Annotated in this window: 57 protein-coding genes (2 of these 57 cut by a window edge); 26 read left to right on the top strand and 31 right to left on the bottom strand. The window is 68.4% G+C overall.

The genetic code is table 11. The annotated features are described in order from the left end of the window. Window positions 1–167, top strand: partial view of a 23S rRNA (adenine(2503)-C(2))-methyltransferase RlmN gene (gene rlmN, locus RQG77_RS15585; RefSeq protein ID WP_311245550.1) — the final stretch only. The gene continues 1123 nt to the left of window position 1, outside the view; 167 of the gene's 1290 nt are visible here — the last part of the coding sequence; its start codon lies beyond the left edge, outside the window; it ends in the stop codon at window positions 165–167. Here the strand turns inward: rlmN and RQG77_RS15580 are convergent. Continuing rightward, window positions 116–766: an NAD(P)H-dependent oxidoreductase gene (locus tag RQG77_RS15580; RefSeq protein ID WP_311245549.1), complete on the bottom strand. Its 651-nt coding sequence runs from the start codon at window positions 764–766 to the stop codon at window positions 116–118. The two genes, rlmN and RQG77_RS15580, sit on opposite strands and share 52 nt — an antisense overlap. A 57-nt stretch (window positions 767–823) precedes the next feature. On the opposite strand from RQG77_RS15580, the gene RQG77_RS15575 reads away from it, so the two are divergent. Next, the gene (locus tag RQG77_RS15575) at window positions 824–1402 is read left to right on the top strand and encodes a TetR/AcrR family transcriptional regulator (protein ID WP_311245548.1); all 579 of its coding nucleotides are present in this window, start codon (window positions 824–826) and stop codon (window positions 1400–1402) included. Between the two features lie 79 nt (window positions 1403–1481). Next, entirely contained in the window at window positions 1482–3116 is a 1635-nt protein-coding gene (locus RQG77_RS15570) for a DUF4407 domain-containing protein (protein ID WP_311245547.1), read from the top strand. 178 nt (window positions 3117–3294) lie between these two features. Here RQG77_RS15570 and RQG77_RS15565 read toward each other — a convergent pair whose 3' ends face one another. Next, entirely contained in the window at window positions 3295–3741 is a 447-nt protein-coding gene (locus RQG77_RS15565; RefSeq protein WP_311245546.1) for a hypothetical protein, read from the bottom strand. 134 nt (window positions 3742–3875) lie between these two features. Here RQG77_RS15565 and RQG77_RS15560 point away from each other — a divergent pair, with 134 nt between their 5' ends. Further along, window positions 3876–4889, top strand: coding sequence for an aldo/keto reductase family protein (locus tag RQG77_RS15560; protein WP_311245545.1), 1014 nt, complete (start codon window positions 3876–3878; stop codon window positions 4887–4889). Between the two features lie 62 nt (window positions 4890–4951). On the opposite strand, the gene RQG77_RS15555 is transcribed toward RQG77_RS15560, so the two are convergent. The 4 genes from RQG77_RS15555 to RQG77_RS15540 all read right to left on the bottom strand — a co-directional run bounded on the left by RQG77_RS15555 (window position 4952) and on the right by RQG77_RS15540 (window position 9447). After that, complete coding sequence (locus RQG77_RS15555; RefSeq protein ID WP_311245544.1) at window positions 4952–5857, bottom strand: carbohydrate ABC transporter permease; 906 nt, start codon at window positions 5855–5857, stop codon at window positions 4952–4954. After that, window positions 5854–6804 (bottom strand): sugar ABC transporter permease, encoded by a 951-nt coding sequence (locus RQG77_RS15550; RefSeq protein ID WP_311245543.1) that lies wholly within the window; start codon window positions 6802–6804, stop codon window positions 5854–5856. Before RQG77_RS15550 ends, RQG77_RS15555 begins: the two co-directional genes overlap by 4 nt. Before the next feature lie 3 nt (window positions 6805–6807). Then, on the bottom strand, window positions 6808–8121 hold the full coding sequence (locus RQG77_RS15545; protein WP_311245542.1) for a sugar ABC transporter substrate-binding protein: 1314 nt from the start codon (window positions 8119–8121) through the stop codon (window positions 6808–6810). Between the two features lie 87 nt (window positions 8122–8208). After that, entirely contained in the window at window positions 8209–9447 is a 1239-nt protein-coding gene (locus tag RQG77_RS15540) for an aminotransferase class V-fold PLP-dependent enzyme (protein WP_311245541.1), read from the bottom strand. 165 nt (window positions 9448–9612) lie between these two features. Here RQG77_RS15540 and RQG77_RS15535 point away from each other — a divergent pair, with 165 nt between their 5' ends. Then, the gene (locus tag RQG77_RS15535; RefSeq protein ID WP_311245540.1) at window positions 9613–10326 is read left to right on the top strand and encodes an FCD domain-containing protein; all 714 of its coding nucleotides are present in this window, start codon (window positions 9613–9615) and stop codon (window positions 10324–10326) included. A gap of 30 nt (window positions 10327–10356) precedes the next feature. Here the strand turns inward: RQG77_RS15535 and RQG77_RS15530 are convergent, their stop codons facing one another. The 3 genes from RQG77_RS15530 to RQG77_RS15520 are packed head-to-tail and all read right to left on the bottom strand — an operon-like array spanning window position 10357 to window position 12039. Beyond that, window positions 10357–10800, bottom strand: a complete 444-nt coding sequence (locus RQG77_RS15530; RefSeq protein WP_311245539.1) for a GNAT family N-acetyltransferase — start codon at window positions 10798–10800, stop codon at window positions 10357–10359. Between the two features lie 53 nt (window positions 10801–10853). Continuing rightward, complete coding sequence (locus tag RQG77_RS15525; protein WP_311245538.1) at window positions 10854–11501, bottom strand: class I SAM-dependent methyltransferase; 648 nt, start codon at window positions 11499–11501, stop codon at window positions 10854–10856. Between the two features lie 25 nt (window positions 11502–11526). Continuing rightward, the gene (locus RQG77_RS15520) at window positions 11527–12039 is read right to left on the bottom strand and encodes an ACT domain-containing protein (protein ID WP_311245537.1); all 513 of its coding nucleotides are present in this window, start codon (window positions 12037–12039) and stop codon (window positions 11527–11529) included. 59 nt (window positions 12040–12098) lie between these two features. Here RQG77_RS15520 and RQG77_RS15515 point away from each other — a divergent pair, with 59 nt between their 5' ends. From RQG77_RS15515 to RQG77_RS15505, 3 genes are all read left to right on the top strand, one after another. Further along, window positions 12099–12647 (top strand): hypothetical protein, encoded by a 549-nt coding sequence (locus RQG77_RS15515; protein ID WP_311245536.1) that lies wholly within the window; start codon window positions 12099–12101, stop codon window positions 12645–12647. A gap of 139 nt (window positions 12648–12786) precedes the next feature. Continuing rightward, the gene (locus RQG77_RS15510; RefSeq protein WP_311245535.1) at window positions 12787–13074 is read left to right on the top strand and encodes a hypothetical protein; all 288 of its coding nucleotides are present in this window, start codon (window positions 12787–12789) and stop codon (window positions 13072–13074) included. A 15-nt stretch (window positions 13075–13089) separates the two neighbouring features. Continuing rightward, window positions 13090–13416, top strand: coding sequence for a hypothetical protein (locus RQG77_RS15505; protein WP_311245534.1), 327 nt, complete (start codon window positions 13090–13092; stop codon window positions 13414–13416). A 39-nt stretch (window positions 13417–13455) separates the two neighbouring features. Here RQG77_RS15505 and RQG77_RS15500 read toward each other — a convergent pair whose 3' ends face one another. The 5 genes from RQG77_RS15500 to RQG77_RS15480 all read right to left on the bottom strand — a co-directional run bounded on the left by RQG77_RS15500 (window position 13456) and on the right by RQG77_RS15480 (window position 17759). Then, window positions 13456–14514 (bottom strand): PLP-dependent cysteine synthase family protein, encoded by a 1059-nt coding sequence (locus RQG77_RS15500; RefSeq protein WP_311245533.1) that lies wholly within the window; start codon window positions 14512–14514, stop codon window positions 13456–13458. A gap of 20 nt (window positions 14515–14534) precedes the next feature. Then, window positions 14535–15485, bottom strand: a complete 951-nt coding sequence (locus tag RQG77_RS15495) for a hypothetical protein (protein ID WP_311245532.1) — start codon at window positions 15483–15485, stop codon at window positions 14535–14537. Window positions 15486–15582: 97 nt separating this feature from the next. After that, window positions 15583–16386: a GntR family transcriptional regulator gene (locus RQG77_RS15490; protein WP_056313838.1), complete on the bottom strand. Its 804-nt coding sequence runs from the start codon at window positions 16384–16386 to the stop codon at window positions 15583–15585. A 1-nt stretch (window position 16387) separates the two neighbouring features. Beyond that, on the bottom strand, window positions 16388–16792 hold the full coding sequence (rbsD, locus tag RQG77_RS15485; RefSeq protein WP_056313840.1) for a D-ribose pyranase: 405 nt from the start codon (window positions 16790–16792) through the stop codon (window positions 16388–16390). Window positions 16793–16808: 16 nt separating this feature from the next. Next, window positions 16809–17759 carry a ribokinase gene (locus RQG77_RS15480; RefSeq protein WP_311245531.1) on the bottom strand — a complete coding sequence of 317 codons (951 nt, stop codon included), beginning with the start codon at window positions 17757–17759 and terminating at the stop codon, window positions 16809–16811. A gap of 107 nt (window positions 17760–17866) precedes the next feature. Here RQG77_RS15480 and RQG77_RS15475 point away from each other — a divergent pair, with 107 nt between their 5' ends. Further along, window positions 17867–18529 (top strand): transaldolase family protein, encoded by a 663-nt coding sequence (locus RQG77_RS15475; RefSeq protein WP_311245530.1) that lies wholly within the window; start codon window positions 17867–17869, stop codon window positions 18527–18529. Between the two features lie 115 nt (window positions 18530–18644). Here RQG77_RS15475 and RQG77_RS15470 read toward each other — a convergent pair whose 3' ends face one another. Beyond that, window positions 18645–19322: a FadR/GntR family transcriptional regulator gene (locus RQG77_RS15470; protein WP_311245529.1), complete on the bottom strand. Its 678-nt coding sequence runs from the start codon at window positions 19320–19322 to the stop codon at window positions 18645–18647. 46 nt (window positions 19323–19368) lie between these two features. Here RQG77_RS15470 and RQG77_RS15465 point away from each other — a divergent pair, with 46 nt between their 5' ends. Next, window positions 19369–20349 (top strand): amidohydrolase family protein, encoded by a 981-nt coding sequence (locus tag RQG77_RS15465; protein ID WP_311245528.1) that lies wholly within the window; start codon window positions 19369–19371, stop codon window positions 20347–20349. 53 nt (window positions 20350–20402) lie between these two features. Here the strand turns inward: RQG77_RS15465 and RQG77_RS15460 are convergent, their stop codons facing one another. Then, complete coding sequence (locus RQG77_RS15460; protein ID WP_311245527.1) at window positions 20403–21173, bottom strand: SDR family oxidoreductase; 771 nt, start codon at window positions 21171–21173, stop codon at window positions 20403–20405. Further along, the gene (locus RQG77_RS15455; protein WP_311245526.1) at window positions 21155–22015 is read right to left on the bottom strand and encodes a fumarylacetoacetate hydrolase family protein; all 861 of its coding nucleotides are present in this window, start codon (window positions 22013–22015) and stop codon (window positions 21155–21157) included. Before RQG77_RS15455 ends, RQG77_RS15460 begins: the two co-directional genes overlap by 19 nt. 134 nt (window positions 22016–22149) lie before the next feature. On the opposite strand from RQG77_RS15455, the gene RQG77_RS15450 reads away from it, so the two are divergent. Both RQG77_RS15450 and RQG77_RS15445 read left to right on the top strand, forming a co-directional pair. Continuing rightward, the gene (locus RQG77_RS15450; RefSeq protein WP_311245525.1) at window positions 22150–23445 is read left to right on the top strand and encodes an L-fuconate dehydratase; all 1296 of its coding nucleotides are present in this window, start codon (window positions 22150–22152) and stop codon (window positions 23443–23445) included. Further along, complete coding sequence (locus RQG77_RS15445; protein ID WP_311245524.1) at window positions 23432–24415, top strand: aldo/keto reductase; 984 nt, start codon at window positions 23432–23434, stop codon at window positions 24413–24415. The genes RQG77_RS15450 and RQG77_RS15445 overlap by 14 nt, the downstream gene beginning before the upstream one ends. Before the next feature lie 12 nt (window positions 24416–24427). Here the strand turns inward: RQG77_RS15445 and RQG77_RS15440 are convergent, their stop codons facing one another. Then, entirely contained in the window at window positions 24428–25429 is a 1002-nt protein-coding gene (locus RQG77_RS15440) for a LacI family DNA-binding transcriptional regulator (RefSeq protein WP_215172391.1), read from the bottom strand. Between the two features lie 221 nt (window positions 25430–25650). Here RQG77_RS15440 and RQG77_RS15435 point away from each other — a divergent pair, with 221 nt between their 5' ends. From RQG77_RS15435 to RQG77_RS15420, 4 genes are all read left to right on the top strand, one after another. Beyond that, a complete protein-coding gene (locus RQG77_RS15435) occupies window positions 25651–26520 on the top strand; it encodes a sugar phosphate isomerase/epimerase family protein (protein ID WP_311245523.1) in 870 nt (289 codons plus the stop codon). Between the two features lie 187 nt (window positions 26521–26707). Beyond that, the gene (locus RQG77_RS15430; RefSeq protein ID WP_311245522.1) at window positions 26708–28210 is read left to right on the top strand and encodes a sugar ABC transporter ATP-binding protein; all 1503 of its coding nucleotides are present in this window, start codon (window positions 26708–26710) and stop codon (window positions 28208–28210) included. Next, window positions 28210–29244, top strand: coding sequence for an ABC transporter permease (locus tag RQG77_RS15425; protein WP_215170445.1), 1035 nt, complete (start codon window positions 28210–28212; stop codon window positions 29242–29244). Before RQG77_RS15430 ends, RQG77_RS15425 begins: the two co-directional genes overlap by 1 nt. A 49-nt stretch (window positions 29245–29293) precedes the next feature. Continuing rightward, window positions 29294–30295, top strand: a complete 1002-nt coding sequence (locus RQG77_RS15420) for an ABC transporter substrate-binding protein (RefSeq protein WP_215170443.1) — start codon at window positions 29294–29296, stop codon at window positions 30293–30295. A 423-nt stretch (window positions 30296–30718) separates the two neighbouring features. On the opposite strand, the gene RQG77_RS15415 is transcribed toward RQG77_RS15420, so the two are convergent. The 8 genes from RQG77_RS15415 to RQG77_RS15380 form a co-directional block, all read right to left on the bottom strand. Then, the gene (locus RQG77_RS15415) at window positions 30719–31015 is read right to left on the bottom strand and encodes a putative quinol monooxygenase (RefSeq protein WP_311245521.1); all 297 of its coding nucleotides are present in this window, start codon (window positions 31013–31015) and stop codon (window positions 30719–30721) included. Between the two features lie 89 nt (window positions 31016–31104). Next, window positions 31105–32073: an aryldialkylphosphatase gene (locus RQG77_RS15410; RefSeq protein WP_311245520.1), complete on the bottom strand. Its 969-nt coding sequence runs from the start codon at window positions 32071–32073 to the stop codon at window positions 31105–31107. Further along, window positions 32073–33029 (bottom strand): shikimate dehydrogenase, encoded by a 957-nt coding sequence (locus RQG77_RS15405; RefSeq protein ID WP_311245519.1) that lies wholly within the window; start codon window positions 33027–33029, stop codon window positions 32073–32075. The genes RQG77_RS15410 and RQG77_RS15405 overlap by 1 nt, the downstream gene beginning before the upstream one ends. Before the next feature lie 10 nt (window positions 33030–33039). Beyond that, window positions 33040–33996: an NAD(P)-dependent oxidoreductase gene (locus tag RQG77_RS15400; RefSeq protein WP_311245518.1), complete on the bottom strand. Its 957-nt coding sequence runs from the start codon at window positions 33994–33996 to the stop codon at window positions 33040–33042. Further along, a complete protein-coding gene (gene xylB / locus RQG77_RS15395) occupies window positions 33996–35498 on the bottom strand; it encodes a xylulokinase (RefSeq protein WP_311245517.1) in 1503 nt (500 codons plus the stop codon). The genes RQG77_RS15400 and xylB overlap by 1 nt, the downstream gene beginning before the upstream one ends. A gap of 9 nt (window positions 35499–35507) precedes the next feature. Next, window positions 35508–36098 carry a glucose-6-phosphate isomerase family protein gene (locus RQG77_RS15390; RefSeq protein WP_215173304.1) on the bottom strand — a complete coding sequence of 197 codons (591 nt, stop codon included), beginning with the start codon at window positions 36096–36098 and terminating at the stop codon, window positions 35508–35510. 269 nt (window positions 36099–36367) lie between these two features. Beyond that, window positions 36368–37348: an acetylesterase gene (locus tag RQG77_RS15385; protein ID WP_311245516.1), complete on the bottom strand. Its 981-nt coding sequence runs from the start codon at window positions 37346–37348 to the stop codon at window positions 36368–36370. Between the two features lie 34 nt (window positions 37349–37382). After that, window positions 37383–37919: a CGNR zinc finger domain-containing protein gene (locus tag RQG77_RS15380; protein ID WP_311245515.1), complete on the bottom strand. Its 537-nt coding sequence runs from the start codon at window positions 37917–37919 to the stop codon at window positions 37383–37385. Window positions 37920–37958: 39 nt separating this feature from the next. Here RQG77_RS15380 and RQG77_RS15375 point away from each other — a divergent pair, with 39 nt between their 5' ends. The 5 genes from RQG77_RS15375 to RQG77_RS15355 all read left to right on the top strand — a co-directional run bounded on the left by RQG77_RS15375 (window position 37959) and on the right by RQG77_RS15355 (window position 43358). Next, window positions 37959–38939, top strand: a complete 981-nt coding sequence (locus RQG77_RS15375) for an EamA family transporter (protein ID WP_311245514.1) — start codon at window positions 37959–37961, stop codon at window positions 38937–38939. 73 nt (window positions 38940–39012) lie between these two features. Further along, window positions 39013–39681 carry a GntR family transcriptional regulator gene (locus RQG77_RS15370; RefSeq protein ID WP_311245513.1) on the top strand — a complete coding sequence of 223 codons (669 nt, stop codon included), beginning with the start codon at window positions 39013–39015 and terminating at the stop codon, window positions 39679–39681. Continuing rightward, on the top strand, window positions 39678–41204 hold the full coding sequence (locus RQG77_RS15365) for an MmgE/PrpD family protein (RefSeq protein WP_311245512.1): 1527 nt from the start codon (window positions 39678–39680) through the stop codon (window positions 41202–41204). Before RQG77_RS15370 ends, RQG77_RS15365 begins: the two co-directional genes overlap by 4 nt. A gap of 115 nt (window positions 41205–41319) precedes the next feature. After that, complete coding sequence (gene prpB / locus RQG77_RS15360) at window positions 41320–42222, top strand: methylisocitrate lyase (protein ID WP_311245511.1); 903 nt, start codon at window positions 41320–41322, stop codon at window positions 42220–42222. Between the two features lie 2 nt (window positions 42223–42224). Beyond that, entirely contained in the window at window positions 42225–43358 is a 1134-nt protein-coding gene (locus RQG77_RS15355; protein ID WP_311245510.1) for a bifunctional 2-methylcitrate synthase/citrate synthase, read from the top strand. 117 nt (window positions 43359–43475) lie between these two features. Here the strand turns inward: RQG77_RS15355 and RQG77_RS15350 are convergent, their stop codons facing one another. The 5 genes from RQG77_RS15350 to RQG77_RS15330 all read right to left on the bottom strand — a co-directional run bounded on the left by RQG77_RS15350 (window position 43476) and on the right by RQG77_RS15330 (window position 49393). Next, window positions 43476–44999 (bottom strand): alpha-N-arabinofuranosidase, encoded by a 1524-nt coding sequence (locus RQG77_RS15350; protein WP_311245509.1) that lies wholly within the window; start codon window positions 44997–44999, stop codon window positions 43476–43478. 39 nt (window positions 45000–45038) lie between these two features. Beyond that, complete coding sequence (locus RQG77_RS15345) at window positions 45039–45944, bottom strand: carbohydrate ABC transporter permease (protein WP_311245508.1); 906 nt, start codon at window positions 45942–45944, stop codon at window positions 45039–45041. Further along, complete coding sequence (locus RQG77_RS15340; RefSeq protein WP_056512545.1) at window positions 45944–46894, bottom strand: carbohydrate ABC transporter permease; 951 nt, start codon at window positions 46892–46894, stop codon at window positions 45944–45946. The genes RQG77_RS15345 and RQG77_RS15340 overlap by 1 nt, the downstream gene beginning before the upstream one ends. Then, entirely contained in the window at window positions 46891–48228 is a 1338-nt protein-coding gene (locus RQG77_RS15335; RefSeq protein ID WP_311245507.1) for an extracellular solute-binding protein, read from the bottom strand. The genes RQG77_RS15340 and RQG77_RS15335 overlap by 4 nt, the downstream gene beginning before the upstream one ends. A 118-nt stretch (window positions 48229–48346) precedes the next feature. Beyond that, window positions 48347–49393: a LacI family DNA-binding transcriptional regulator gene (locus RQG77_RS15330; RefSeq protein ID WP_311245506.1), complete on the bottom strand. Its 1047-nt coding sequence runs from the start codon at window positions 49391–49393 to the stop codon at window positions 48347–48349. Window positions 49394–49472: 79 nt separating this feature from the next. Here RQG77_RS15330 and RQG77_RS15325 point away from each other — a divergent pair, with 79 nt between their 5' ends. From RQG77_RS15325 to RQG77_RS15305, 5 genes are all read left to right on the top strand, one after another. Beyond that, window positions 49473–50732 (top strand): D-arabinono-1,4-lactone oxidase, encoded by a 1260-nt coding sequence (locus tag RQG77_RS15325; RefSeq protein ID WP_311245505.1) that lies wholly within the window; start codon window positions 49473–49475, stop codon window positions 50730–50732. 145 nt (window positions 50733–50877) lie between these two features. Next, entirely contained in the window at window positions 50878–51153 is a 276-nt protein-coding gene (locus RQG77_RS15320; RefSeq protein ID WP_311245504.1) for a hypothetical protein, read from the top strand. Continuing rightward, window positions 51150–52265 (top strand): hypothetical protein, encoded by a 1116-nt coding sequence (locus tag RQG77_RS15315; RefSeq protein ID WP_311245503.1) that lies wholly within the window; start codon window positions 51150–51152, stop codon window positions 52263–52265. Before RQG77_RS15320 ends, RQG77_RS15315 begins: the two co-directional genes overlap by 4 nt. After that, the gene (locus RQG77_RS15310) at window positions 52262–52678 is read left to right on the top strand and encodes a hypothetical protein (RefSeq protein ID WP_311245502.1); all 417 of its coding nucleotides are present in this window, start codon (window positions 52262–52264) and stop codon (window positions 52676–52678) included. The genes RQG77_RS15315 and RQG77_RS15310 overlap by 4 nt, the downstream gene beginning before the upstream one ends. A gap of 163 nt (window positions 52679–52841) precedes the next feature. Next, window positions 52842–53447, top strand: the 5' portion of a protein-coding gene (locus RQG77_RS15305; protein WP_311245501.1) for a LacI family DNA-binding transcriptional regulator. 414 nt of this gene lie beyond the right edge of the window; only the first 606 of its 1020 coding nucleotides appear in the window; it begins with the start codon at window positions 52842–52844; its stop codon lies off the right edge, out of view.

The following is a 53447-nucleotide window of genomic DNA, read 5'->3' as shown; positions in this document are numbered from 1 at the left end:
TCTGGACGTCGTCCGAGCCGTCGGTGCAGAACGAGTTCGTGCGCCGGCTCAACGACGCCGGCATCCCGACGACCCTCCGCGACACCCGCGGCAAGGAGATCGACGGAGCCTGCGGTCAGCTCGTCGCCACGACCGAAGACGAGGCCGCCTCAGCCGCGATGGCCTGAGGATGAGCTGCACCGCTCCGGTCGCGGAGGCCGTCGCGGAGGCCGTCTCGACGACCGAGGGACTCGGCGCGTGACAGCCAGGTCTCGATGCGCTCGGCGCTCGCGTCCTTGACGCCGAGCATCCGGGTGGTGCGCACCGAGCGGATGCCGCAGAAGCGCAGCGTTCCCCGCGCCACATGCGTCTGCGCCGGCAGGCCGGTGAACGGCGTGAGGAACCACGGGGTGTCCGCCAGCAGGAAAAGACGGCCGTTGCGGGCAGGCAGCAGCCCCTCGGGGAGGCCGAGCTTCGAGTACCGGTACTCCTGCTGCGGCAGCAGCGCCCGATCGAAGAAGCCCTTCAGCAGTGCAGGCACCGATCCCCACCACAGCGGCGTGAACACGACGACTGTCGCAGCCTCGGAGAGGGCCTGCTTGGCGTCGATCAGGTCGGGCTCGAGCTCCATTCGCTCCCGGTAGCCGAAGCGCAGCGACGGGTCGAAGTCGAGATCGCGCAGGGCGAGGATGCGAGCATCGCCGTGCGCCGCGGCGTAGCGCCGAGCGAGTTCGGCGGTGAGGGATCGGGCATCCGGGTGGCCGTCGATGATCAGGGCGGAAGACATGCGGACTCCTATGTTGACAGTGTCAAGAACTGGTGGACACTGTCAAGATAAGAGACAATGTTGCTTGTGTCAAGTTCCCGATCCGGCTATCACCACGGCGATCTCGCCCACGCCCTCGAGGCCGCGGCGATGCAACTGCTCGCCGAGAAGCCCGCGGGGGAGATCAGCCTGCGCGAGGTCGCCCGAGCCGCCGATGTGAGCCACAACGCCCCGTACCACCACTTCTCCGACCGCCGGGGGCTGCTCAAGGTGCTCGCCGAGCGGAGCATGGCCGACCTGGTCACGGCGGTGCGCACGGCGGTCGAGACCGCCCCCGACCCGGCATCCGCGGTGATCGAGGGCGGCGCGGCGTACATCCGCTACGCGGTCGAGCATCCGCACGGCTTCGACGTGATCTACGACCCGACCGTGTGCATCCCCGGTGAGCCGAGCGAGACCATGGCGCCGCTGATCGTCGAGCTCGAAGAGCTGCTGGCGGCCGCGTCCGTCGCCGCAGGCCTCGACAGCGAGAGCGGCGTCACCGGTGTCTGGGGGCTCGTGCACGGCCTCGGAACCCTGTGCGCCGCGGGGCACTTCTCACTCGACGATGCGCTCGCCGCGAGTGCCGATACGCTCGGTCGCATGCTCCCCAGCTGACCCTTCTCGGGGCACAACAGGGGCGGAAACACAGGGTTCGTGCACGTTATCCACAGGCGACCTTTCGTAGATTGTCGGGATGCCCTATTCCGCTCACCGTCCAGGACGGTTCGACTCGCAGGGTCGCATCATCCTCGACAGCGACCCGAACGCTGACACGGACGACCTCGACTTCCTGCGCGCGTACGAGCCCTCCGGCGTCGATCTGCAGGAGCCGCAGGTCGACCCGACTCCCGAGTCGGAGCCTGAGCCGGAGCCGGAGCAGGATGCCGCGGCATCCGCTCGTCCGGTGCGTGAGCCGAAGCCGCGTCGCCAGCCGCGCGAGCGCACTCCCCGCGTGCCGGGGTCGCGTCTGCGGAAGCTCGCGATCCTCGGCGGGGCCGAGGGCGAGATCCTCGACCGCGTGCCCGGTGAGACCCCTCGGTTCGTGCAGATGTTCTTCGTGCTCGCCGGCACCGCCCTGGTCTCGGCCATCTCGATGCTGTTCGCGCTGACCACGGGTGTGCAGGCCGCGATCTGGCTGGCCGTGCCGCTCGCGATCGTGTGGGCGCTGATCATCTTCAACCTCGACCGCTTCCTCACCTCGACCATGTCGTCGACCCGCAACGTCTGGCGGCTCATCGGACTCGCGATCCCGCGTGTGATCATGGCCGCGATCATCGGCTTCGTCGTCGCCGAGCCGCTCGTGCTGCAGATCTTCCACAACGACATCGCGCGCGAGGTCGCCTCGACCAACATCACGCAGGCGCAGGCCGACCAGGATGCGCTCGAGACGGGTCCTGAGCGCAAGGCGCTGGATGCCGCGTCCGACCGCGTCGCCGAGCTCGAGAACCAGGCGGCCACGGGCATCGTCGCCGGAACCGACTCGTCGTCCGCGAGCGAATCAGCAGCCCAGGCCACGGTCGACGACCTCACCGCCAAGATGACCGCCCAGCAGGGCGTCATCGACCAGGCGCGCATTCTGTACCAGTGCGAGCTCACCGGCGAGGGAGCAGGCACGGTCCCCGGCTGCACCGGCGTGAACGGCGAGGGCGCGAGCTCGGATGCCGCCGAGGCCCAGCTCGCCGAGGCGCAGCAGACCTACGACGCGCTCGCCGCCCAGCTGCGCACCGCGAACGAGGAGCTCGCCGCCGCCGGCACCGCGGCGAAGGAGAACACCAGCACCTCCGAGACGCAGAACCGCGAGGAGGCGCAGTCGCAGCTCCCCGCCGCGCGTGACAGCTACGACACCGCGCTCGCCGCGTACAACGCGCGAGCAGAGTCCGTGGCGTCCGGCAATGCAGGGGCGGTGGGGCTGCTCAGCCAGATCAGCGGACTGAACCGGTTGAGCGAGAAGGAGCCCACGATCCTGTGGGCGCACATCCTGATCGCTGCGCTGTTCTTCATGATCGAGCTGCTGCCGGTACTCGTGAAGGTGCTCACGTCCTACGGTGACCCGTCGCTGTATGAGAAGGCCGCGGCGATCCGCAAGCAGGTCGCGCTCGACAAGGTGACCGCCGAGGGCTTCCGCGACCGCGCGGCGATCGTGAACGTGCAGTCGCAGGGCATCCAGGCCGATGCTTCGCCTGCCGAACCCCAGACGCGGGCCGAGCGCAAGGAAGCCGAGCAGGCGGCGCAGGAGCGCGCACAGGCGGAGGAGCGCGAGCTCGCGGAGAAGCGCGCCCAGGCGCAGACGCTGGAGGAGCAGGAGCAGCTGGTCGAGCCCCGCGTCTGATGACGCGGGGTGCGCTCCGGTCGCAGTTCGGGCCGCGTGGTGGTGCTGTCGTGAGGTTCCGGTCGCAGTTCGTGCCGCTCACGCTCGCGCCGGGCGGCATCAACTGCGATCGGAAGCCGCGGTGAGGGGGGCAGGCCGCGCGGATGCCCTGATGACTGCGGTCGAAGCGAATCGGCGACTACTCGAAGAGGCCGGTCAGTACCACCGTTCGGGTCGCGGCATCGATCGCGACTGAGGCGCTGTAACCCTCGGCCGAGAACAGGGCGTCCAGCTCGGCGGAGCCTTCGAAGGGCCCCGCGGGCACCTGGGAAGCCATGCCCGGCACGAGGGCGGGAGCGTCGATCTGCTCGAGACCGGCGGCGCTGCGCAGCGCCTCGATCTCGGACTCGGGGAGCGTCGCGACGACATCCACCCAGTACGTGGTGGGGCCGATGTCACTCGACCCGGTCGTGCCGCTCATCCACTCGACAGACTCGGCCGCGCTGAGCTGCGGGTAGCGCTTCGCGATGGGAGCGAGGTCTGTGCGCAGCACACCATCGCCCTGCTTCTCTGCGCTTCCGTCGGTCACTGTCGTCTCCGTCGGCTGGGGGATGGCAGGGGCGCACGCGGTGACCCCGATGGTCATCGAGGCAAGAATGAGGAGGGAGGAGAATCGGCGCATGGGGTTCTACCTGCCTTCGGCTGGAGCGTCACAGAAGAATACCCGAGCGTTCACGGAGAACCCGTCCCGACGTCTGCGGCGGCGGGTAGCGTTGTCGCATGGTCAACTATCGCTATCTCGGCAACAGCGGTCTCAAGGTCTCTGAGATCACCTACGGCAACTGGGTCACCCACGCTTCACAGGTCGAAGACGACGCCGCTGTCAAGACGGTGCACGCGGCGCTCGACGCCGGCATCACGACGTTCGACACGGCCGACACGTACGCGAACACCGCGGCCGAGGTCGTGCTCGGCAAGGCGCTCGAGGGTCAGCGCCGCGAGAGCCTCGAGATCTTCACGAAGGTCTACTTCCCGACCGGACCCAAGGGCCCGAACGACACCGGGCTGAGCCGCAAGCACATCCTCGAGTCCATCAACGGCTCGCTGAAGCGACTCGGCACCGACTACGTCGACCTCTACCAAGCCCACCGCTTCGACTACGAGACCCCGCTGGAAGAGACGTTCCAGGCGTTCGCCGACGTCGTCCGCCAGGGCAAGGCCCTCTACATCGGCGTCTCCGAGTGGACGGCCGAGCAGCTGCGTGAGGGCCACGCTCTCGCGAGGCAGCTCGGAGTGCAGCTCATCTCGAACCAGCCGGAGTACTCGATGCTGCACCGTGTGATCGAGGGCAAGGTCGTGCCCGCCTCCGAAGAGCTGGGCATCTCGCAGATCGTCTGGTCGCCGATGGCGCAGGGCGTGCTCTCGGGCAAGTACCTGCCGGGTCAGCCGGTGCCCGACGGGTCTCGTGCGACCGACTCGAACAGCGGCGCCGACTTCATCAAGCGATTCCTGCAGGACGACATCCTCACCGCCGTGCAGCGGCTCAAGCCGATCGCCGAGGAGGCGGGTCTGTCGATGCCGCAGCTCGCGATCGCATGGGTGCTGCAGAACCCGAACGTCGCGGCGGCTCTGGTCGGCGCCTCGCGCCCCGAGCAGCTCGCCGACACCGTCAAGGCCTCCGGTGTGACGCTCGACGCCGACACGCTCGCCGCGATCGACACCGCACTGGGCGACACGGTCGACCGCGACGTCGAGGTCACGTACTCGAGGTCGCCGAAGGCGCGCATGGTCTGACGGAGGCATGACGAAGGCCGCCGTTCGGTATGAACGGCGGCCTTCGTCGTGTGCGGAACCGCTTACTCCTTGACGGCTCCGGCGGTGAGGCCCTGCACGATCCAGCGGCTCGCGAGAGCGAACATCACCATGGTCGGCAGGATCGTCAGCACGGCCGCGGCCGACATCGAACCCCAGTCGATGTTGAACGTCGAGATGAAGCCGTTCAGCGCTGACGGCACCGTGCGGTTGGCATCGGTGTTCATCAGCACGACCGACAGGAACAGCTCGTTCCAGCAGTTGACGAAGTTGAAGATGAACGCGGCGATGATGCCCGGGGTCATCACCGGCACGAGCACCCGGAACAGGGCGCCGAAGCGCGAGCATCCGTCGATCATCGCCGCCTCTTCGAGCGCGTCGGGGACGTTCTCGAAGAACCCGCGGAGCATGACCGTGGAGAACGGGATGCAGACCGCGATGTACACGAGGATCAGACCCGGCTTGGTGTCGACCAGACCCAGGTCGGTCATCATCGAATACAGCGGGCCGAGCGCGATGAACGCCGGGATCATCTGCGTGAGCAGGAAGGCGACCAGCACCGTTCCCTTGCCGCGGAACTCGAACCGGGCGATCACGTAGGCGCTGAGCAGTGCGATCAGCGTCGCCACCGCACCCGCGATCGTCGCCACGATCGCGGAGTTGGCGAGAAAGACCCCGAACGAGCTCTGCTGGAACAGGCTCACGTAGTTGTCGAACGAGGGCTCACTCGGCCAGTACTCGATCGGGAACGAGTTGATCGTGCCCGGCGACTTGAACGACGTCAGCGCGATCCAGTACAGCGGGAACAGTGTGATGACGAGCCAGAGCAGAAGCCCGACGACGCGCACGACGCCGCCGACCGACACCTTGCGCTTCGGGCGGGGCGCCTTCGCGATGTCGGGAACGGTGAGACGCCGGGTCTCGGTGACTGTTGTGCCGGTGATGGTCATCGCTGCACCTTCCGCATAGCCATCAGGTAGAACGCGCAGAACACGAACAGGAATGCGACCACGATGAGCCCGATCGCGCTCGCGATGCCGTAGTTGCCCTGCTGGGTGTAGTTGATCATCCACGTGGTGATGATGTGCGTCTGGTTCGCGGGCCCGCCGTTCGTCATCGCGTAGATGATGTCGGGGAAGTTGAAGATCCAGATGATGCGCAGCAGGATCGTCAGCAGCAGCGTCATCGAGATGTACGGGATGATGATCGAGAACAGCTGGCGCACCTTGCCCGCACCGTCGAGGCTCGCGGCCTCGAGCATCTCGTCAGGCACCGACTGGAGCGCTGCGAGGATCATGATCGCGAAGAACGTCACTCCGTACCAGATGTTGGCCACGATGACCGCGAACATCGCGAGCTTCGGATCGGCCAGCCAGGGCAGCGGAGCGTCGATGAAGCCGGCCTTCATGAGCAGGTCGTTCACGACGCCGAACTCGGCGTTGAACATCCAGCGGAACAGCATGCCGATCAGGAAGCCCGACACAGCCCACGGGAAGAACACGAGGGCCTGGTAGAGCCCGCGGAAGCGGAACCGCTTGCGCAGCGCGAGGGCGATCAGGAAGCCGATCACGAGCTGCGGCACGAGCGAGCCGACGACCCAGAGGACGGAGTTCCAGGCGACGACAGGGAACGCCGGGTCCTGGAAGACGGTCACGAAGTTGTCGAAGCCCACCCAGGGGGTGGACGTGAGGTCCCACAGGTTCCAGTCGTGGAAGGCCATGCGTGCGCCCTGCAGCATGGGCCAGTAGGTGAACCAGCACACGAACACGATCGCCGGGGCCATGAAGGCCAGCAGCGTCAGCGCGTGGCGGCCACGGAAGGGGCGGCGCCGGCGGGATGCCGGGGAGGCCCCGCCGGCGGTGCCGACGGAGCCCCCTTCGAGTGCGGTCCGGGTCACGGATCAGCCCTTTTCCGCAGCGTACTTCTCGGTCCAGAAGGTGTCCCACGACTCGAGCAGCTCGGTGGTCGACATGTTGCCGAGCAGCACGTTCTGCACGTCCTGGTCGGACTTCTGGATCCACTCGGTCCACCAGCTGACCCCACGCGGCTGCTGCACGTTGACGTAGGTCTCGGGGTCTTCGGTCATCGTGACGTAGCTCGTCCACGGGCCGGTCGAATAGAACTCGTCATCCGCCGCCTCCGAGATGATCGGCACGAGGCTGTTCGCCTGCGCGAACTCGGTGGCGGGCTCGGCCGACGAGAGGAACTCGACGAGCTTCACCGCGGCATCCTGGTGCTCGCTGTTCTCGGCGACGCCCCAGCCGGCGACGGCCAGCGGCTGCGCGGCCTTGCCCGACGGGCCCACGAGCAGCGGAGCGGTGTCCCACTGGTCCTCGGTCAGCGACGAGTCCTGCACCGTGGCGATGACCTCAGGGTCCTGCAGCAGGAACGCGGTGGTGCCGTTGGTGAAGCCGGCGACCATCTCGGGGTAGCCCCACGAGACGGCAGAGGGTGGGGATGCCTCCTTGAAGAGGTCGAAGTAGTCGTCGACCGCCTCCTGGGCCTCCGGGGCGGCGAAGATCGTCGAGCCGTCCTCCATCAGGAACGCGTCATCGACGTCGAGGCCGTCGATCGTGTACGCCTCGATCGCTGCGACGACGTTGCTGTTCGCGTTCGCGCCGCCGCGGAACGCGTAGCCGTAGATGTTGTTCGACGGATCCTGGATGGCGCTGGCCTGCTCGAGCAGGTCTTTCCAGCTGTGCGGCGGGCCGTCGAAGCCCGCCTCCTCGACCAGGTCGGTGCGGTAGAAGAGCGACAGGCCGTAGAAGCCGTAGGGCACGAAGTAGCTCTTGCCGTCGGCGGCCACCGAGGCGGACTGTGCGTTGTCGGTCAGGGCATCCCAGCCGTCCCACTTCTCGAGGTCGCTCGAGATGTCGTGCAGCCAGCCGTTGTTGGCGAACGGGCCGACGGTGATGTCGCGGACCTCGAGGACGTCGACGCCCTTTCCGGACTGCAGCATCTGCTGGATCTTCGCATCGGCCTGCTCGGTGGGCGGCGAGACGAGGTTGACCTTGATCTCGGGGTTGTCTGCCTCGAAGTCGTCGAGCAGCCCGCGCAGCAGGTCGGTGCGGGCAGGGTTGGTCAGGCTCTCGACCATCTGCAGGGTGACGGTGCCGTCGGCGGATTCGCCGCCGCCTGCGGAACAGCCGGTGAGAGCGAGTGCGGCGACGGTGCCGATTCCCGCGGCGGTCGTCAAGATTCTGTTCTTCTTCACGAGGTGCCTCTCAGTTGGTGATGGTGGTGGGTGTGGTGGGTGTGGTGGATCGGGTGGTGGTGATGGTGGTGGGTCGGAAGGTGCGGGTCAGGGGACGATGAGGGAGTCGGCGCCCGTGCGGATGCCGGCTCGACGGAGGATCTGCGGGATGCAGCGCTCGACGAAGGTCTCGAAGTCCGAGGCCTCGGTGTACAGGTGCGCCGACAGGCGGAAGTAGCCGATGCCGCGGAAGCTCGTGAACGCGGTCTCGACGCCGGTCTCATCGAGCAGGTCCATGCGCAGGGCGTCGGCCTCTTCGCGGGTCGAGCCGAGCCCGAGCGGCAGACGGACGAGTCGCATCGACGGCACGGGCGAGGGCAGGGGAGTGAGGGGGTCTTCGTCGCCGTAGGAGCGCAGGCCCTCGGCGATGATCTCGGCCCCGGCATCCGCCATCTGCGCCATCGACTGTCGGGCGTTGTGCCAACCGAACTCTGCCTCGATGAACTCGATCGAGGCGGGGGTGGCGAGATAGGTCGTCGCGTCGATCGTGCCCTGGGTGTCGAAACGCTCGGGGTAGGGCTCGTTCGCCGCCCACGAATCGATCAGCGGCCACAGATCGTCGCGGTCGGGCGCGTTCGTGACGAGAAGGGCCGAGCCGCGCGGGGCGCAGGGCCACTTGTGCAGGTTGCCGAACCACCAGTCGCCACCGGCGACCGCTGCGGCATCGGAGACGAGACCGGGGGCGTGGGCGCCGTCGACGAGCGTGCGGATGCCGCGCTCGGCGGCGAGCTCGGCGATGCGGCGGGTCGGCAGCATCCGTGCGGTGGGGGAGGTGATCTGGTCGACCACGATCAGGCGGGTGCTCGGGGTGAGTGCGTCGGCGAAGCGCTGCACGACCTCGTCGTCGGAGGCGAGCAGCGGCAGCTCGACGGCGCGGACGGATGCTCCGAAGCGGCGTGCCAGGCGCTGCGCGCCCATCGTGATCGCGCCGTAGCCCTGGTCGGTGACGAGGATCTCGTCGCCGCGCTCGAGGTGAAGTGCGTTGTAGACGACTGTGGCGGCGGCCGAGGCGTTGGGGACGAAGACGCTGTCTTCGGCATGCGCTCCGACGAAGGGGGCGGTGCGCTCGCGGGCGTCGCGCACCCGCTCGGCGATGCGGGGGAACCACTCGACCGGGCTCAGGTCGGCGCGGCGACGCAGTGCATCCTGCTGCTCGACGACAGCCGTGGGCACGGCGCCGAACGAGCCGTGGTTGAGGTGGATGACGTCGGGATCGAGTGGCCACGCGTCACGGGCTCGCATGCCGGAGTTCAGCGTGAGCGGTGCGGGGAAGGCTGGTGCGGGCATCGGTCCTCGTCGGTGCGTCAGGGGGAGTTGTTGCACAACTTTGCCACAAGGCTTCCGAAATGGCTACGAAAAGGTGAGGATGAAACATAGTTGTCATACGAATTTGATGAAGGCCCTGCATCCGACAGACTCGCAGGGGAATCGGGCGGTGTCAGGAGGATGACCATGAGCGCTTTGGACACGGCTCTGCACGGGCTGCGCACACTGATCGCGGACGGTGCTCTGCGCCCCGGTGATCGCCTGCCCAGCGAGGGCGAGCTGTGCGAGACGCTCGGAGTCTCGCGCGGGTCGCTGCGAGAGGCCATCCGGATGCTGGCCGCCCTCGGCGTGCTCGACACGAGGCACGGCTCGGGCAGCTACGTCAGCGAACTGCGCGCCGCCGATCTCATCGGCAGCCTGTCGCTGACGGTCGGGCTACTGCCCATGGCGGGGGTGCTCGAACTCACGGAGCTGCGCCGCGTGCTCGAACCGCACGCGGCCGCGCTCGCCGCAGCCCGCATCGACGCGTCGACGATCGAGGAGCTCAGCGGAGTTCTCGACGAGATCGAGGCCAGCGACGACTTCGAGGACCACTCGCGGCTCGACCACGCCTTCCACATGACGATCTCGGAGGTCGCGGGCAACGACGCCCTCACGAGCCTGATCGACGTGCTGCGGTCACGGTCGCGTGCGTATCGGATCCCGGATGCCGCCGATGCCGCCGAACTCAAACTCCACTCGGATGCGGGGCACCGGGCGATCCTCCGCGGACTCGCGGCCGCGGATCCGGTCGCGGCCTCGGCCGCGGCATCCGCTCATGTGGCGCAGACCGAGTACTGGGTGCGGCGGTACACCGAGACGGACATCGTCGCCGACGGGTCGGCCGTCGAGCCGGACTGAGTTCAGCGGAGTCGCGAGGAGCGCCTCGATTCAGGTGTCCTGCGGTGCGAAGCGCAGCACATTCGTGTCTCGACGGAGGAAGCCGACCGATTCGTACAGACGCAATGCCGACTCGCGAGACGGACGGGAGGTCAGATCGAGCTTCGACAGTCCTCGCCGTTCGGACTCGTCGATGATCGCCTCGAGCAGCAGCCGCGCGATACCTCGTCCTCGGGTGCTCTGATCGACCACGACGTCTTCGATGCTGCCGTGCCATCCGGTGATGAGCGGGGCCATCGCGAGAGTGGCCATCCCCACGATCCGGCCTGACTCGCGCGCGATGAACAGGTGTGCGTTCTGCGCCTCGAGCAGCGAGAGCACCCGTTCCGAGTCGAATCGAGCGGTCGCCGAGAGCTGGGGGAGAAGTGTCTCGATCTGCTGGAGGTCACTCGATGTGAGGCGCTCCGCGATCGAGATGCTGATTTCGTCGGCCATGTTCGGAGCCTATTCGACGGTCGGGTCTGCAGCGGCACGGTCGCAGGGCCGCGTCAGCGCGGCGCCTCCCACGAGGCCGTGTACCGCCAGAACAGGCGGCGTCGCATCCGGATGCCGGGGAGCACTTCGCTGGCGAACGCGCGGATCTCGTCGAACGACTGCGTCGCGGCGGTGGTCGGCGCCTGCATGTGGGCGGGCGGTCGCGTCGCGCGGGACGGATGGCGGACGAGCCCGACGAGCGGGTTCAGCAGCAGTGACGCCCCGGAACGGAGCGCGTCTTTCGAGGTCTCCCGGGCGACTCCGACGATCACCACGCGACCGCCAGGGCGCAGCGCTGCGCGCGCATCCTGGAGCGCCGCGCGCAGGGGCATGTGGTGAAGGGATGCGACGAAGGTGATCAGGTCATAGGCTCCCTGGGGTTCGGATCCGAAGGCCCGGCTTTCGATCAGCACCGCATCTCCGGTGAACCGTCGGGCGGCGGCTGCCGCGGTGCCGGCATCCGGTTCGATGCCGATCGCGGTGGGGAAGATCTCTGACAGGGCACTCAGCAGATTGCCGGTGCCGCAGCCCACATCGACAGCGGTGTCTCCGCCACGTCGGCGCACCGCTCGGGCGTGCCTCAACACGAAGGCTGCATAGGCGTCGTTATGCGACCACGGGTGAGCGGCGTTCACCCGCTCGAGGACGGCCAGGAATCCCATGCGCTGTGCGTCGGACCCCGGCGCGTCAGGCGAGGGTGATGTCGACCTGGATCTCGGTGGCGATGCGCTCGAGGTCGCGACGCAGGGCATCGAGGTCGACGGATGCCGGCACCCGCGCGATCACGGATGCTTCGAACAGGCGGCCGCCGGCCATCGCGGCGTCCCGGGTCTCGGTCGCCAGCTCCTCGATGCTGAGCTCATGCGCGTTCAGCACGTTCGACACCTCGCGGACGATGCCCGAGCGGTCGTTGCCGAGCACGCTGATCTCGAGCACCTGGTCATCGGCGTCGATCACGGGAGCGCCTGTGAGCACTGCCAGTGTCAGAAGACCCTGACCCTGCAGTTCGCGGAGTGCGGTCTGCAGGCCCTCTGAATGCTCGGGGGCGACCGACACCTCGATCACGCCCGCGAAGGTTCCGGCGAGCTCGGCGAGCGAGCTGTTCTCCCAGTTGCCGCCGTGGGCATCGACGACATCGGCGACGGCTGCGACGAGACCGGGGCGATCAGCACCCGCGACAGTGAGGATGAGAGTAGTCATGCGGCCAGCGTAGGGTGCGTTCGGGATTCCCGACGAATACGCGCGGCTAGTGTGGACGGATGGAGCCGCAGGACACTGTTCGCCATGTCAGCGAACCCTTCGTACGCGCGATCACCCTGCTGATGTCCGGGCCTCTGATTCCCTCGTGTCGAGCTCAGGTCGCACTCCGGCTGGGTGCCGACGCACCGGTCGAGCACTTCGTCCTCGACGTGTCACCGAGGGATCTCGTCTACACCCTCCACCGAGCAGACGGAGGGCTGGTCGACGACTACGACGGCTTCACGCACACCCGCCGGAGTGAGAGTCCGGTGCAGGACATCCCCCGCAACTCCTTCAACGTCGAGCACTTCGCCGCACGGCTCTCCTTCCCGCTCTCGCTGCCCGTCTGGGGGCGCAGCTTCGACAGCTACCGATTCACCGGCGCAGCTCTCGCGGACGGTGATCGGATCGAGCTCCCCCTCGTGCACACGAAGGACGACAGGGTGACGGGGTCGCTCACGGTGAGCGACGACTTGCGCATGGCGGTGAAGCTGGACACCCCCACACTCCTGATCGAATACACCGAGATCGCCGCCGCCCGCCGTGCTCGGGTGAAGGTGCCCGACTGACGATTCTCGCCTCTCAGGCGTGGTGAGTTGTTTTGAGTCATTCAAAACAAGGTACGCTGGAGGGACAACGTGGTGCCGGGGTTGCAGCCCCGGCACCACTGTCCGTGAAGCACCACCACCCCTGACTGAGGAGGCTCACATGAGTCACGAACACGCCAAAGATAGCCGATCACTGCCGATGGATCGATCGATGGGGCGCGAGGGGCGCGAGCGCATCGTTCGCGAAGCGCTGGAGCGCATCGACGGAGCACCGACGCCGGCGGTCGACATGATGCAGGCCGCGATGGGGTCCGAAGCGCAGATCCGGCTCGTCCACGACGTCGTCCGGGCCTATCTCGATGAACACGACCTCGCTGATGCGAAGGCGTGGGCTGCGGCCCTGCGGGAACAGACGACGGATCATGACGCGTCTGTGAGCGTGATCTGAGTGTCGATCGCTTCGATGGTTCAGTTTCCGGTCGCAGCACTCGGCGCAGGTCACGCGGTGCAGCACATCACCGAGTCGGATCTGCTCCCGACGCCGCCCCGCATCACCGACCCGTCGCGGGTCATGGGCCGCCTGGAATCAGGAGGGCTCGGCCGTCCGAGCTTCGTCGTCGTCGAGTGCGAAGACGGCCGGATCCCGGCCGCGCTGGTCCTCGAATACGGAGAGACGGATGCCGAGCGGACGCGACCGGCGCGCGTGTGGAGCCGCACTGGTGGCATCGGGAGCGCCCCGCTCTATCGCCTCAGCGGCGACAGCTCTTCGGGCGGTTACGTCACCGCGTGACGCAGGCGCCTCGGGGCGGCAGGGGAGAGATCGACGCGGTCAGTCGACCCACACCCCGGTCTCGAGGAGGTGGTCGAGGCGGGCGCGGTGCGGGGCGAGGTCCCAGCCCTGCTCCGCGACCCACTCGTCGTTGAAATACGTGCCGGCGTAGCGGATGCCGCTGTCGCAGATGAGCGTGACGATGCTGCCGGTCTCGCCGGCCGCACGCATGCGCGCGATCAGCTGGAAGGCGCCGTAGAGGTTGGTGCCGGTCGAGCCGCCGGCGAGGTGCAGCGTGCGTTCGCGCAGCATCCGGATCGCGGCGATCGAGCCGGCGTCCGGCACCCGGATCATCTCGTCGATCACCGTCGGCACGAACGAGGCCTCGACGCGTGGTCGGCCGATGCCCTCGATGCGGCTCGGTCGCCCGGCGGGCGGATCGACGGTCCCCGCCCATCCGTCGTAGAACGCCGAGCCCTCGGGGTCGACGACCGCGATCCGGGTCTCGTGGCGGCGGTACTTCACATAGCGGCCGAACGTCGCGCTCGTGCCGCCGGTGCCCGCGCCGACGACGATCCAGCGCGGGATCGGATGCCGCTCCTGCGACAGCTGGCTGAAGACGCTCTCGGCGATGTTGTTGTTGCCCCGCCAGTCGGTCGCACGCTCGGCAAACGTGAACTGGTCGAGGTAGTGCCCGTGGCATTCGGAGGCCAGGCGCTGCGCCTCAGGAGACATGTCCTCTGCGCGATCGACGAAGTGGCAGCGTCCGCCGTAGAACTCGATGAGGTCGATCTTCTCCTGGCTCGTCGACCGCGGCACGACCGTCACGAACGGCAGCCCCAGCATCCGCGCGAAGTACGCCTCGGAGACCGCGGTCGAACCGCTCGACGACTCGACGAGCGTCGAGTGCTCCGTGATCCGTCCGTTCACCAGCCCGTACAGGATCAGCGAGCGCGCCAGGCGGTGCTTGAGTGACCCGGTGGGGTGCACCGACTCGTCCTTGAGGTACAGATCGATGCCCCACTCGGGCGGCAACGGGAAGAGGTGCAGGTGCGTGTCGGCACTGCGGTTCGCGTCGGCTTCCAGCAGGGCGATCGCGGTGCTGGTCCAGTCGCTCATGCTTCGAGCGTAACGCCCCGCTACTTGGCGGTGTAGCCGCCCTCGCCCGTCTCGCCGTCGTACGTGAAGACCTTGTCTTCGAGAGTGATCTTGATGTCGTCGCCGAGCGGCTGTTGAGCGAGCAGGCGCTCCTCGAGCATCGTCATCCGCTCCTGATACTCCTGCGCCTGTGCCTCATCGACGCCCCAGAGGGTCGCCGACTTCATGTCGACGAGGAAGTACAGGAACGCCGACACGGCTGTGCGGTTGAACTCGCTGTCGGGGATGCTCTCCCACAGCGCCCCGCTGTCGCGAAGCTGCTTGTACTCGTCGATCTTGGACTGCAGCACATCGGCGATCCCGGATGCATCGGCGCCGCCGGCGTCGTCGGACGGCGGCTCCTCATCGGTCGGGTCATCGGAGGGTGCGCTGGGAGCGGCCGTCACGGACGGCAGCGGAGCGGAGACCGGTTCGCTGCTCGCGCCCAGCAGGAGGCTCACTGCCACCCCGATGCCGACGACGATGATCAGCACGAACGCCGCGACGGCCGCGATGACGATGCCGACGGTCCTGCCGGAGCTCGACGGGCGGCTCGAAGGCGCCGCGGGGTACGGATACTCGGAACCGTAGGGGGCCGACGGCTGCTGCCCGACCGGGTACTGCCCTGGCTGAGCGGGATACTGGCCGGGCTGGGCCGGGTACTGCCCTGCCGGGTACTGACCCGCCGGATACTGCGTCGGCTGTGCCGGCGGGTAGGGGCCCGACTGCCCCGCCTGCGGAGTCGAGGCATAGGGCGGAAGCGGTGGCGAGGGTGGTCCGTACGGGCCACCGGGTGCCGGCGGCTGCGGCGCGGGAGGAGCGGGAGGAGCCGGCGGCCCGCTCAGGGGCGGCGCCAGCGGAACGGAGGATGCCCAATCGGTGGGGGGTGCAGCAGGCGGCGGCGGGATGACAGCATCCGGATCCGAACCGTTCGAGTGCGCGTCGTCGACCATGGTGTTGCCCCCCTGCTCGCGTCGCCCGATGCGACGCGTGCTCCGCCTTCAGGCTAGCGGTCTCGGCTCGTGCAGCTCACTCGTCTGGCTCGCTCGCCTAGCGCACGGTGCCGGCGCGCGAGGTGCTTCCTTCGCCGTCGACGTGCAGCAGCGACGCCTGCGACTGCTCCTGCTGCAGCTGGAACTCGAACCGCGAGCGATCACCGCGATGATGCGCCACGAAATACTCGATCGGGATGCCGTCGGCTGATCGACTCACGCTGCGCAGCCTCAGCAGCGCGGAACCCGCGCTGACTCCGAGATGCTGGGCCTGCTCGTGCGTCGCGACCGTCGCTTCAGCGGACCGCACACCGCTCGTTGCCACGATGCCGTTGTCGGCGAGCACACGGTAGAGCGACGCCTCGGACAGATCGACGTCGAGGGTGACGCTGCCGACGGCATCCGGCATCCAGGTCGTCGAGAGCGACCAGGGCTCGCCGTCGACGTGGCGGAGGCGATCGAGCACGACGACGGGCGAACCCACTTCGACCTCGAGGGCCGCCGCGATCTCGTCGTCGGCGACCGTCGGCTCGTGACGCAGCACGTCGCTGTGCACGTGCCCGCCGCGACGCTCGACGTCGTCGTAGAGTCCGATCAGGGTGTGCACGAGGCTCTCACTCGTGCGCGGACGCGACACGAACGTGCCCTTGCCCTTGACCCGCTCGACGAGCCCTTCGTGCTCGAGCTGGGCAAGCGCCTGACGCACCACGGTGCGCGAGATGCCGTAGCGCTCGCACAGACGGTGCTCTCCCGGCAGCGGGTCGCCCGGCTGCAGTCCGTCTCGGGTGATGCCCTCGACGATCAGCTGGCGCAGCTGGTCGTACATGGGCGCGGCGGAGTGGCGGTCGATCGAGTCGTTCATGTCAGTACGCCACTCCCGCGTGCAGGATCACATTCGCATAGGGGGTGAACTCGCCCGAGCGCACGAACGCGCGCGCCGAATGCGTGAGCTTCTTGAACTCGACGTGCGGGATGAGCTCGATCTCGAAGTCTTCGCCGGCGAAGCGCTCGCGCAGCGCCGCCAGCACCTCGGGGCTCTTCTCGGCGACCTCCTCCGAGACGGTCGCGCCCTCGACGACCAGCTCGGCGAGCACGGTGTCGAGCACGTCGAAGAAGGCGGGCGCACCCGGACGGTAGGCGAGGTCGATGCGCTCGGAGCCCGGCGGGATCGGCAGACCCGCGTCGGTGACCACCAGCAGATCGGTGTGGCCGGTCTCGCTGATCACCCGGGAGAGGGCGGGATTGATGGTCGTCGCTGTCTTGCGCATGGTGCTCCTCAGGGGGTCAGTGGGCTTCTCGGGCGGCCAGGAAAGCCTCGACCTCGGCGCGCAGCGGCAGGCTCGGCGATGCGCCCTGCTTCGTCACTGCGAGGGCTCCCGCCGCGGTCGCCACGCGCACGGCATCGGTCAGCGACCGTCCGTTCGCGAGCGCCGCACCGAGGTACCCGGCGTAGGCGTCACCGGCGGCGGTCGTGTCGACCGCCTCGACGGGGAAGGGCGGGACGACGGATGCTCCGTCTGCCGTCACGACGCACGACCCCTGGCCCGCGAGCGTGATCACGGCCGCGCCGACGCCGCGGTCGAGGAACCAGCGTCCGGCGAGCGCGGCGGATGCGGCATCCGTCACCTCGATGCCGCTGAGCACCGAGGCCTCGGTCTCGTTCGGGGTCACGATGTCGATGCTCGCCCAGACCGCGTCGTCGAGCGGAGCGGCGGGGGCCGGGTCGAGGATCACGGTCATGCCGTGCTCGCGGCCGCGCCCCGTGATGTGCGCGGTGAGGGCCGAGGGCGTCTCGAGCTGCGTCAGCAGCACCGACGTGGTCGGCGCGAGGGCGGCCAGTGCCGCATCGATCTGCTCGGTGCTGAGGGCGGCGTTGGCGAGCGGCACCATCACTATGTCGTTCTGGGCCGAGGCGTCGACGCGGATGTGGGCGATGCCCGTCGGGCCGGGCACGGTGCGCAGGTGCGTAAGATCGACACCGGCCTCGCTCAGCCCGTCGACGACGAGGTCGTGGAAGAGGTCGTCGCCGACGCATCCGACGAAGCTCGTGCGAGCCCCTGAGCGTCCAGCGGCCACTGCCTGATTCGCGCCCTTGCCGCCGAGCATGAGGGTGAACTCGTCTCCGAGGATGGTCTCGCCGCGCGCCGGGAGCCGGGTCGAGAAGGTCGTCACGTCTGCGGTCACACTGCCGACGATGACGACGCCGGTGCGATCGGGCGAGGTGGCGGCTGTCATGGCACTCCTGATCGTCGTCGATGCGGGGTGCTTTGACATCCTCCGCGGCTGTCATTACATTAGCCGAATCCGAACCTGTAACGACAGGTTGTGCGCAAGGAGACCCGATGACCGTGTTGGCCCCCCGTCTCTATGTCGACAGCGCGGACGTCGATCGCGTCGCCTCCCTCCTCGCCGCAGGGGTCGTGCACGGGGTGACGACCAACCCCACGATTCTCGAGCGCGGTGGCCGCACCGCCGCGGAGATCCCCGACCTGTACGCCCGCTGGTCGAGCGAAGGCGCCCGCGAGATCTTCTTCCAGACGTGGGGCGGCGACACCGCATCGTTCCTCCGCAACGCCGAGGGCATCCGCGCGCTCGGCGACCGGGTGGCCGTGAAGGTTCCCGCCACGCACGCGGGGTTCGCCGCGGCATCCGCTCTCGTGCGCGATGGTGCGACCGTGCTCGTCACCGCCGTGTACTCGGTCGCTCAGGCGGTGGCCTGCGCCTCGATCGGAGCGCAGTACATCGCCCCCTATCTGGGACGGATGCGGGATGCCGGCATCGACGGCGACGCCGTGATCGCCCGCATGCAGGAGGTCTGCGCAGGGAGCGGTTCGAACGTGCTCGCGGCCAGCCTGCGCTCACCCGACGACATCACCGGTCTGCGGCTCGCGGGGGTGCCGTACTTCACTGCAGCGCCCGACGTGATCGAGCAGGTGCTGTTCCACGAGGTCAGCGACAGCTCGGCCGCCGAGTTCGACGCGGCGATGGGGCGACTCGGGGCCTGAGGCCCGGTCGCCTCGTTCACAATCCAGCATGGATGTATCAGTAGGCGGACCGGCTCCGCGCGGTTTCGCAGATCTGCGGTCGCCGACGACGCTTCCGTGCTGAGATTCGAACGACTCAGGCGGATGCGGCCTGGCGCAGCCACCGTTCGACCCCGGCGATATGCGCGGTCGCGAGCGACGTCGCGAGCCCAGAATCCCGGCGCGCGATGGCATCGGCGATCGCCCGATGCTCCGACAGGGTGCGCTCGACGGCGCCGCCCTCGGTGAGCCCGCGCCACACCCTGGCGCGCACGGTCTGGCTGCTCAGATGCTCGATGAGGCTGGCGAGGTAGGCGTTGCCGGCCATGCTCACGATCTCGCGGTGGAAGCGGATGTCGTGCTCCACGAGCTCTTCGATGCTGACCGTCGCGTCGATCGAGTCGACCTCGCGTTCGAGCTCTGCGATCGCGTCGTCGTCGCCGAGGGTCGCGGCAAGGCCCGTGGCCTGCGACTCGAGCATCCGTCGCACCGCGAAGATCTCGAGCATCGAGTCGTCGTCGTGCATGTCGACGACGAACGAGATCGCCTCGAGCAGCAGGTGCGGCTCGAGGCTCGTCACATAGGTGCCGTCGCCGCGGCGCACGTCGAGCACCCGGATGACCTCGAGCGCCTTGACGGCCTCGCGCATCGAGTTGCGCGACAGGCCGAGACGCTCGGACAGTTCCTTCTCGGGAGGGAGTCGATCGCCGGGAGCCAGCTCGCCGGACACGATCATCGCCTTGATCTTCTCGATCGCCTCGTCAGTCACTGCCATGGCGTCATCCTAGCCATTCATCGGATGTCTGCGGCAGGATGGGGGCATGCGCGTACTCGATTCGCACCTGCACCTGTGGTCTCCCGATGCTCTGACCTACACCTGGCTGGAGGGTCCGCTCGCGTGGGAGTTCGCGGCGCTCGAGATCGAGCACTCGCCGATCGACGTCGCCACGGTCGAGAAGTCTGTCTTCGTGCAGGCCGAGACGATCGAAGACGACTTCCTCGCTGAGGTGCGGTGGGTCGCCGATCAGGCCGATGAGGTCGGTGTCGTCGGAATCGTCGCCGGTGCGAGGCTCGACCGCGGCACCGACACGACCGCGCACCTCGAGGGTCTGGCCGCCGAGCCGCTGGTGGTCGGCGTGCGTCACAACCTGCAGGGCGAACCGGACGGACTCGCGGTGTCCGCCGCGTTCGTGACCGGGGCGCGCGAGGTCGCCGCCCGGAACTGGTCGTTCGACGCGTGCGTGCGCGCTTCGCAGCTGCCTGAGATCGCCCGCCTGGCAGGAGCCGTGCCCGAACTGCGGATGGTTCTCGATCATCTCGGCAAGCCCCAGGTCGGCACGGCGGATGCTCCGGTCGCGCCGACGATGGAATGGGTGCGTGATCTCGACGATCTGGCGCGGCATCCGCACGTGTGGTGCAAGCTGTCGGGCCTGCCTGGCGAAGCGGGCGGCGACTGGTCGGCTGAGCAGCTCGAGCCGTTCCTCGACGCCGCGGCGGATGCGTTCGGTGTCGAGAAGCTGATGTGGGGGAGCGACTGGCCGGTCTCGGTGATCGGCCCTGCGGAGGAGGGTGATCCGCACGCTCCGGAGGACGGCTCGCCGACCTACCAGCCGACGGCGCGGAGCCGATGGGCCGATGCCGTGATCGCCTGGGCTGAGCGCCGCGGACACGACGTCGACGCGATCCTCTGGCGCAATGCCGAGGAGTTCTATCGTGTGGGCCAGCGGCCCGCGCATCAGGATGCGCGGGAGGAGCGGCCGCGCCGCGGCATCCTCGGCTGGCTGCGCGGCGAGCGCCCGTAGGCGAGTGGCCGTAGGCGAGGTTGCGGTCGGCGCAGCCAGCCGGATGCGGTGACTCAGCCGGCGGGACGCAGGCGCAGCTGCGCCATGCCACCGTCGACCTCGATGAACGTTCCCGTGGTGGATCCCGCGGCGGGGCTCACGAGGTACGCGACAGCTGCGGCGACCTCGTCGGGCGAGACCAGGCGGCCGTGCGGCTGGCGGGCCTCGAGGGCGGCCCGCTCGGCGGCCGGATCGTCGGCAGAGTCGAGCAGGCGTCCGACCCAGGGGGTGTCGGCGGTGCCGGGGTTCACGGCGTTGACGCGGATGCCCTCGCGCAGATGATCGGCCGCCATGGCGCGGGTCAGGGCAGAGACGGCCCCCTTCGACGCGCTGTAGAGGGCGCGCTGCGGCAGGCCGGTCGACGACGCGATGGATGCCGTGTTGCAGACGGCCGCACTCGGAGACTTCTTGAGCCACGGCAGTGCCGCCGAGGTGACGCGGGCGATGCCGGTGACGTTGATCGAGAGCACACGCGCCCACTCGTCGTCGTCGTTCGCCGTGATGTCGCCCTGCGCGCCGACCCCGGCGTTGTTCACCACGATGTCGATGCGGCCGAACTTCGCTGCGACGGCCGCGACGGCGGCATCCACCGAAGCGCGGTCGGACACGTCGGCCGTGAACGCGGCGAACGCGGCATCCGCTCCTGAGGTGTCGCGGTCGAGCACCGCGATCTGCGCCCCATCGGCGTGCAGGCGGGCGGCGATGGCGGCCCCGATGCCGGATGCTCCGCCGGTGACGATCGCGACGAGTCCGTCGAGTGCAGTGCTCACTTCTGTGCCTCCCATGCCACGAACTCCTGGCGCTGGTGCCCGAGTCCTTCGATCTCGATCTCGACGACGTCGCCGGCCCGCAGGTACGGGAACCTGCCCCCGAACGCGACGCCCTGCGGGGTGCCGGTGAGGATCAGGTCGCCAGGCTCGAGCGTGACGTACTGCGACAGGTGGTGCACGATAACGCGCACGTCGAAGATCATGTCGTTCGTGTTCGAGTCCTGCCTCGGCTCGCCGTTGACCCAGCTGCGCAACTGCAGGTTGTCGACGTCGACCTCGTCGGGGGTGACGAGCCACGGGCCGGTCGGGTTGAAGCCGGGAGCGATCTTGCCCTTCGACCACTGCCCGCCCGAGACCTCCATCTGGAAGGCGCGCTCCGAGACGTCGTTCGCCACGACATAGCCGGCGATGTGCGCCTCGGCCTGTTCCGGCGAATCGAGGTAGGCGGCGCGGGCGCCGATGACGATGCCGAGCTCGACCTCCCAGTCGGTCTTCTCGCTGCCGCGGGGGATGGTGACTGCGTCGTTGGGGCCGACCACCGTGTTCGGCGTCTTCAGGAACATGATCGGCACGGTCGGCGGCTCAGAGCCGGACTCGCGGGCGTGGGCCGCGTAGTTCTGACCGATGCAGATGACGGCGCTGGGGCGGGCGATCGGCGCTCCGATGCGCATCGCGGCGGCCTCGTCGATCACGGGGAGCTCGTCGGCGGCGCGGGCGGCTTCGATGCGCGCCCGGAAGTCGCCGGCGAGGAAATCACCGTTCACATCGGATGTCACTGCCCGCAGATCGAGATAGCGGTCGCCTTCGACGAGGACGGGGATCTCGGCACCGGGGGTGCCTAGACGTGCGAACTTCATGTCTCTCCTGATCAGTGAGGATGCCGGGTGAGAGGGGCACGCCGGGGCGGCCCGTCTCGTTGACAGTATAGACATCGGATGTTTACACTCCAAGAGATCTGCACGGATATCCGTCCCGTGCCCGAGAGGAACCCGTGAGCCGCATCGTCGCCCTCGACACGACCGACATCCGCTTCCCCACGTCGCTGAGTCTGGACGGGTCGGATGCCATGAACCCCGACCCCGATTACTCGGCCGCGTACGTGATCGTGCGCACGGATGCCGAAGACGGCGTCGATGGTCACGCGTTCGTCTTCACCATCGGCCGCGGCAACGACGTGCAGGTGGCCGCGATCGACGCGCTCGCAGGTCACCTGGTCGGCCGCGAGATCGAACCGCTGCTCGACGACATGGGCACGACGTTCCGTGACATCATCGGCGACTCGCAGCTGCGGTGGCTCGGCCCCGAGAAGGGCGTCATGCACATGGCCATCGGCGCGGTCATCAATGCGCTGTGGGACATCAAGGCCAAGCGCGCCGGCCTGCCGCTGTGGCAGTTGCTCGCGCGGATGACGCCGGAGGAGCTCGTCGGACTCGTCGACTTCCGCTACCTGACCAATGCGCTGACGCCCGAGGACGCACTCGAGATCCTGCGCGCGGCCGAGCCCGGTCGACTCGAGCGGGAGCGCGAGCTGCTCGCCACCGGATACCCCGGATACACGACGAGCCCCGGCTGGCTGGGGTACTCCGACGAGAAGCTCGAGCGGCTCGCTCGCGAGGCGATGGCCGACGGCTTCACCCAGATCAAGCTCAAGGTCGGTGCCGACCTCGACGACGACATCCGTCGGTTCCGCAAGGCCCGCGAGGTCTGCGGACCCGACTTCCCGATCGCGATCGATGCGAACCAGCGCTGGGAGGTGTCGGAGGCGATCGAGTGGGTGAACGCGCTCGCCGAGTTCCACCCCGCGTGGATCGAGGAGCCCACGAGTCCTGACGACGTGCTCGGTCACGCCGAGATCGCGAGAGGTGTGGCACCGATCAGGGTCGCCACCGGCGAGCACGCGCAGAACCGGGTGATCTTCAAGCAGCTGCTGCAGGCTGACGCGATCTCGGTCATGCAGATCGACGCGGTGCGCGTCGCGGGCGTCAACGAGAACATCGCCAACCTGCTGCTGGCCGCGAAGTTCGGAGTCCCGGTCTGCCCGCACGCCGGAGGTGTCGGTCTGTGCGAGGCGGTGCAGCACCTGTCGATGTTCGACTTCGTCGCCGTCACCGGCACGCGCGAGGGCCGGATGATCGAGTTCGTCGACCACCTGCACGAGCACTTCATGATCCCCACCGACATCCAGGGCGGCTCGTACATGGCGCCGACCGCGGCAGGCTCGGGCATGGAGATGAAGGCCGAGAGCATCGCCGCCTACACGTGGACGGGTCAGCATGTCGGGGTCTGACGGTGTTGTGGCGGGTGCGGGGCTGGCGATCCCGACCCTCGGATACGGCGCCGCGAACGTCGGAAACCTCTTCCGCGAGCTGAGCGACGACGAGTCGTGGGCCGTGCTGGATGCGGCGTGGGACAGCGGCATCCGCTACTTCGACACGGCTCCGCACTACGGGCTCGGGCTGTCGGAGCGTCGTCTCGGGGCCTTCCTGCAGACGAAGCCCCGAGGCGAGTTCATGCTGTCGACGAAGGTCGGGCGGTTGCTGCGGCCGAACCCCGAGCATGACGGCGGCCTCGACACGGCGAACGACTTCCACGTGCCCGACGACCTCCAGCGCGTGTGGGACTTCTCGGCATCGGGGATCCGTACGAGCCTCGATGAGTCGCGCGAACGCCTCGGCATCGAGCGCATCGATCTGCTGTACCTGCACGACCCCGAGCGGCACGACCTGGATCTCGCGCTCGCCGAAGCGCTGCCGGCGCTCGAGCAGCTGCGCGCCGACGGCCAGGTGACCGCCGTCGGAATCGGGTCGATGGTGTCGGAGGCGCTCGCCGCATCTGTGCGCTCGGCAGACCTCGATCTCGTCATGGTCGCCGGGCGGTACACGCTGCTCGAACAGCCCGCGGCCGTCGACGTGCTGCCGGCCTGTCGCGAGACCGGAACGGGGATCGTCGCAGCATCGGTGTTCAACTCGGGGCTGCTCGCGTCGAGTGAGCCGCGGCGCGACGGGCGGTACGAGTACGGCCAGCTTCCCGACGAGCTCTGGGACCGGCTGCTGCGCATCGCAGCGGTGTGCGCCGAGCACGACGTGCCGCTGCCCGCGGCCGCCATCCAGTTCCCCCTGCAGTCCGATGTGGTGCGCTCGGTGGTCGTCGGCGGCAGCAGGCCGGGGCAGTTGCAGCAGAACGCGGAGTACGCGGCGCTCGAGATTCCCGGCGCCCTGTGGGCTGAGCTCGCCGTCGAGGGGCTGATCCCGGCCTGAGCCGGCGTGAGCTCAGCGGCCGACGGTCGACTCGCGGACGACCAGCTCGGCGGCGAACGGCGTCGGCGCGGGCAGGTCGGCGGCGGGGTCGGTGAGCTGGCGGATCAGCGCCGCCCCCGCCGCCCGCCCGATCTCATACCCGGGCTGCCGCACGCTCGTCAGCGGCACCACGCTCTGGTGCGCCTGGGCGACGTCGTCGAAGCCGACCAGCGCGATCTCCTCCGGCACGCGGATGCCCTGACGCAGCAGCTGGGTGAGTACCCCGATCGCGACCATGTCGTTCGCGGCGAAGATCGCGTCAGGGCGCTCCGAGGCGGGGAGAGCGGTGATCCGCTCGGCGATCTCGAGCCCGTCCTCGGTCGTGAGGTGCGGCACATCGAGCACCTCGAGCGTGGCGTCCGAGCCTGCGACCGCATCGCGAAGACCCTGCAGCCGGTCGTTCGACTGGCTCACGCTCGGCGCCCCGAGGAACAGGATGCGCGAGCGACCGATCGACAGCAGATGCGCGCCTGCGAGGCGTCCGCCGCCGCGGTCGTCGAACTGCACCGAGCCGACGGTGTCGGAATCGGGGATGGGCCCGACCACGACCGAGCGGATGCCGCGGTCTGAGAGCTGTTCGAGGCGGGGCACCACGTCTTCGAGGGGATAGATGACGATGCCCTGCACTCGGTGCGCCTCGAACATGTCGATGTTGCGGCGCTCGGTGCCGGCGTCGCGATTGCTGTTGCTGAAGAAGAGCGACCAGCCTTCTTCGCGCGCCACGTCTTCGACGCCGCGGGAGAGCTCGTGGAAGTACGGCAGCCAGGCGTCGAGCAGGATCAGCGCGAGCGCCTTGCTCGACCCCGCGCGCAGCTGTCTGGCCGATTCGTTCGGCACGTAGCCGAGCTGCTCGATCGCGTCCCTGACCTTCGCGGCGCTCGACTCTCCGAGCACATGGGGGTGGTTGAGGTAGTTCGAGACGGTCGAGGAGGAGACCCCGGCGAGGGCGGCGACGTCTTTGACGCTGGCTGGCATGGGGTTCCCTGTCGACGGCGGGTGCGCGGGTGCGCGCGTGCGCGAGTGCGACTGCGCGCCCGCGCGGCGCTGGCGTGTCCACAGTAGCCCAGCGATTGCAACGTGCCAAGAAAGTTCTTGACAGCGCATCCTCCCGCCACGTACCGTGACCTGAACGCAGAGTTGCAACGTGCCAATCCTGCCGAGGCGAAGGTGCCGCACACCCGTCTCCGAGAGGTCTCATGAACATCGGATGCCACGGGCTCGTCTGGACCGGACACTTCGATGCCGACGGCATCCGCCTCTCCGTCGAGAAGACCAAGGCGGCGGGGTTCGACCTGATCGAGTTCCCCCTCATGGATCCGTTCTCGTTCGATGTCGCCGCCGCGAGGGATGCGCTCGAAGAGCACGATCTCGCCGTCAGCGCCTCGCTGGGGCTCTCGGGGGCGACCGACGTCACCAGCTCCGACCCGGCCGTCGTGGCTGCGGGAGAGGCGCTGCTGCTCAAGGCCGTCGACGTGCTCGCCGACCTCGGTGGGCAGCACTTCTGCGGGGTGATCTACAGCGCCATGCAGAAGTACATGGATCCGGTGACCCCCGAGGGGCTCGTCGGCAGTCGCCGCACGATCGCCCGCGTCGCCGACCACGCTGCCGAGCGCGGAATCTCGGTGTCGCTCGAGGTCGTCAACCGCTACGAGACCAACGTGCTGAACACCGCACGCCAGGCGCTCGCCTACCTCGACGAGGTGCAGCGACCGAACCTCGGCATCCACCTCGACACGTACCACATGAACATCGAGGAGTCGGATATGTTCGCGCCGGTGCTCGATGCCGCTCCCGCCCTGCGGTACGTGCACATCGGCGAGAGCCACCGCGGCTACCTCGGCACCGGCACCGTCGACTTCGACACCTTCTTCAAGGCGCTCGGCCGCATCGGCTACAACGGACCGATCGTGTTCGAGTCCTTCTCATCGGCCGTGGTCGCACCCGACCTCAGCCGCATGCTCGGCATCTGGCGCAACCTCTGGACCGACAATGTCGAGCTCGGAGCGCACGCCAACGCCTACATCCGCGACAAGCTCGTCGCGGTCGACTCGATCCGGCTGCACTGAGCCGGCCCGAACGCCGGATCGACCGACCTGTTGCCAACTTGTTATTACAGGTCTTCCCATCTGAAGAAGTCTTAGTTACATTTAGATACAACTTGCGCAGGGTGGGGCGTAAGGCGCAGAATTGATCCGATGTTTCCGGACCCGACTGGAATATCGCATCACGACCTTCAAGGAAGCAGGTGAGCACATGAGTGACCCCATTCTCAGAGTGGAGGGGATCAGCAAGGGATTCCCCGGTGTGCAGGCGCTCAAGGACGTGCACCTCGAGGTGCGTGCGGGTGAGGTGCTGGTGCTCGTGGGCGAGAACGGCGCGGGAAAGTCGACCCTCATGAAGATCCTCTCGGGGATCTACACCAAGGACGAGGGCACGATCACGTTCGAGGGCCAGGAGGTCGAACTGACCAGCCCGCTGCAGGCGCAGCAGCTCGGGATCACGATCATCCACCAGGAACTCAACCTGATGCCCGATCTCACCGTGGCTCAGAACATCTTCGTGGGCCGTGAGCCCACGACCGGCCCGTTCCTTTCGGAGCGCAAGCTCAACGCGCAGACCGCAGAACTGCTGCAGCGCCTCGGCATCCGGGTCAACCCACGGCAGCTCGTCGGCGAGCTCACCGTGGCCGAGCAGCAGATGGTCGAGATCGCCAAGGCGCTCTCGTTCAACGCCAAGGTGCTCATCATGGATGAGCCGACCTCGGCGCTCACCGACTCCGAGACCGAGACCCTCTTCGTGCTCATCGAGCAGCTGCGGGCGTCGGGCACCGGCATCGTCTACATCTCGCACCGCATGGACGAGTTGCGGCGCCTCGCCGACCGGGTCACCGTGCTCCGAGACGGCACATACATCGGATCACTGGAGAAATCAGAGGTCAGTGTCCCCAAGATCATCGAGATGATGGTCGGCCGCGTGATCGACGAGGGAACCCGCCCGCAGGCCCGAGATCACATCAACGACCCGATCGTGCTCGACGTGCAGGGGCTCTCGACCAAGAACCTGCTGAAGGACGTGTCGTTCCAGCTGCACAAGGGCGAGATCCTCGGCTTCGCCGGCCTCATGGGCGCAGGCCGCACCGAGACCGCGAGGGCGATCATCGGCGCCGACCACCGCGACGGCGGCACGATCGCGATCGGCGGCGACCCGGTGCGCATCGGACAGCCGGCGGATGCCGTGAAGCACGGCCTCGGCTACCTCTCGGAGGACCGCAAGCTGCTGGGCCTGATGCTCGAGCAGGACGTGACGTTCAACACGGTGCTCGCCTCCCTCGGGTCGTACGCCAACGGCATCGGCTGGATGGGCGACGCCAAGGCGAAGAACCGCACCAAGGAGTACGTCCAGCAGCTGAGGGTCAAGACGCCCTCGGTGAACCAGGTCGTGAAGCTGCTCTCGGGAGGGAACCAGCAGAAGGTCGTCATCGCCCGGTGGCTGATGCGCGACTGCGACATCCTCATCTTCGACGAGCCGACCCGAGGGATCGACGTCGGCGCCAAGGAAGAGATCTACCGCCTGATGCAGCAGCTCGCTGACCAGGGCAAGTCCATCATCGTCATCTCGTCGGAACTGCCGGAGATCCTCCGCGTCGCGAACCGCATCGCGGTCTTCGCGAACGGTCGCATCACCGGGACGCTCCGCAACGAGGAAGCCAGCCAGGAGAAGATCATGCAACTCGCAGCCCACGGGGAGGAAGACTGATGAGCACCCCACAGCAGCCCGGATCGTCGACGACGACGATCATCCAGACGGCAGTCGACGAGAACACAGACAAGCGCGACTTCGGCGGGTTCCTCCGCCGTCAGCTGCAGCAGTCGCTCGCGTTCGGCACACTGATCGTCCTGGTGATCTTCTTCTCGATCGCCAGCCCGAACTTCTTCACCTTCAGCAACATCGCCACGGTGCTGCTGTCGACCGCGGTCATCGGCATCCTCGCCCTCGGCACGACGTTCGTCATCATCACCGGCGGCATCGACCTCTCGATCGGAACCGGCATGGCGCTCTGCGCCGTGATGACCGGTGTGTTCGTGACGAACATGGGACTCCCGGTCTGGGTCGGCGTCATCGGCGGCGTGCTCACCGGTGTGCTGATGGGACTCGTGAACGGCATCAACATCACGTTCCTCCGGCTGCCTCCGTTCATCGCGACCCTCGCGATGATGATGATCGCCGGCGGTCTCGCCCTGGTCATCTCGAACGTCTCGCCGATCTACTTCTCGACGTCGGCCCCCGACTTCAAGAAGATCGCGCTCGGCGTGATCATCCCCGGCATCCCGAACGCCGTGCTGATCACCGCGGTGGCCGCGATCATCGCCTGGCTGGTGCTGTCGAAGACGCTGCTCGGTCGCTACACCTTCGCGATCGGCTCGAACGAAGAGGCCACCCGCCTGTCGGGTGTGAACACCCGCCGCTGGACGATCCTCATCTACATGTTCGCGGGAGCATTCACCGGCATCGCGGGCATCGTGATCGCCGCCCGCCTCGACTCGGCGCAGCCGCAGATCGGAACCGGCTACGAGCTGCAGGCGATCGCCGCGGTCATCATCGGCGGCACGTCGCTGCTCGGCGGACGCGGATCGATCCTCGGCACCGTGATCGGCGCGCTCATCATGAGCGTTCTCGTCAACGGCCTGCGCATCATGTCGATCCAGTCCGAATGGCAGAACATCGTCGTCGGCATCGTCGTGCTGCTGGCCGTGTTCCTCGACTCGCTGCGCAACCGCCAGCGCACCTGACCCACAGATCTACACCCCCCACCACCACACAGAGAACAATGGAGTTTCCATGAAATTCGGCAAGAAGACCGCATTCGCGGCACTCGTGGCCGCATCCGCCCTCGTCTTCGCGGGCTGCGCAGGCGGCGGTGACGTCATCGAAGAGGGCAGCGGCGGCGACGGAGCAAGCGGCGACGGCGAGATGTACATCGCGCTCGTCTCGAAGGGCTTCCAGCACCAGTTCTGGCAGGCAGTCAAGCAGGGCGCTCAGGAGAAGGCAGACGAGCTCGGCGTGAAGATCACGTTCGAGGGTCCGGCCGCCGAGACCGAGATCGCCCAGCAGCTCGAGATGCTCACCACCGCGATCGACAAGAACCCGGATGCCATCGCCTACGCCGCCCTCGACCCCGAGGCGTGCGTCGCCCCGCTCGAGCAGGCGAAGTCGAAGGACATCCCGGTCGTCTACTTCGACGCACCGTGCGACGGAGACGTCGGACTCAGCCTCTCGGCGACCGACAGCAAGGTCGCAGGCGCGCTGGCGGCAGAGCACATGGCCGAGCTGATCGGAGGCGAGGGCGAGGTCGCCATCGTCGGTCACTCGAACATCAACTCGACCGGTGTCGAGCGTCGTGACGGATTCGTCGAGAAGATCGAGGCGGACTTCCCCGACATCGACATCGTCGACATCCAGTACGGCGACGGCGACCACCTGAAGTCGGCCGACATCGCCAAGACGCTGATCGCCGCCCACCCCGACCTCAAGGGCATCTACGGCACCAACGAGGGTTCGGCCATCGGCGTCGTGAACGCCGTGAACGAGCTCGGTCTCGAGAAGGGCAAGATCACGATCGTCGGCTTCGACTCGGGAGCTGCCCAGATCAACGCGATCAAGGACGGCACGATGGCGGGCGCCATCACGCAGGACCCGATCGGCATCGGCGCGCAGGTCGTGCAGGCGGCCTACGACGCAGCCAACGGCGAGGATGTCGAGGAGTTCTACGACACCGGTTCGTACTGGTACGACAGCACCAACCTCGACGACGAGAAGATCGCAGCCGTCCTCTACGAGTGATGCGCTGAGATCGACGGAAGCCCCTCGCCTTCGGGCGGGGGGCTTCTGCGTGCCCGGGGCTTTCTGTGTGCCGGGTGGTTTTCTGTGTGCCGGGTGGCCGGGGGCTGGCGGCATCCGTGCACAGGTGCATGCTCAGATCACGGATGCAGGCCCAGACGCGCGGAATCGGCATGCAGGTGTGTTCTGGGCATGCAGGTGTGACGGGCGGCAGGTGTGAGGGGCTGCAGGTGTGAGGGGTGGATGCGGGAGGGGTGCGGGTGAGGTATCCGTGCACAGGTGCGTGCTCAGATCACGGATGCAGGCCCAGCCGCGCGGAATCGGCATGCAGGTGTGTTCTCGGCATGCAGGTGTGAGTCGGGGGCTGCAGGTGTGAGGCGGGGGCATGCAGGTGTGAGGGGGGATGCCGGGGAGGGGAGCGCGCCGTCAGATCCGGCGAAGGAAGGTGAGGATCGACGACGGTTCGACGATCAGCTGCTGCAGCGCCTCGTTGAACGGCACACCGGCCGGGGCTGCGATGTGCGCCCGGAAGGCCGCCTCGTCGCGGTAGACCTCGTAAACGAAGAACCGGTCGGGGTCATCGACGAGGCGCGTCGCATCGAACACGACGTTGCCCTCTTCGGCTCGCACGACCTCGGCGAAATCGCGGAGCAGTGCGGCGACCTCGTCGCCCTTCTCGGGGCGTGCGGTGAACACGGCGTGCAGGATGGTCGGCTCGGCCATGAGGGCTCCTCGGGGTGGATACGGGATGCGGGATACGGGATACGGGATGCGGGATGCGGGGTACGGGATGCGGGGCAGGCGATGCGGGATCAGGGCGACAGGGTGAGCAGGCGCGCCGGGTTAGCGACCAGCATCCGCTCTACCGCGTCGTCGCCGACCGCAGACCGCAGTCGCGGCAGGTAGCGCTCGCCGAGGTAGGCGAGTCCGGGCATGCCTCCGTAAGAGAGGTACCGGGTGCGGCGGGCGACGTCGCCGCCGAGCAGCACCCGATCGACCGCGCCGAGTGCCACGACCTTCTCGGTGAGGGCGAGCAGCTCGGCATCCGACCGGGTGCGCGGGCGTGCGAATCCGTCGTATCCGAGGTACGCGCCGCGCTCGGCGAGGGAGGCGTGCAGACCCGAGTCCGGATCGCGGTCGGCGTGCGCGAGCACGACGCGATCGGATGCGACGCCCTCGGCATCGAGCACGTCGAGCACCTCGTGCGCGGCGGTGCAGAACTCCAGGTGCACCATGATCGGCGCGCTTGTCTCCCGATGCGCCGCCGCGACCGCGAGCAGCGTCGTGCGCTCGAACGCGCTGATGCGCCAGTAGTCGACACCCGCCTTGAGCATTCCGGCGCGCACGGGCATGCCATCGGGAGCCGTTGCACGGGCCACGTCGGGCGTCTCGAACACCAGCGCGTCGTCGACGGGCATCCCGCGCGTCACCTCGGCGACGAACAGCGCGGTCAGACGCTCGGCGCTCCACGCGTGCATCGGGTGGTCGTCGCCGTAGTGCGCCTCGCGGTGGCGACCGGTGGTCGCGACGACGTGCATCCCGGTGCCGGCGCTGATGCGTGCGACCCCCTCGGGGTCTCGCCCGAGCCCGAACGGGGTCGCATCCACCATCGCCGCGAAGCCGCTGGCCTTCAGCAGGGCGGCCTCCTGCCCGGAGAGGTCTTCGTCGTCGAGCTCGTCGCCCACCAGCAGCGGCGAGATCTGGAAGAGGTGCTCGTGATAGTTCGTCGCTCCGAGCTGCGCGGGGTCGATGTCGCCGAGCACCGTGCGCACGACCGGCATCAGCGCACCGCTTCGGCAGCCTCGGCGAGCCGTTCGACGATCTCGGGGGTGAGGTCGATCTCGAACACGTCGGCGACGACCTGCGACCAGCCATGGATGAAGTACCGCCAGCCGTCGACCACATGCAGACCACGCGGGGCCTCCTGAGCCCGCGCCTGATGCAGGAACTCGAGCGACCCGCGGTAGTTGAACTCCCACACCCACGCGCTCTCGGGGAACGCGACGTCGTCGGGCAGCGGCGAGCCGGGGCGATCCTTGCCGAGGCCCGTGGCGTTCACGATCAGCGACCCCGCGGGTGCCGCCGCGACGATCGCCGCGGCATCCTGCACCGTGTCGGTGCGCGCGTACGCGATCAGCCCGTCGGCGGTGCCGTGCTGGCGGTGCACCTCGCGCAGGTGGTCGAGCCTGCCGTCGTCGCGGGCGGTCACGGTGATCTTCGCCGGAGCATCCGCCCGCTCTGCCAGTGCCCAGCTGAGGGCCGTGCCCGAGCCGCCGGCGCCGAGGATCACGACCTCCCCTTCGGTGCGGGCGAAGTGGTCGGCCGGCAGGAAGTCGTTCAGGGCGAGGTCGACGGTGAGAGGGTCTTTCGCGCGGCCGATCAGACGGTCGCCCCGCTTCGAGATGCTCGAGATCTCAGAGCACGACACGGCGAACGGGTCGAGCTCGTCGAAGAGGTCGGATGCCGCCGAGAAGACGTTCATCTTGTGGGTCGTGACGAGCGCGCCCCGGTGCTGAGGGTCGTCGCGGATCTGCTCGACCATCGCGACGTACTGCTCAGGCGTGGCATCCATCGGCAGGTCATGCCCGATCAGGTTCTCGGTGGGCAGGCCCAGCACCTCGGCCCATTTCGGGAACACCTTCATGATCGACGACGATCCGGTGCTCACGCCGACGAAGCCCATGTAGCCGCCGGTCTCGGGAGTCGCGGGAGTGGCGGGGGTGTCGGTGAGGGTCATGACGATTCCTTCAGGGTCGGGGAGAGACGGGGTGAGCGGGCAGGCGGCCCGCGAGGACGGCGAGCACGTCGTCGAGCGACATCGAGCCCATGTTGTCGACGGCCTGCGTGGTCTGCGCGCCGAGGTGCGGGGTGACGGTCACGCGGTCGGCGAGGTCGGGCGCCAGCAGCGGACTCGCGCTCGCCGCGGTGTCGCCGTGCAGGGTGTCGGCGGCGTATCCGCCGAGGCGTCCGTCGTGCAGAGCCTGCGCCAGCGCGGGCTCGTCGACAAGGTCGGGGCGGGCGGTGTTCACCAGGATCATCCCGGGCCGGATGCTGTCGAGGCGCGTCGCATCGACGAGCGTCTGGCCCCCGGGGGCGTGCAGGGTGATCAGGTCGGCGGCGCGGAACAGCTCATCGAGGTCGACCGGCTCGGCCCCGCGTTCGGCGATGACGTCGGCCGGCAGGAACGGGTCGGCGGCGAGCACTCGGGCACCGAAACCGCTGAGGCGTCGGGCGACGCCCTGGCCGATGCGGCCGAAGCCCACGATGCCGACGGTGGCGGCTCCGAGTTCGCGGCCGCGCCGCACAGCCCAGTCGCCGACGCGCACGCGGCGATCGCCGTCGGGGATGAACCGGAGGGCCGCGAGCATGAGTCCGACGGCGTGGTCGGCGACGGCATCCGCATTCGCGCCCGGGGTGTTGGTCACGGGGATGCCGCGCCGCAGCGCCGCATCGAGGTCGACCGCCTCGGTGCCGACGCCGTAGCGGGCGACGACCTTGAGATTCGGGGCGGCGGCGAGGTGCTCGTCGGTCACAGGGCCCGTGCCGGCGATCCACCCCTCGGCCGCGGCGAGCAGGGGCGCGAGCTCGGTGAGCCCGTGATGCGCGGGGCCGCGGACGATCTCGTGGCCGGCGGCATGCGCGCGCCCGACGAGGTCGAGCTCGCCGTCCGAGAACGAGCGGCTGGTGGCGAGGATGACTCCCATCAGGCGTCCCCGGTGGCGGGGGCCTGGGCGAACCACGGCTCGAGCGCGGTGTAGGCGTCGACGAAGCGGGCGTGGCGCTGCGCGTGCACGGCGTGCCGACCGGTATCCGGTGTGAACTCCGCCGTCACCTCGCTGAGCGCGCGTGCCGCCGAGAAGTCGGCCAGGCCGAGTCCCACGGCGCCGGTGACCGCGGCGCCGAGGCTGTTGGCCTCTTCGACGATCGTGCGGCGGCGGATCGGAACTCCCCAGACATCGGCGAGGATGCTGAGCCACGCGTCGCTCTGGGCGCCGCCGCCGACCGCGTCGATCCGGTCGATCGCCGCTCCGGATTCGCGGAACGCCTGGATGCAGGTGAGCAGGTTGTACGCCACGCCCTCGAGCACGGCGCGGGTGAGGTGGGCTCGGGTGTGGTGGCGACTGAGGCCGACGAAGGCTCCGCGGGCGTGCGGGTCCCACAGCGGAGAGCGCTCGCCGAGCAGGTAGGGGAGGAAGTAGAGGTCTTCCGTGTCGAGATCGCCTCCGGCCTCGGCCGTCAGCCGCGCGGTGTCGGGGTGCGCGGGGTCGGGGGAGAGCGCCTCGGCGATCCACTGCACCGATGCGCCGCCGGCCTGCATGGTCGCGGTCGGCACGAACGAGCCGGGCACCACGTTGTCGAACGTCATGGTGCGCATCTGCGGATCGTGCAGCGGAGCGAGGCTCGCGAACGAGATCCACGAAGAGGTGCCCAGGCACACGTACGCGCCGTCTTCGGGCGCGACGATGCCCGAGCCGACGGCGGCCAGCGGTCCGTCTCCGCCGCCCATCACGACGCGGACGGATGCCGGGAGCCCGAGCGCATCCGCAGACGCGGTCGTGAGGACCCCCGCGACGGTCGTCGAGTCGAGGATCTCGGGGAAGAGCGCGGCGTCGAGTTCTGCTGCGGCGAGCACGTCGGCCGACCAGGTGCCGCGCAGCTGGTCGTAGGCGTTGGTGCCCGAGGCGTCGGAGCGCTCGGTGGCGAGGCGCCCGGTGAGGCGGTAGACGATGTAGTCCTTGGCGACGCAGAAGTGGCGCACGCGCGCCCACACCTCGGGCTCGTTGTCGCGCACCCACATGATCTTCTCGAGCGAGTAGGTGGGGTTCAGTCGATGGCCGAGCACGCGGTAGGCATCCTCCGCGCCGAGGCGCTGCTCGAGCGCGCGGGTCTGCGCGCCCGAGCGGGTGTCTGCCCAGATGATCGCCGGACGCACCGGCTCGCCCTGAGCGTCGAGCAGCACGGTGCCCATCATCTGGCCGCTGACGACCAGGCCTCCGATGGTCTCGGGCCCGACGCCGGCGCGAGCGATCAGCTGTCGGGTCGCTGAGACGACGGCATCCCACCAGTCCGCCGGGTTCTGCTCGGCGATGCCGCCCGCGGCGAAGTGCGCCGGATAGGGGACGGTGACAGAGGTGACGAGGCGGCCGTCGTCATGGTGCAGGGAGGCCTTGTTGCCGGTCGTCCCCAGATCGTGCGCGATCAGCATGGCGGGAGCCTATTGCGCAGAGGCGGTCGCGGAATAGGGGCGCAGATCCACGCCCTCGCTCGCGCGATAGGCGCGCGAGCCCATGCCGTGCTCGAGCACCCAGCCGTAGTCGTGGCCGGCGCCGCCGGGATAGACCGCGAGGAACGCGTAGGGCTCGTCGCCGGTGTTGATCGAGCGGTGCGCCCAGCCGGGCGGGATGTAGCCGATGGTGCCCGGAAGCATGTCGAGCCACTCGGTGCGCTCGCCGTCGAACATGAGCAGACCGCCTCGCCCCGTGAGCGCCAGGTAGATCTCGCCCTGGTGGTTCGGATGCTGGTGGCCCTTCGTCATCCAGAGCTCACCCGAGGTGTCGCCGGGCATGATCGTCGTGATCGACTGCGGCAGTTCGCGGTCGACCTCGGGCACGGGCGAGCTGACCACGGTGTAGACGACGGGGTTGTCGCCGGCGGCAGCGGCAGCCCAGGCATCCGCGTCGAGGAACAGGCCCTCGAGGTCGGACATGCGCCGAGTGAGGGTCGGCCCCTCGGGCGAGAGCGTGAGCTTCTCGGCGTCGAAGGCGATCGCCATCGGCGAGATCGGGGGAGTGTGGAACTGGGGCATCGGTGCTCCTCGTGCGGATGCTGCGGCGCTGCGCAACCTGTAATGACAAGCTGAGTGTACCTGTTATGACAAGTGGCGTCCAGTGCTCGGATGCGCGGGGGTGCGAGTGCGGGTGTGCACGCCGAATCGCGAGCGTCGCCGCGCAGAGAAGGCTCCGGTCGCAGTTGATGCCGCCCGTGGGGCGATCAGGCGGCACGAAGTGCAACCGGAGCGCGGGCGGCCCGGGATCAGGCGGCACGAAGTGCGACCGGAGCGGGGATGGCCCGGGCTCAGGATGCTGCGCGCAGCGCGCGTGCGAGGTGCGACCTGCCGCCGCTGATCGCCTCGGCGGTCACCTCTTCGACCCCCGGATACTCCGCATGGCCAGCCGGGAGGACGGCGAGCTCGAGCATCCGTGCCGCGTTCGCGACGCCGAACTGACCGGGCGGCGGCACGTACGGGTCCCATAGCGCCGCCTCGACCCGCACCGGAACGCGGGCGAAGCCGAGGGCCGTCGAGGCGTCGAACCAGCGCAGCACCTCACGGGCCTCCGGATGCGCGGCGACGTGGTCGCGCACGGTCTCGCCGCTGCCGACACAGTGCACCGCGAGGCGCTCGTCGTACTGCCCGAAGCTCGGGACGACGAGGGTTGCGCCGATGAAGCGCTCATCCCACGGGAGGGCGAGTGCGCCGATGCCTCCGCCGAAGCTCTCGCCGATGTAATAGAGCGGTAGCGATCCGACGAGGGTCGTGAGAGCGTCCGCTGCGAGCCAGAGGTCACGGGCGCACAGGCCCAGCACGGAGGCGTCCGGGGTCTCGATCCCGGCCAGCACATGCTCGGTTTGGATCTCGGGGGCGCCGACGCCCGCATTCAGAGTGGGCAGCCCGCGGGCGACGGGAAAGATCGCGGCCGCATCGTCGGGCACCCTGGCCAGATCGATCGCATCGCGCCCGCCGTAGCCGTGACTGTGCACGACGCCGACACGCGCCGCGGCGAAGAGGGGCTCGACGACCCAGGCCCGTAGACGAGTGCCGTCGACTCCTGCGTGCTCGACGACCGACACGCGTCTGCCGTGCGCGGTCTCGGTCGACAGCACGGTAGGTGCGGCATCCACCGTCGTGGCCTGCTCGCGCCAGCCCTGCCATCGCGCGGCGAAGCCGGCCGGCGGCGGAACCGGTGCGATCTCTCGGAGAGTGGCGAGCGTGTGTCCGTAGCTCGCGTCGAACTCGGCGTCGGCGAACCAGGTGTCGTAGGGGGAGGGGAAGGGCATGACCAGACGAGGCTACCGAATCCGCGCGCAGGGTTCAGGCGCTCGCGCGCCGTGCGCGGTAGGCGGCCACCGCGTTGCGGTTGGTGCAGGTCGTCGAGCAGAAGCGCTTCGAGCGGTTGCGCGAGAGGTCGAGGGCGAGCGCCTCGCAGGTCTCGTCGGCGCAGATAGAGATGCGGGATCCCTCATCGGCGCGGATGACGTCGATCAGCGCCATGGCGGTCTCGATGAGCACGCGCTCGGGCAGGGGGTGCTCGTCCGCGACGGCGTGCAGGTGCCAGTCGACGCCGTCGTGGCGCACCAGCCTCGGAGCGAGATGCGCTTCGGCGAGCGCGGCGTTGACGTACTCAGCCATCTCGTCTCGGGGTGCGAGCAGCATGGTGCGCAGCCGCGGACGCAGGGTTCGCAGCGCGTCGAGCTCGGCCTCGTCGCGGTCGAGTCGGCCCGAATAGGGGAAGTTCGCGAGGAACGCGTCGTAGTCGACGAGCGTCTCGAGGGTGTCGGGGTCTTCCGCAGAGTTCACGAGCCAGACGGCTGCACGGAGGGTCTCTTCCGTGTCATCGGTGAAGTTCATGTTGACACCTTACATCTTGCGCGAGTAGCGTCACCTGTCATGAGCAGGGTTGCAAATGACATCACAGCGCCGGGCGTGCGCTTCGGTCTGCCGCTGGCGATCGGCGCGGCCTTCGCGTTCGGGATGTCGGGCGCCTGGGCCCGGGGTCTCATCGATGCGGGATGGACGCCGGGAGCAGCGGTGACCGCGCGGGTCTGGGTCGCGGCGCTCGTGCTGCTCGTCCCGACGATCCTGTCGCTGCGCGGGCGGTGGGGTGTGCTCAAGAAGAATGCCGGCATGGTCGCCGCCTACGGCCTGCTCGCCGTGACCGCCACCCAGCTCTGCTACTTCCAGGCCGTCGCGGTGATGGACGTCGGCCTCGCCCTGCTCATCGAGTACACGGCGCCGATCGCCGTCATCCTCTGGCTGTGGCTGCGCCGGGGTGAGCGACCGAGCCGCCGCAGTGTGATCGGCGCAGCCATCGCCTTCGTCGGTCTCGTGCTGATGCTCGACATCATCACCGGGGCTGAGGTCAACATCGCCGGCATCCTGTGGGCGCTCGCCGCGATGATGGGGGCAGCGACGTACTTCCTGCTCTCGGCCAAAGCCGATACCGGACTGCCGCCGATCGCGCTCGCCGGCGGTGGGCTGCTGCTCGGCGCGGTCGCGCTGACGATCGCCGGGCTCGTCGGCATCCTGCCCGTCGCCTGGACGACCGACGACATCACCTACCGATTCGGCACCGTGCCGTGGTTCGTGCCGGTGCTCGCGATCGGCCTGATCGCGACCGCTCTCGCATACGTGCTGGGCATCGCGTCGACCCGGATGCTCGGCTCCCGCCTCGCGTCGTTCGTCGCGCTGTCCGAGGTCGTCGCCGCTCTGCTCTTCGGCTGGCTGCTGCTCGGACAGCTGCCCGATCTGCTGCAGGCCCTCGGCGGCGCGCTCGTGCTGGTCGGCGTGGTCGTCGTGAAGCTCGGCGAGCCCCGCCCCGCCGAGTTCGTCGAGCCGATTCCGGATGCTGTGGAGCAGCCGCAGCGGTAGTGCAATGTATACGCGAAGCACTCGGAAGTCACTCGAATGACCGGCTCATTCTAATTGTGTATACACTGAGGGCATGAGCTCCGTCGCCGATCGCATCACCGCGAGCGACCGAGCGCACGCGGCGCTGCTGGATGAGATCCAGTCGGGCGCCCTTCCCGCCGGTTTCGTACTGGGCGAGGTCGAGCAGGCGGCCCGCCTCGGCATCAGCCGCACGCCGATGCGCGAGGCGCTGCGCCGCCTGGCCGCCGACGGGCTCGTCGTGCAGCAGTCGCCGCGGGTCACGGTGGTCGCGGATCTGGATGCCGACGACATCCGCGCGCTGTTCGAGATCCGCCGCGCGCTCGAGGAGACCTCCGCCCGTCTCGCCGCCCAGCGAGGGGATGCCGCCCTCTTCGCCGCACTCGCCGACGAGTTCGCGCACGTCGATCTCGCCGCCGTCGCAGGCCGTGACGCCTACTACGCCCTCATCGCCCGCTTCGACGCCGCTCTCGACGCCGCGGTCGACAACGACTACATCGCCTCGGCGCTGCGCACCGTGCGCACCCACCTCGTGCGGGTGCGGCGCATGGCCCGCGACAAGCCCGACCGCCTCGCGGCATCCGCGTCCGAGCACCGCACGATCGCCGCAGCGCTCGGCGCCCGAGACGGCGATCTCGCCGCCCACGCCACGCACGTGCACCTGCACAACGCGCTCACCGGCATCCTCGACTCCCTGTCAGCCAACCCAGAAGGTGTGAAATGACCGTCACCCACCACGTCCGCGTCCACCGCAGCGACGAGAACCTCGCCCGTGAAGACCAGCTCGCCTGGAAGATCGCCGAGGTCGCCGCCGACCCGGTCGAGGTCGAGCAGGACGTCACCGACATGATCATCAACCGCATCATCGACAACGCGTCGGTCGCGGCGGCATCACTCACCCGCGGCCCCATCAACGCGGCCCGCGCTCAGGCTTTCAGCCACCCCGTCTCGACCGGCGGCATCGGCGCCACGGTCTTCGGCGCGGCGCTCGACCACCGCACCAGCCCCGAGTGGGCGGCCTGGGCCAACGGCGTGGCCGTGCGCGAGCTCGACTACCACGACACGTTCCTCGCGGCCGAGTACTCGCACCCGGGCGACAACATCCCGCCGATCCTCGCCGTCGCCCAGCACGTGCAGGCCGACGGTCGCGCGCTGCTGCGCGGCATCGCCACCGGCTACGAGATCCAGATGGACCTCGTGCGCGCGATCTGCCTGCACAAGCACAAGATCGACCACGTCGCGCATCTCGGCCCGTCGGCCGCCGCCGGCATCGGCACCCTGCTCGGCCTCGACGTCGAGACGATCTATCAGGCCGTCGGTCAGGGACTGCACACCACCACGGCCACCCGCCAGAGCCGCAAGGGCGAGATCTCGACCTGGAAGGCGCACGCCCCGGCCTTCGCAGGCAAGCTCGCGGTCGAGGCCGTCGACCGGGCGATGCGCGGCCAGACCAGCCCCGCCCCGATCTACGAGGGTGAAGACGGCGTGATCGCCTGGATGCTCGACGGCAAGGATGCAGCGTACGAAGTGCCGCTGCCCGCCGCGGGCGAGGCGAAGCGCGCGATCCTCGACTCGTACACGAAGGAGCACTCGGCCGAGTATCAGGCGCAGGCGTGGATCGACCTCGCCCGCAAGCTCGGCACCGAGAACCCGGCGCTGCGCGACCCCGCGAACATCGAGGCCATCGTGCTGCACACCAGCCACCACACGCACTACGTGATCGGCTCGGGCGCGAACGACCCGCAGAAGTACGACCCGACCGCATCGCGTGAGACGCTCGACCACTCGATCCCGTACATCTTCGCGGTCGCGCTGCAGGACGGCGGCTGGCACCACGTCGACTCGTACACTCCCGAGCGCGCGGGCCGCGAAGACACCGTCGCGCTGTGGCACAAGATCACCACCGCCGAGGATGCCGAGTGGACGCGCCGCTACCACTCGGAAGACCCCGTCGCGCGGGCGTTCGGTGGTCGCGTCGAGTTCCGCCTGACCGACGGCACCACCGTGGTCGACGAGATCGCCGTCGCCGACGCGCATCCGCTCGGCGCCCGTCCGTTCGCCCGCGACAACTACATCGCGAAGTTCCGCCTGCTGGCCGAGCCCGTGCTCGAGCCCGCCGAGATCGAGCGGTTCCTCGAACTGGTGCAGCGTCTGCCCGAGCTCACGGCCGCCGAGGTCGGCGAACTGTCGATCATCGCGAAGCCCGGCCTTCTCGAGGGCGCCGACGCCCCGAAGGGCCTGTTCTGATGTCGCGCTTCGTCTCGTCGCTTCGCTCCTCGCTCAACGACCGGGGGCCTCGTTCCTGGTCGTTGAGCGAGCGGAGCGAGACGAAACGCGCACCCCGCCTGAGAGGGAAGAACTGATGCTGTACTCCCACGTCACGCCGGCCGAGAAGCGCCGCCTGTTCCGCGAGCGGCTCGCGAGCGGTGAGCTGCTGCGGTTCCCCGGCGCCTTCAACCCGCTGAGCGCCCGACTGATCGAGCAGAAGGGCTTCGACGGGGTCTACATCTCGGGCGCGGTGCTCTCTGCCGACCTCGGGGTGCCCGACATCGGCCTCACCACCCTGACCGAGGTCGCCGGCCGCGCTAAGCAGATCGCGCGCATGACCGACATCCCCGCGATCGTCGACGCCGACACCGGCTTCGGCGAGCCGATGAACGTCGCCCGCACGATTCAGGAGCTCGAAGACGCGGGCCTCGCCGGCACCCACATCGAAGATCAGATCAACCCGAAGCGCTGCGGCCACCTCGACGGCAAGAGCGTCGTCGACGAGAGCACGGCGATCCGTCGCATCCGAGCAGCGGCCGACGCTCGTCGCGACCCCAACTTCCTGATCATGGCGCGCACCGACATCCGTGCGGTCGAGGGCCTGGAGTCGGCGATCGATCGCGCCAAGGCGCTGGTGGATGCCGGGGCCGATGCCGTCTTCCCCGAGGCGATGCGCACGCTCGCGGAGTTCGAGGCGATGGCGGATGCGCTCGACGTGCCGATCCTCGCCAACATGACCGAGTTCGGCAAGAGCGACCTGTTCTCGGTCGACCAGTTGCGGGACGCCGGAGTGAACATGGTCATCTGGCCCGTGTCGCTGCTGCGCATCGCGATGGGCGCGGCGGGCCGTGCGCTCGATACGCTGAACGAGGAGGGGCACCTCACCTCGAAGCTCGGTGAGATGCAGCACCGTGCCGATCTTTACGACCTGATCGACTACGAGTCCTACAAGGAGTTCGACTCGGGCGTCGCAGGCTTCACCGTCACGAAGGAGTGAGCATGACCGAGCCGGACATCAAGAAGGGCCTCGCCGGGGTCGTCGTCGACACGACCGCGATCTCGAAGGTCAACCCCGAGACGAACAGCCTGCTCTACCGCGGCTATCCCGTGCAGGAGCTGGCGGCGACCCAGCCGTTCGAGGCGGTCGCCTACCTGCTGTGGCACGGCGAGCTGCCGACGTTTGAAGAGCTCGCGGCCTTCCGGGCGCAGGAGCGTCCGCATCGCGCCCTGACCGACAACGTCAAGGCGGCGATCGACCTGATCCCGATCGAGGCGCACCCGATGGACGAGGTGCGCACGGCCGTGAGCCTGATCGGCGCCTCCGACACGAACGCCGGCGGCTCGGTGCTCGATGCCGGCGGCAGCCCCGAGGAGAACCTCGAGCGCAGCATCCGCCTGTTCGCCGCTCTTCCCGCGATCGTCGCCTACGGCCAGCGACGCCGCCGAGGCGAGGAGCCGATCGCACCGCGCGACGACCTCGACTACTCGGCGAACTTCCTCTGGATGACGTTCGGTGAAGAGCCCGACCCGGTCGTCGTCGACGCGTTCAACCGCTCGATGATCCTGTACGCCGAGCACTCGTTCAACGCCTCGACCTTCACGGCCCGCGTCATCACCTCGACCCTCAGCGACCTGTACTCGGCCGTGGTCGGCGCGATCGGCGCGCTCAAGGGGCCGCTGCACGGCGGCGCGAATGAGGCCGTGCTGCACATCTTCGACGAGATCGGCGAGGCGTCGAACGTCGTGCCGTGGCTCGATAAGGCACTGGCAGAGAAGCGCAAGATCATGGGCTTCGGTCACCGCGTCTACAAGAGCGGCGACTCGCGCGTGCCGACGATGAAGGCGGCCCTCGACACGCTCGTCGAGCACTACGACAGGGCAGAGGTGGCAGAGCTCTACGACGCTCTCGAGTCGGAGTTCGTGGCACGCAAGGGCATCTACCCGAACCTCGACTACCCGTCGGGCCCGGCGTACAACCTGATCGGCTTCGACACCCTCACCTTCACGCCTCTGTTCGTGGCGGCGCGGGTGACCGGGTGGACGGCGCACGTGATCGAGCAGGCCGGTGCCAATGCGCTGATCCGCCCGCTGTCGTTCTATGACGGTGTCGACGAGCGGCACATCGAGAGCTGACACGGCTCTCGCCCGTTGGAATCGCGCCCGTTGGAATCGCGCAAATGACCCTGTTCCGCGATGGAACAGGGTCATTCACGCGATTCGAAACTCCCCGGGGCAGGGTCGAAGCGCTGACTAGGCCAGCTCGATCACCGACCACGACAGCGGCGGAAGGGTCGCGCGCACCGCGCCGTCGACGACCTCGGCTGCGGCGAGCGGCACCATGTGCACGGCATCCTGCGTGGTCTCGAGGTTCGCGGTGTGACGGTCGCCGCCCTCGGGGATGGTCAGCGTCTCGGCGTTCACGACTCGGAGCCCCGTGAGGCCGCGGAGCTCCACCGTCAGGTCGCTCTCCTCGTCGAGGGAGCGGTTCGCCACGAACACGACGACGCGTCCGGTCTCCTCGTCCCAGGTGGCCGCCGCGTCGACCGCGTCGACCCCGCCGTAGCGCTTGGTCTCGATCTGCGGCGCCGACACCGCGAGGCGCAGGATGCGGCCCTTGGCGAGACGTGCCATGCGCTCGAAGGGCCAGAAGCTCGTCTGACGCCAGGCCGGACCGTTCTCCTCCGAGCGGATCGGCGCGATCACGTTCACGAGCTGCGCCTGGTTGGCGATCTTCACGCGGTCGCCGTGGCGCAGGAGGCTGTTGAGCAGCGTGCCCACGACCACGGCATCCGTCACGTTGTAGGTGTCCTCGATCAGACGCGGATGCTTCTTCCACCCCGCCTTGGCGATCTCGACCGACTCGACGTCGTTGAACTGCACCTGGTCCCACACGTTCCACTCGTCGAACGAGATGTCGACCTGCTTCGTGTGCTTGCCTGCGGCCTTCACGGCGTCGATCGTCGCGATGACACCGTCGATGAAGGCATCCATGTCGACGGACTCCGCGAGGAACGACTCGGCATCGCCGTCGTGCTCCTGGTAGTACGCGTGCATCGAGATGAAGTCGACCTCGTCGTAGGCGTGGGTCAGAACCGTGTTCTCCCAGGTGCCGAACGTCGGCATCGAGCGGCCGGACGAACCGACCGCGACGAGCTCGATGGTCGGGTCGACCAGCTTCATGGCCTTGGCCGACTCCTGGGCCAGGCGTCCGTACTCCGTCGCGGTCTTGCCGCCGATCTGCCACGGTCCGTCGAGCTCGTTGCCCAGGCACCACAACTTGATGTCGAACGGCTTCTCGGCGCCGTTCTTGCGACGGAGATCCGACCAGTAGGTGCCACCGGGGTGGTTGGCGTACTCGACGAGCGAGCGGGCCTCTTCGACGCCGCGGGTGCCGAGGTTGATGGCCTCCATGACCTCGACGTCGGCCTCCTTCGCCCAGTCCATGAACTCGTGCAGACCGAACGCGTTGGTCTCGATCGTGTGCCAGGCGCCGTCGATGCGCACGGGGCGATCTTCGACCGGGCCCACCCCGTCTTCCCAGCGGTAGCCGGAGACGAAGTTGCCCCCGGGGTAGCGGACCACGGTCGGACCCATCTCCTTCACCAGGGCGAGGACGTCCTGACGGAAGCCGCGCTCGTCGGCCTGCGGGTGCCCCGGCTCGTAGATGCCGGTGTACACGCAGCGCCCCATGTGCTCGACGAACGACCCGAAGAGCCTCCGGGGGACGTCGGCGATGGTGAAGTCGCGGTCGATGGTGATGCGGGCCTGAGACATTGCTCTCCTAGATTTCTGGCTCTCGAGCCGGGTGGGGGACTACTGACCGCCGAAGCCGCTGGTCGCGACTCCCTTGACGATCTGCTTCTGGAAGATGATGAACACGATGATCAGCGGCAGCGCCGCGAGCACGGCCTGAGCCATGACCTGGGCGTACTGCACGCCGTAGGCGCTGATGACCGTCTGGAGTCCGACCGGCAGCGTCATCAGGGTGGTGTCGTTGATGACGAGGAACGGCCAGAGGAAGTTGTTCCAGGCGCCGATGAACACGAAGATCGCGACGGATGCCAGGATCGGGCGCGAGAGCGGCAGCACGATCGACCAGAAGATGCGCAGGCGACTCGCGCCGTCGACGCGCGCCGCGTCTTCGAGCTCGATCGGGATCGCGTCGAAGAAGCGCTTCAGGATGAACACCATGGCGGGGGCGACGACCTGCGGCAGGATCAGGCCCCAGTAGGTGTCGATCATGTTGAACGCGAGCATCTCGTAGAACAGCGGGATGATCAGAACCTGCGGCGGCACGACGATCGAGGCGATGATCGCCACGAACAGCCACTTGCGACCGGTGAAGTCGAGCCGCGAGAACGCGTAGGCGGCCATGGCCGAGATCGTCAGCGTGATCAGGGTCACGGCGACCGAGGTCCACAGGCTGTTGAACGCCCAGGTGTAGACGTTGCCCTGCGACAGGATCGCCGTGAAGGCCTCGATCGTCGGCCCGGTGGCGCCGATCCACGACGGGTCGCCGCTGGCGGCATCCGTCTCGGTCTTGAAGGCGGTCGCGACCGCCCAGAGGAACGGCAGCAGCCAGCCGACCGCGAGGATGATCAGCACGACGAGAGCGCTGATGCGGAGTGCGCCGAACGGCTTCTGACCGGGCAGGTGCGAGCGACGGGCGCGCGCGGGCTTGGCGGTGGTGATGGTCTCGGTGAGAGTGGCGGTGGACATCACAGCTGCGACTCCTTCCGGCGGCGCGAGATCAAGGCCTGCGCGACGCCGATGATGACGATGAGAGCGAAGAACACATAGGAGATCGCGGCCGAGTAGCCGAATCGGTAGCTGACGAAGCCTGCCTCGTAGATGTACTGGACGATCGAGCGGGTGGTGTCGCTCGCGACTCCGCCGAGCATCTGGTACGCCTGATCGAAGAGCTTCAGCGAGGCCAGGATCTGCAGGATCAGGATCAGCACGGTCGCGGGTCCGAGCTGCGGGAGCGTGATCGACCAGAACTGCCTCCACGGCCCGGCGCCGTCGAGGGATGCCGCTTCGTACTGCTGCGGCGGGATGTTCTGCATCGCCGCGAGGTAGAGCAGGAAGTTGAACCCGACCGTCCACCAGACGGTGGCGATCACGATCGACAGCATGTTCGTGTCGGGGTTCTGCAGCCAGGCGAGCGGCTCGAGGCCGAAGGCCTTCAGGATGTTGTTGGCCGCGCCGATCTGCGGGTTGAAGATCCAGACCCAGATCTGCGAGATCACGGTCGAGGCGAGCAGGTACGGCATGAAGAACGACAGCCGCCAGAGCCACTGACCGGGGATGCCGCGGTCGACGAGCGCGGCCATGATCAGCGCGATCACGACGAGCGGGACGGTGGAGAGCAGCGTGAACCACACCGTGTTGCCCATCGAGCGCCACATGACCGGGTCGGCCAGCGCCTCGGCGTAGTTCGCGAAGCCGACGAAGGCGCCGCCTGCGCCGGTGAGCGACTGGTCGGTGAAGCTGAGGATGATGCCGTGCACGATCGGCCAGGCGAGGAACAGCACGAAGGCGATGAGGAACGGGGCGAGGAACGCCCAGCTGATGAGCTGCTCGCGGTTGCGGGAGCCGGCGCGACGGATCGGCAGCGCGGCCTTGGAGCCTGTGACGATCGTGCGGGTGGAGTCGGTTGCGGTGGTCATGATGCGAACGTCCCCTCGGGATCAGCCGGGTTCGGCTGGCTGAGGAGCGTGTTCACGCGGGCCTCGAACCGGTCGATCGCGGCGGCGGGGTCGTCGCCCGAGAGCAGGACTCCCTGCACGGCGGCGCCGAACTCGCCCTGGAAGTTCGATCCGGATCCGGTGAACCACGCGGTCGGGTCGTAGACGACGTGCTGAGCGGCCTCGGCGTAGTGCGCCTGCGGGATCAGGTCGTCGTACTCGGGGGATTCGGTGACGGGAAGGAAGGCGGGGATGTGTCCGGCTTCTGCCCAGCCGAACGAGCCCTTCAGCATGTCGGCGACGAACTGGTAGGTCAGGTCGCGCTTCTTCTCGTCGGCGTTCGTCTGGTGCGGCAGCACGAACGAGTGCGAGTCGGCGTAGACCGCCGGTGTGCCGTAGAGCGTGGGGATCATGGTCGCGTCGAACGGGATCCCGGCGTTCTGCATGGTGCGCAGCTCCCAGACTCCGGTGAACAGCATCCCGCTCTTGCCGGTCGCGAACTCGGCGACAGCGCTGCCGTAGTCGGCCTGTGCGAGGGCGATCTCGCCGTCGAGCAGGGTGCGCATGAGCGAGAGCGATTCGACCGCGGCATCCTTGTCGATCACGGCCTTGCCCCCCGGCGGGAGCTCCATCGCGCCGCCGTGCTGCGAGTAGAAGGTGTAGAAGAGGCGCCACATCTGGGCGCCGTCGCCGAGGTATCCGTACGAGAGCGCATGGCCGTCGGCCTTGCCGCCGATCGTGCGCAGCTGGTCGACGAACTCGTCGGGGGAGGAGGTCTCGATCAGGCGGCCGTCGCTGTCGAGCACACCCGCGGCGTCGCAGATGTCGGTGTTGAACATGGCGACGAAGGGATGCGCGTCGAGCGCGATGCTGTACATGTTCTCGCCGACGAAGCCCTTCTCCCAGATGGGCTTGGGGAACTTCGTGCTGTCGACGCCGAGCGAGGAGAGCCGGTCGAGGTCCCAGGTGTCGAGCAGGCCGCCAGGGGCCCAGCCGACGGTGCGGGTCGCGTGCATGATCGCGACGTCGGGGGCCCGGCCACCGGCGCCGGCCATCGCGAGCTTCGTGTAGTACGGGGTGCCCCAGGCGAGGACCGTGGGGCGGATGCGGTACGCGCTCTGCGCGGAGTTCGCGGTGTCGAGCAGCTGCGACATGGTGACGCCGTCGCCGCCCGAGAGCAGATGCCAGAACTGCAGGGTCGTGGTGTTCGAGCCGGGGACGGTGCCGGGTGCGCAGCCGGCGAGCAGGGCTGCCGCGGCTGTGACCGATGCTGCGGTCAGGAACTGCCGTCTGGACATATCGAGCGGGGGCGTCATCGTCACTCCTTCGTGACTGCGGGCGGGATCGAGGTACATCATTACATCGATGTAATCGCGTGCGCAAGAGGGATCGTGAGAGGACGAGTCGCCGCCGGATGCTGCGCGGCTGCGCGCGTCAGGCGCGGTAGCCGCGCGGGGTGCCCTGCGTGCTGTCGCGCTCGAGCAGATGATGCGAGAGGGTGAGTGCTCGAGGTGGGGTGCTGCGGTCATCCATCCGCGACTCGAGAAGACCCAGCGCAGCGTCGGCGAAGGCGCGTCGATCGAAGGCGATCGTCGTGAGCGACGGTGACGTGTACCGCGAGAACTCGACGTCGTCGAAGCCCGTCACGATCACGTCGCCCGGCACGCTCACGTCGTGGTCGTGCAGGGCGTGCAGGGCGCCGAGTGCCAGAGAGTCGGTGAAGGCGACGATCGCGTCGAAGGCCACGCCCCGTCGGAACAGCGTCTCGACGCCATCCGCTCCGCCTGTCATCGACCACGGCATCGGGTTGATCTCGAGAGCGGTGTCACGGGGGATGCCGGCCTCGCGGAGCGCGTCGTGCACCCCTTCGAGACGCAGGCGGCTGGTCGCGGTCGCGACCGAGGGGTCGTCGTCCGCTCCGATCACCGCGATACGGGTCGCACCGTGCGAGAGCACGTGACGGGTGACATCGGCCGCAGCGCGTCGGCTGTCGATGCGCACGTGATCCGCCCTGTTCTGCTCCACCTCGCCGAGCACGACGAGCGGCGGCAGGCGATCGGCGTACTTCAGCACGCTGTCTTCGAGGCGGATGGGGTTGAGGATCAATCCGTCGACGAGGTGGGCCCGAGCTCGGGAGACGAGCTCCTTCTCGCGGTCGGGGTCGGTCGCGGTCTCCTCGATCTGCACGGCGAGCCCGCGCTCGTGGGCCGCATCGACCAGGCGGTGCATGAGCTCGGCCGAGAAAGCGGTGGCGAGGTCGGGGAGTGCGACCGCGATGATGCCGGATCGCCCCTTGCGGAGGCCACGGGCGCTGAGGTTGGGCGCGAAGTCGAGTTGGGCCATCGCCGCCTCGACCCTGACGCGGGTCTCCTCGCGCACGGCGACGGTGCCGGTGACGACGTTCGAGACGGTCTTGGGCGAGACGCCTGCCAGCGCGGCGACGTCTTTCATCGTCGAGCGGGGCGGCATCATCGCTGTCATCCGGTCAGCCTATCCATGACGACCTTCATCGACGGTGGTACATCGATGTAGGCGGTGCGGCTCTGACTAACATGGCGCCATGAGCATCGAACGCAACTGGGCAGGCAACCTCACCTATCGCGCATCCGCGGTCGAGCACCCGTCGTCGATCGAGGAGCTGCAGTCACTGCTCGCGCGCGGCGGGTCCGTGCGGTTCCTCGGCTCCCGGCACTGCTTCAACGACATCGCCGACACCGACGGGGTGCTCATCGCCCTCGACCGGCTGCCCGCCGTGTTCGAGATCAATGACGCCCGCGACGCCGTGCGCGTCTCGGGCGGACTGCGCTACGGCGACATCGCGCCGCGCCTCGGGGCGGAGGGGCTCGCGCTCGCGAACCTCGCCTCATTGCCGCACATCTCGATCGCCGGAGCCATCGCCACCGGGACGCACGGGTCGGGCGACGCGATCGGGTCGCTGGCGACCGCGGTGCGGGCCCTGACGATCATCACCCCCGCCGGGGATACGCGGACGCTCTCGCGCGGCGACGCGGACTTCGACGGTGCGGTCGTGAGCCTCGGGGCGCTCGGCGCGGTCGTCGAGGTCACGCTCGACGTCGAGCCGACCTACGACGTCGCGCAGCACGTGTTCGAGCATCCGTCGTGGGATGCGATCCTGGCCGACTTCGACGAGGTCACGGGCATCGGCACGAGCGTCAGCATCTTCTCGACCTGGACGCGCACCGACATCGCCGACCAGATCTGGGTCAAGCAGCGGCACCCCGAAGCGCACGAGCTCGTCCGCGACGACCTGTTCGAGCGGCTCGGTGCGGAGCCGGCGACGGCGAAGCGGCATCCGATCCTCGGCGTCGATCCTGTCGCCTGCACCGAGCAGCTCGGCGAGCCGGGGCCGTGGTTCGAGCGGCTCGCGCACTTCAAGCTCGAGTTCACGCCGTCGGCCGGCGCCGAGATCCAGAGCGAGTACCTGGTGCCCCGCTCCGACGCGGTCGCCGCGATCCAGGCGGTGCGCACGCTCGCCGGCCAGATCGCACCGCTGCTGCTCGTGAACGAGATCCGCACGGTCGCCCCCGACTACCTCTGGCTGAGCTCGTCGCAGGGGACGGATGCCGTCGGCATCCACTTCACGTGGAAGCCCGACGAGGCGGCGGTGCGCGAGTTCCTGCCGACGCTCGAGGCGCTTCTGCCCGCGACCGCCCGCCCCCACTGGGGCAAGGTCTTCACCCTCGACCCGGCGGAGGTGCGCTCGCGCTACCAGCGGTGGGACGACTTCGCAGCCCTCGCCGCCCGATTCGACCCCGAGCGCCGGCTCGTGAACCCGTATCTGGAGCGCCTCGGGCTGTAAGTCCGTCCGGATCACGGTCGGCTCCGGGCTGCGTCGGTTAGATCAATGCCGGTATGAAGCATCGGGACGGTGTGTGTCTTCGTATGAGGGCACTAGTGTGAGGAGCACAGTGATTCCGGGGGGAACAGTGCGCCAAGAGATTCACGTGGATCATGACGGTATGCAGGGCATAGCCGCGATGCTGAACGGCCTGAACATCGGTGGGCAGGAGAGCGACTTCGATCTCTCGCCGATGTGGAGCGATCTCGTGACCTCGGCCGCCTCGAGGTTCTCGCACGGCTGGGGAGATGCGCTAGTCGCGCTCGAATGGGATGCGCGCAGTCTCGCCGGTTCCGTCGACGAGACGGTCGCCGACTTCGTCGCTGCCGAACAGGCGAACTTCGATGCGCTCACCAGCTTCGTCGCTGCGCTGGACGAATGATGCCTTCCCAGTGGACACGGTCGGATCCGGGGGCGGGCGATGTCGGAGCATGCACGGCCGCCGCTCGATGGGCTGAGCTGCAGGTCTCTGATCTGTCCGACGCGCAGGCCGCGGTGACGACGATCCTGCGTGATCTCGATGCCTCGTGGACTGGGGAGAGTGCCGACGCCTTTCGCGGGCGTGCGGCCCGGCTGCGACGCGACTTCGAGGACTCCGTCGAGGCGATGGATGCTGCGCGCAAGGGTGTCGTGGAGTACGGCGACGCTGTGGCCGAGATCGCGGCGAGGGCTGAGGTGCTGAGGCAGGACATCGCTGCGGCGCAGCTGACCCTCGACATGGTGAGTGAAGGCGGGCTGTTCGACAACGACGCCGCGGGCCTGGAGCACGCGTACCAGGCGGAACGGCGGGCTAAGAAGGATGCGAAGATCGCGACCGACGCACTCGCTGAGCTCGCCAGAGACAGAGCGACCGCGGATCAGACTCTCGCGAGTCTGCTGGCCCGCGTGGCATCCGCCGCCTGGGACGGGTTGCGTTGCGTCGTCGCGAGTCCAGAGGGCTCGCGACGAGACCAGGCGAACACGCGTGTGATGGAGTTGCTCGGTCAATTCTGGAAAGGTGACCTCGGGCGCGGAGCGGTCCTCGGTCCCGACGACCCGTTCTTGTCGACGTTGATGCGGAGCGATCACATCGAGAGTGTGCGAGAGCGGGTGCTGTCTGACCTGCGAAGTGGGAGGTTGGACGCCGTCGGGATCTACGACCGCTCCATCAGCAACAACCCATCGGTGCTCATCAACGATGGCGTGAACCTCGCAACCAGCACGATGTCCGGCCCCGTTGCAGATTTTCACCTGAACAGCCAGAATCTTCCGGAGTCTTTCCTCGGGTCGTACTCACTCCAGGTGTTCGCGGGTGACCCCCGCGTCGATGGAGGCGTCGAGGTGACCTACGTGATCAATAACGACACAACCATCGATTCCGCGACCCGCATCCCGGGAACCGGAGGCGGCCATCTTCCGATCGTCTACCCTTCGATGATCGCCGCGGAAGCCGACAGCGGCGAGTGGGCATCGCAGCACCAGACGATCGTGTGGACGGAGACGGTATTTCCATGAGTGAGCTCGTGCATCGTCGACGGGGCGTTGCCGTGGTAGCCGGAGGCATCGTCGTGGCACTGTTTCTCGCAGGCTGCGCGCCGCAGGTCGCGTCTCCGATCGGCACATGGCGCGCAGTGGGCGAGGACACCGGCACGCTCACTGTGAACGAAGATGGTTCCTTCGCCCTGAGTGGCGCCTCCTTCAACCCTATTGACGACCGGGACGCAGACGGCGACTTCTCTGGCTACGGTACTTGGGACGCCTACCCCGACCAGCCGGAAATCGTTCTGCGCTTCTCCGGGGCTTCGCAGGGCGATCGCCGCGTGCAGCCTTCATCTCCCTCCGCGGATTTCAGATCCGGAGTCATGCGCTTCACCGATCCGGACGAGACAGTCGGCATCGAGTTCCGTCTCGAGGATCCAGCAGAGTGATGACCGAAACTGCTGTCGTCGTCGTCACTCTGTCGGGATCCAGGCAAGCGAGGTCGAGGGATCGCGGAGCGCCCAGTCGTGGTGCGGAACGAGGGCACGATCCGTTGCACCACCCCGGTTGTTCTCGGTAACATTCTCCGAGGCCCGGCCGACGGAGGTGCGCATGGCGAACGTCGGCTCCGACAAGCCCAACATCCGTCAGGTGGCGACCATCGCCGGCGTCTCGCACATGACGGTGTCGCGTGTTCTCAACGATCACCCGAACATCAAGCCCGACACGAAGCGCCGTGTCCTCGAGGCGATCGAGGAGCTCGACTACCGGCCGAATCTCGTGGCCAGGGCCCTCGCCACTCAGCGCACCCGGCGCATCGGAGTGATCGTCGAGAGCGCAGTGGCGCACGGCCCGACCAGCATCCTGCGGGCCGTCGAGCTCTCGGCGCGTGCCACCGGATACTCCGTCACGCCGATCGCTCTGCACGAGGGCGACCCGCTGTCGCCCCAGGAGGCGGTCGACAACCTCGTGACGCAGGGCGTCGATGCGCTGTGTGTGATCGCGCCCCGCTCGTCGTCGGTGGCTGCTCTGCGGCGCATCGCGATCACGGTGCCGATGCTCGTCGTCAAGGCCGACGCCGACCCGACGTTTCTCACGGTGTCGATCGACCAGCACGCCGGCACGACGTCGGTCGTCGACCACCTCGTGGCGCTCGGGCACCGAGACATCCTGCACCTCTCCGGCCCGCTGGACTGGCTCGACGCGAGAGCGAGAGAA

This window comes from Microbacterium sp. WCS2018Hpa-23 (genome assembly GCF_031843845.1).
Classification (GTDB): domain Bacteria; phylum Actinomycetota; class Actinomycetes; order Actinomycetales; family Microbacteriaceae; genus Microbacterium.
Note: the sequence above shows the minus strand (reverse complement) of the source record. Positions and strands in the feature narration are given on the sequence as shown.

What these genes read in the sequence shown, in the direction of transcription:
- RQG77_RS15580 (WP_311245549.1), bottom strand. Translation starts at nt 766, where the DNA reads ATGTCTTCCGCCCTGATCATCGACGGCCACCCGGATGCCCGATCCCTC.
- RQG77_RS15575 (WP_311245548.1), top strand. Translation starts at nt 824, where the DNA reads ATGTTGCTTGTGTCAAGTTCCCGATCCGGCTATCACCACGGCGATCTC.
- RQG77_RS15570 (WP_311245547.1), top strand. Translation starts at nt 1,482, where the DNA reads ATGCCCTATTCCGCTCACCGTCCAGGACGGTTCGACTCGCAGGGTCGC.
- RQG77_RS15565 (WP_311245546.1), bottom strand. Translation starts at nt 3,741, where the DNA reads ATGACCATCGGGGTCACCGCGTGCGCCCCTGCCATCCCCCAGCCGACG.
- RQG77_RS15560 (WP_311245545.1), top strand. Translation starts at nt 3,876, where the DNA reads ATGGTCAACTATCGCTATCTCGGCAACAGCGGTCTCAAGGTCTCTGAG.
- RQG77_RS15555 (WP_311245544.1), bottom strand. Translation starts at nt 5,857, where the DNA reads ATGACCATCACCGGCACAACAGTCACCGAGACCCGGCGTCTCACCGTT.
- RQG77_RS15540 (WP_311245541.1), bottom strand. Translation starts at nt 9,447, where the DNA reads ATGCCCGCACCAGCCTTCCCCGCACCGCTCACGCTGAACTCCGGCATG.
- RQG77_RS15535 (WP_311245540.1), top strand. Translation starts at nt 9,613, where the DNA reads ATGAGCGCTTTGGACACGGCTCTGCACGGGCTGCGCACACTGATCGCG.
- RQG77_RS15530 (WP_311245539.1), bottom strand. Translation starts at nt 10,800, where the DNA reads ATGGCCGACGAAATCAGCATCTCGATCGCGGAGCGCCTCACATCGAGT.
- RQG77_RS15525 (WP_311245538.1), bottom strand. Translation starts at nt 11,501, where the DNA reads ATGGGATTCCTGGCCGTCCTCGAGCGGGTGAACGCCGCTCACCCGTGG.
- RQG77_RS15520 (WP_311245537.1), bottom strand. Translation starts at nt 12,039, where the DNA reads ATGACTACTCTCATCCTCACTGTCGCGGGTGCTGATCGCCCCGGTCTC.
- RQG77_RS15515 (WP_311245536.1), top strand. Translation starts at nt 12,099, where the DNA reads ATGGAGCCGCAGGACACTGTTCGCCATGTCAGCGAACCCTTCGTACGC.
- RQG77_RS15510 (WP_311245535.1), top strand. Translation starts at nt 12,787, where the DNA reads ATGAGTCACGAACACGCCAAAGATAGCCGATCACTGCCGATGGATCGA.
- RQG77_RS15505 (WP_311245534.1), top strand. Translation starts at nt 13,090, where the DNA reads ATGGTTCAGTTTCCGGTCGCAGCACTCGGCGCAGGTCACGCGGTGCAG.
- RQG77_RS15500 (WP_311245533.1), bottom strand. Translation starts at nt 14,514, where the DNA reads ATGAGCGACTGGACCAGCACCGCGATCGCCCTGCTGGAAGCCGACGCG.
- RQG77_RS15495 (WP_311245532.1), bottom strand. Translation starts at nt 15,485, where the DNA reads ATGGTCGACGACGCGCACTCGAACGGTTCGGATCCGGATGCTGTCATC.
- RQG77_RS15490 (WP_056313838.1), bottom strand. Translation starts at nt 16,386, where the DNA reads ATGAACGACTCGATCGACCGCCACTCCGCCGCGCCCATGTACGACCAG.
- rbsD (WP_056313840.1), bottom strand. Translation starts at nt 16,792, where the DNA reads ATGCGCAAGACAGCGACGACCATCAATCCCGCCCTCTCCCGGGTGATC.
- RQG77_RS15480 (WP_311245531.1), bottom strand. Translation starts at nt 17,759, where the DNA reads ATGACAGCCGCCACCTCGCCCGATCGCACCGGCGTCGTCATCGTCGGC.
- RQG77_RS15475 (WP_311245530.1), top strand. Translation starts at nt 17,867, where the DNA reads ATGACCGTGTTGGCCCCCCGTCTCTATGTCGACAGCGCGGACGTCGAT.
- RQG77_RS15470 (WP_311245529.1), bottom strand. Translation starts at nt 19,322, where the DNA reads ATGGCAGTGACTGACGAGGCGATCGAGAAGATCAAGGCGATGATCGTG.
- RQG77_RS15465 (WP_311245528.1), top strand. Translation starts at nt 19,369, where the DNA reads ATGCGCGTACTCGATTCGCACCTGCACCTGTGGTCTCCCGATGCTCTG.
- RQG77_RS15460 (WP_311245527.1), bottom strand. Translation starts at nt 21,173, where the DNA reads ATGGGAGGCACAGAAGTGAGCACTGCACTCGACGGACTCGTCGCGATC.
- RQG77_RS15455 (WP_311245526.1), bottom strand. Translation starts at nt 22,015, where the DNA reads ATGAAGTTCGCACGTCTAGGCACCCCCGGTGCCGAGATCCCCGTCCTC.
- RQG77_RS15445 (WP_311245524.1), top strand. Translation starts at nt 23,432, where the DNA reads ATGTCGGGGTCTGACGGTGTTGTGGCGGGTGCGGGGCTGGCGATCCCG.
- RQG77_RS15440 (WP_215172391.1), bottom strand. Translation starts at nt 25,429, where the DNA reads ATGCCAGCCAGCGTCAAAGACGTCGCCGCCCTCGCCGGGGTCTCCTCC.
- RQG77_RS15435 (WP_311245523.1), top strand. Translation starts at nt 25,651, where the DNA reads ATGAACATCGGATGCCACGGGCTCGTCTGGACCGGACACTTCGATGCC.
- RQG77_RS15430 (WP_311245522.1), top strand. Translation starts at nt 26,708, where the DNA reads ATGAGTGACCCCATTCTCAGAGTGGAGGGGATCAGCAAGGGATTCCCC.
- RQG77_RS15425 (WP_215170445.1), top strand. Translation starts at nt 28,210, where the DNA reads ATGAGCACCCCACAGCAGCCCGGATCGTCGACGACGACGATCATCCAG.
- RQG77_RS15420 (WP_215170443.1), top strand. Translation starts at nt 29,294, where the DNA reads ATGAAATTCGGCAAGAAGACCGCATTCGCGGCACTCGTGGCCGCATCC.
- RQG77_RS15415 (WP_311245521.1), bottom strand. Translation starts at nt 31,015, where the DNA reads ATGGCCGAGCCGACCATCCTGCACGCCGTGTTCACCGCACGCCCCGAG.
- RQG77_RS15410 (WP_311245520.1), bottom strand. Translation starts at nt 32,073, where the DNA reads ATGCCGGTCGTGCGCACGGTGCTCGGCGACATCGACCCCGCGCAGCTC.
- RQG77_RS15405 (WP_311245519.1), bottom strand. Translation starts at nt 33,029, where the DNA reads ATGACCCTCACCGACACCCCCGCCACTCCCGCGACTCCCGAGACCGGC.
- RQG77_RS15400 (WP_311245518.1), bottom strand. Translation starts at nt 33,996, where the DNA reads ATGGGAGTCATCCTCGCCACCAGCCGCTCGTTCTCGGACGGCGAGCTC.
- xylB (WP_311245517.1), bottom strand. Translation starts at nt 35,498, where the DNA reads ATGCTGATCGCGCACGATCTGGGGACGACCGGCAACAAGGCCTCCCTG.
- RQG77_RS15390 (WP_215173304.1), bottom strand. Translation starts at nt 36,098, where the DNA reads ATGCCCCAGTTCCACACTCCCCCGATCTCGCCGATGGCGATCGCCTTC.
- RQG77_RS15385 (WP_311245516.1), bottom strand. Translation starts at nt 37,348, where the DNA reads ATGCCCTTCCCCTCCCCCTACGACACCTGGTTCGCCGACGCCGAGTTC.
- RQG77_RS15380 (WP_311245515.1), bottom strand. Translation starts at nt 37,919, where the DNA reads ATGAACTTCACCGATGACACGGAAGAGACCCTCCGTGCAGCCGTCTGG.
- RQG77_RS15375 (WP_311245514.1), top strand. Translation starts at nt 37,959, where the DNA reads ATGAGCAGGGTTGCAAATGACATCACAGCGCCGGGCGTGCGCTTCGGT.
- RQG77_RS15370 (WP_311245513.1), top strand. Translation starts at nt 39,013, where the DNA reads ATGAGCTCCGTCGCCGATCGCATCACCGCGAGCGACCGAGCGCACGCG.
- RQG77_RS15365 (WP_311245512.1), top strand. Translation starts at nt 39,678, where the DNA reads ATGACCGTCACCCACCACGTCCGCGTCCACCGCAGCGACGAGAACCTC.
- prpB (WP_311245511.1), top strand. Translation starts at nt 41,320, where the DNA reads ATGCTGTACTCCCACGTCACGCCGGCCGAGAAGCGCCGCCTGTTCCGC.
- RQG77_RS15355 (WP_311245510.1), top strand. Translation starts at nt 42,225, where the DNA reads ATGACCGAGCCGGACATCAAGAAGGGCCTCGCCGGGGTCGTCGTCGAC.
- RQG77_RS15350 (WP_311245509.1), bottom strand. Translation starts at nt 44,999, where the DNA reads ATGTCTCAGGCCCGCATCACCATCGACCGCGACTTCACCATCGCCGAC.
- RQG77_RS15345 (WP_311245508.1), bottom strand. Translation starts at nt 45,944, where the DNA reads ATGTCCACCGCCACTCTCACCGAGACCATCACCACCGCCAAGCCCGCG.
- RQG77_RS15340 (WP_056512545.1), bottom strand. Translation starts at nt 46,894, where the DNA reads ATGACCACCGCAACCGACTCCACCCGCACGATCGTCACAGGCTCCAAG.
- RQG77_RS15335 (WP_311245507.1), bottom strand. Translation starts at nt 48,228, where the DNA reads ATGACGCCCCCGCTCGATATGTCCAGACGGCAGTTCCTGACCGCAGCA.
- RQG77_RS15330 (WP_311245506.1), bottom strand. Translation starts at nt 49,393, where the DNA reads ATGACAGCGATGATGCCGCCCCGCTCGACGATGAAAGACGTCGCCGCG.
- RQG77_RS15325 (WP_311245505.1), top strand. Translation starts at nt 49,473, where the DNA reads ATGAGCATCGAACGCAACTGGGCAGGCAACCTCACCTATCGCGCATCC.
- RQG77_RS15315 (WP_311245503.1), top strand. Translation starts at nt 51,150, where the DNA reads ATGATGCCTTCCCAGTGGACACGGTCGGATCCGGGGGCGGGCGATGTC.
- RQG77_RS15310 (WP_311245502.1), top strand. Translation starts at nt 52,262, where the DNA reads ATGAGTGAGCTCGTGCATCGTCGACGGGGCGTTGCCGTGGTAGCCGGA.